Source organism: Azonexus sp. (assembly GCF_049652925.1).
Lineage (GTDB): Bacteria > Pseudomonadota > Gammaproteobacteria > Burkholderiales > Rhodocyclaceae > Azonexus.
In genome coordinates, this window is sequence record NZ_JBASFI010000023.1 from 55,008 (window position 1) to 110,086 (window position 55,079).

At 59.3% G+C, this 55,079-nt stretch carries 59 protein-coding genes (2 of these 59 cut by a window edge); 27 read left to right on the top strand and 32 right to left on the bottom strand.

The annotated features are described in order from the left end of the window. The 5 genes from WBK19_RS11510 to WBK19_RS11530 form a co-directional block, all read right to left on the bottom strand. A protein-coding gene (locus tag WBK19_RS11510; RefSeq protein WP_511289828.1) for a PAS domain-containing sensor histidine kinase crosses the window boundary here: on the bottom strand, nucleotides 1-2,322 show its 5' portion. It extends 75 nt beyond the left edge of the window; the window shows 2,322 of its 2,397 coding nt (coding positions 1-2,322); its start codon is at nucleotides 2,320-2,322; its stop codon lies beyond the left edge, outside the window. A gap of 6 nt (nucleotides 2,323-2,328) precedes the next feature. Beyond that, nucleotides 2,329-3,057, bottom strand: a complete 729-nt coding sequence (locus tag WBK19_RS11515; protein ID WP_511289830.1) for an LrgB family protein — start codon at nucleotides 3,055-3,057, stop codon at nucleotides 2,329-2,331. Next, entirely contained in the window at nucleotides 3,054-3,413 is a 360-nt protein-coding gene (locus WBK19_RS11520) for a CidA/LrgA family protein (protein WP_511289832.1), read from the bottom strand. Before WBK19_RS11520 ends, WBK19_RS11515 begins: the two co-directional genes overlap by 4 nt. Before the next feature lie 230 nt (nucleotides 3,414-3,643). Then, on the bottom strand, nucleotides 3,644-5,506 hold the full coding sequence (locus tag WBK19_RS11525; protein ID WP_511289834.1) for a diguanylate cyclase: 1,863 nt from the start codon (nucleotides 5,504-5,506) through the stop codon (nucleotides 3,644-3,646). A gap of 270 nt (nucleotides 5,507-5,776) precedes the next feature. Continuing rightward, a complete protein-coding gene (locus WBK19_RS11530) occupies nucleotides 5,777-6,667 on the bottom strand; it encodes a LysR family transcriptional regulator (protein WP_511289836.1) in 891 nt (296 codons plus the stop codon). A 111-nt stretch (nucleotides 6,668-6,778) separates the two neighbouring features. On the opposite strand from WBK19_RS11530, the gene WBK19_RS11535 reads away from it, so the two are divergent. Both WBK19_RS11535 and WBK19_RS11540 read left to right on the top strand, forming a co-directional pair. Then, nucleotides 6,779-7,546 carry an SDR family NAD(P)-dependent oxidoreductase gene (locus tag WBK19_RS11535; RefSeq protein ID WP_511289838.1) on the top strand — a complete coding sequence of 256 codons (768 nt, stop codon included), beginning with the start codon at nucleotides 6,779-6,781 and terminating at the stop codon, nucleotides 7,544-7,546. A gap of 12 nt (nucleotides 7,547-7,558) precedes the next feature. Continuing rightward, the gene (locus WBK19_RS11540) at nucleotides 7,559-8,554 is read left to right on the top strand and encodes an aldo/keto reductase (protein WP_511289840.1); all 996 of its coding nucleotides are present in this window, start codon (nucleotides 7,559-7,561) and stop codon (nucleotides 8,552-8,554) included. Nucleotides 8,555-8,703: 149 nt separating this feature from the next. Here WBK19_RS11540 and aceB read toward each other — a convergent pair whose 3' ends face one another. Beyond that, nucleotides 8,704-10,302: a malate synthase A gene (gene aceB, locus WBK19_RS11545; protein WP_511289842.1), complete on the bottom strand. Its 1,599-nt coding sequence runs from the start codon at nucleotides 10,300-10,302 to the stop codon at nucleotides 8,704-8,706. Between the two features lie 113 nt (nucleotides 10,303-10,415). Here aceB and WBK19_RS11550 point away from each other — a divergent pair, with 113 nt between their 5' ends. Together WBK19_RS11550 and WBK19_RS11555 are read left to right on the top strand one after the other, a co-directional pair. Beyond that, nucleotides 10,416-11,318: a LysR family transcriptional regulator gene (locus WBK19_RS11550; protein WP_511289844.1), complete on the top strand. Its 903-nt coding sequence runs from the start codon at nucleotides 10,416-10,418 to the stop codon at nucleotides 11,316-11,318. Between the two features lie 5 nt (nucleotides 11,319-11,323). After that, nucleotides 11,324-11,677: a YbaN family protein gene (locus WBK19_RS11555; RefSeq protein ID WP_511289846.1), complete on the top strand. Its 354-nt coding sequence runs from the start codon at nucleotides 11,324-11,326 to the stop codon at nucleotides 11,675-11,677. Nucleotides 11,678-11,812: 135 nt separating this feature from the next. On the opposite strand, the gene aceA is transcribed toward WBK19_RS11555, so the two are convergent. From aceA to clpS, 4 genes are all read right to left on the bottom strand, one after another. Continuing rightward, a complete protein-coding gene (gene aceA / locus WBK19_RS11560) occupies nucleotides 11,813-13,111 on the bottom strand; it encodes an isocitrate lyase (protein ID WP_494649515.1) in 1,299 nt (432 codons plus the stop codon). Between the two features lie 217 nt (nucleotides 13,112-13,328). Next, complete coding sequence (rraA, locus tag WBK19_RS11565; protein WP_511289848.1) at nucleotides 13,329-13,820, bottom strand: ribonuclease E activity regulator RraA; 492 nt, start codon at nucleotides 13,818-13,820, stop codon at nucleotides 13,329-13,331. A 65-nt stretch (nucleotides 13,821-13,885) separates the two neighbouring features. Next, nucleotides 13,886-16,147: an ATP-dependent Clp protease ATP-binding subunit ClpA gene (gene clpA / locus WBK19_RS11570; RefSeq protein WP_511289850.1), complete on the bottom strand. Its 2,262-nt coding sequence runs from the start codon at nucleotides 16,145-16,147 to the stop codon at nucleotides 13,886-13,888. Beyond that, a complete protein-coding gene (gene clpS, locus WBK19_RS11575; protein ID WP_226400897.1) occupies nucleotides 16,147-16,455 on the bottom strand; it encodes an ATP-dependent Clp protease adapter ClpS in 309 nt (102 codons plus the stop codon). Before clpS ends, clpA begins: the two co-directional genes overlap by 1 nt. Before the next feature lie 272 nt (nucleotides 16,456-16,727). Here clpS and WBK19_RS11580 point away from each other — a divergent pair, with 272 nt between their 5' ends. Beyond that, a complete protein-coding gene (locus tag WBK19_RS11580) occupies nucleotides 16,728-16,931 on the top strand; it encodes a cold-shock protein (RefSeq protein WP_066880803.1) in 204 nt (67 codons plus the stop codon). 73 nt (nucleotides 16,932-17,004) lie between these two features. Here the strand turns inward: WBK19_RS11580 and soxZ are convergent, their stop codons facing one another. The 3 genes from soxZ to moaC are packed head-to-tail and all read right to left on the bottom strand — an operon-like array spanning nucleotide 17,005 to nucleotide 18,291. After that, on the bottom strand, nucleotides 17,005-17,316 hold the full coding sequence (soxZ, locus tag WBK19_RS11585) for a thiosulfate oxidation carrier complex protein SoxZ (protein ID WP_511289852.1): 312 nt from the start codon (nucleotides 17,314-17,316) through the stop codon (nucleotides 17,005-17,007). 2 nt (nucleotides 17,317-17,318) lie between these two features. Beyond that, nucleotides 17,319-17,792 carry a thiosulfate oxidation carrier protein SoxY gene (soxY, locus tag WBK19_RS11590; RefSeq protein WP_511289854.1) on the bottom strand — a complete coding sequence of 158 codons (474 nt, stop codon included), beginning with the start codon at nucleotides 17,790-17,792 and terminating at the stop codon, nucleotides 17,319-17,321. A gap of 16 nt (nucleotides 17,793-17,808) precedes the next feature. Then, complete coding sequence (moaC, locus tag WBK19_RS11595; RefSeq protein WP_511289856.1) at nucleotides 17,809-18,291, bottom strand: cyclic pyranopterin monophosphate synthase MoaC; 483 nt, start codon at nucleotides 18,289-18,291, stop codon at nucleotides 17,809-17,811. A gap of 64 nt (nucleotides 18,292-18,355) precedes the next feature. Between moaC and WBK19_RS11600 the strand changes: the two genes are divergently transcribed. The 3 genes from WBK19_RS11600 to pabB all read left to right on the top strand — a co-directional run bounded on the left by WBK19_RS11600 (nucleotide 18,356) and on the right by pabB (nucleotide 21,849). Then, nucleotides 18,356-19,804 carry a beta-barrel assembly-enhancing protease gene (locus WBK19_RS11600; protein ID WP_511289858.1) on the top strand — a complete coding sequence of 483 codons (1,449 nt, stop codon included), beginning with the start codon at nucleotides 18,356-18,358 and terminating at the stop codon, nucleotides 19,802-19,804. A gap of 42 nt (nucleotides 19,805-19,846) precedes the next feature. Continuing rightward, nucleotides 19,847-20,074, top strand: coding sequence for a sulfurtransferase TusA family protein (locus WBK19_RS11605; protein ID WP_226400887.1), 228 nt, complete (start codon nucleotides 19,847-19,849; stop codon nucleotides 20,072-20,074). Between the two features lie 128 nt (nucleotides 20,075-20,202). Beyond that, nucleotides 20,203-21,849: an aminodeoxychorismate synthase component I gene (gene pabB, locus WBK19_RS11610; protein ID WP_511289860.1), complete on the top strand. Its 1,647-nt coding sequence runs from the start codon at nucleotides 20,203-20,205 to the stop codon at nucleotides 21,847-21,849. Between the two features lie 47 nt (nucleotides 21,850-21,896). Here the strand turns inward: pabB and WBK19_RS11615 are convergent, their stop codons facing one another. The 6 genes from WBK19_RS11615 to WBK19_RS11640 all read right to left on the bottom strand — a co-directional run bounded on the left by WBK19_RS11615 (nucleotide 21,897) and on the right by WBK19_RS11640 (nucleotide 29,173). After that, complete coding sequence (locus tag WBK19_RS11615) at nucleotides 21,897-22,376, bottom strand: hypothetical protein (RefSeq protein WP_511289862.1); 480 nt, start codon at nucleotides 22,374-22,376, stop codon at nucleotides 21,897-21,899. 11 nt (nucleotides 22,377-22,387) lie between these two features. Next, the gene (locus WBK19_RS11620) at nucleotides 22,388-25,222 is read right to left on the bottom strand and encodes a valine--tRNA ligase (protein WP_511289864.1); all 2,835 of its coding nucleotides are present in this window, start codon (nucleotides 25,220-25,222) and stop codon (nucleotides 22,388-22,390) included. Between the two features lie 62 nt (nucleotides 25,223-25,284). Then, complete coding sequence (locus WBK19_RS11625) at nucleotides 25,285-26,826, bottom strand: glycosyltransferase family 39 protein (RefSeq protein WP_511289866.1); 1,542 nt, start codon at nucleotides 26,824-26,826, stop codon at nucleotides 25,285-25,287. A gap of 41 nt (nucleotides 26,827-26,867) precedes the next feature. Further along, nucleotides 26,868-27,248 (bottom strand): hypothetical protein, encoded by a 381-nt coding sequence (locus tag WBK19_RS11630; RefSeq protein ID WP_511289868.1) that lies wholly within the window; start codon nucleotides 27,246-27,248, stop codon nucleotides 26,868-26,870. Between the two features lie 9 nt (nucleotides 27,249-27,257). Beyond that, nucleotides 27,258-27,680 carry a DNA polymerase III subunit chi gene (locus WBK19_RS11635; RefSeq protein ID WP_511289870.1) on the bottom strand — a complete coding sequence of 141 codons (423 nt, stop codon included), beginning with the start codon at nucleotides 27,678-27,680 and terminating at the stop codon, nucleotides 27,258-27,260. Then, entirely contained in the window at nucleotides 27,677-29,173 is a 1,497-nt protein-coding gene (locus WBK19_RS11640; protein WP_511289872.1) for a leucyl aminopeptidase, read from the bottom strand. Before WBK19_RS11640 ends, WBK19_RS11635 begins: the two co-directional genes overlap by 4 nt. Nucleotides 29,174-29,245: 72 nt before the next feature. On the opposite strand from WBK19_RS11640, the gene lptF reads away from it, so the two are divergent. Both lptF and lptG read left to right on the top strand, forming a co-directional pair. Further along, nucleotides 29,246-30,331, top strand: a complete 1,086-nt coding sequence (gene lptF, locus WBK19_RS11645; protein WP_511289873.1) for an LPS export ABC transporter permease LptF — start codon at nucleotides 29,246-29,248, stop codon at nucleotides 30,329-30,331. After that, entirely contained in the window at nucleotides 30,324-31,409 is a 1,086-nt protein-coding gene (gene lptG / locus WBK19_RS11650) for an LPS export ABC transporter permease LptG (RefSeq protein WP_511289875.1), read from the top strand. The genes lptF and lptG overlap by 8 nt, the downstream gene beginning before the upstream one ends. Here the strand turns inward: lptG and WBK19_RS11655 are convergent, their stop codons facing one another. From WBK19_RS11655 to WBK19_RS11670, 4 genes are read right to left on the bottom strand one after another with little or no spacing between them, the layout of a single operon-like run. Then, entirely contained in the window at nucleotides 31,410-31,823 is a 414-nt protein-coding gene (locus tag WBK19_RS11655; protein ID WP_511289877.1) for an RDD family protein, read from the bottom strand. Further along, nucleotides 31,823-32,380 carry a DUF3106 domain-containing protein gene (locus WBK19_RS11660; RefSeq protein ID WP_511289879.1) on the bottom strand — a complete coding sequence of 186 codons (558 nt, stop codon included), beginning with the start codon at nucleotides 32,378-32,380 and terminating at the stop codon, nucleotides 31,823-31,825. Before WBK19_RS11660 ends, WBK19_RS11655 begins: the two co-directional genes overlap by 1 nt. Beyond that, complete coding sequence (locus WBK19_RS11665) at nucleotides 32,350-32,733, bottom strand: DUF3619 family protein (RefSeq protein ID WP_511289881.1); 384 nt, start codon at nucleotides 32,731-32,733, stop codon at nucleotides 32,350-32,352. The genes WBK19_RS11660 and WBK19_RS11665 overlap by 31 nt, the downstream gene beginning before the upstream one ends. Continuing rightward, entirely contained in the window at nucleotides 32,730-33,356 is a 627-nt protein-coding gene (locus WBK19_RS11670) for an RNA polymerase sigma factor (RefSeq protein WP_511290087.1), read from the bottom strand. Before WBK19_RS11670 ends, WBK19_RS11665 begins: the two co-directional genes overlap by 4 nt. A gap of 54 nt (nucleotides 33,357-33,410) precedes the next feature. Here WBK19_RS11670 and ilvB point away from each other — a divergent pair, with 54 nt between their 5' ends. The 5 genes from ilvB (at nucleotide 33,411) to WBK19_RS11695 (ending at nucleotide 39,148) form a co-directional block, all read left to right on the top strand. Next, nucleotides 33,411-35,111 (top strand): biosynthetic-type acetolactate synthase large subunit, encoded by a 1,701-nt coding sequence (gene ilvB / locus WBK19_RS11675; RefSeq protein WP_511289883.1) that lies wholly within the window; start codon nucleotides 33,411-33,413, stop codon nucleotides 35,109-35,111. Nucleotides 35,112-35,129: 18 nt separating this feature from the next. Next, nucleotides 35,130-35,624 carry an acetolactate synthase small subunit gene (ilvN, locus tag WBK19_RS11680; protein WP_511289885.1) on the top strand — a complete coding sequence of 165 codons (495 nt, stop codon included), beginning with the start codon at nucleotides 35,130-35,132 and terminating at the stop codon, nucleotides 35,622-35,624. Between the two features lie 24 nt (nucleotides 35,625-35,648). Then, nucleotides 35,649-36,665, top strand: coding sequence for a ketol-acid reductoisomerase (gene ilvC / locus WBK19_RS11685; protein WP_511289887.1), 1,017 nt, complete (start codon nucleotides 35,649-35,651; stop codon nucleotides 36,663-36,665). Between the two features lie 176 nt (nucleotides 36,666-36,841). Continuing rightward, the gene (gene pssA / locus WBK19_RS11690; protein ID WP_494649492.1) at nucleotides 36,842-37,594 is read left to right on the top strand and encodes a CDP-diacylglycerol--serine O-phosphatidyltransferase; all 753 of its coding nucleotides are present in this window, start codon (nucleotides 36,842-36,844) and stop codon (nucleotides 37,592-37,594) included. A gap of 12 nt (nucleotides 37,595-37,606) precedes the next feature. Continuing rightward, nucleotides 37,607-39,148 (top strand): 2-isopropylmalate synthase, encoded by a 1,542-nt coding sequence (locus WBK19_RS11695; RefSeq protein ID WP_511289889.1) that lies wholly within the window; start codon nucleotides 37,607-37,609, stop codon nucleotides 39,146-39,148. 29 nt (nucleotides 39,149-39,177) lie between these two features. On the opposite strand, the gene WBK19_RS11700 is transcribed toward WBK19_RS11695, so the two are convergent. Both WBK19_RS11700 and wrbA read right to left on the bottom strand, forming a co-directional pair. Next, nucleotides 39,178-39,549, bottom strand: a complete 372-nt coding sequence (locus WBK19_RS11700; RefSeq protein ID WP_511289891.1) for a DUF2069 domain-containing protein — start codon at nucleotides 39,547-39,549, stop codon at nucleotides 39,178-39,180. A gap of 2 nt (nucleotides 39,550-39,551) precedes the next feature. Beyond that, nucleotides 39,552-40,142, bottom strand: coding sequence for an NAD(P)H:quinone oxidoreductase (gene wrbA / locus WBK19_RS11705; protein ID WP_511289893.1), 591 nt, complete (start codon nucleotides 40,140-40,142; stop codon nucleotides 39,552-39,554). A 21-nt stretch (nucleotides 40,143-40,163) separates the two neighbouring features. Here wrbA and WBK19_RS11710 point away from each other — a divergent pair, with 21 nt between their 5' ends. Then, nucleotides 40,164-40,997, top strand: a complete 834-nt coding sequence (locus tag WBK19_RS11710) for a YihY family inner membrane protein (RefSeq protein WP_511289895.1) — start codon at nucleotides 40,164-40,166, stop codon at nucleotides 40,995-40,997. Here WBK19_RS11710 and WBK19_RS11715 read toward each other — a convergent pair. Next, nucleotides 40,975-42,483, bottom strand: coding sequence for a cyclic-di-GMP receptor FimW-related protein (locus WBK19_RS11715; protein WP_511289897.1), 1,509 nt, complete (start codon nucleotides 42,481-42,483; stop codon nucleotides 40,975-40,977). The two genes, WBK19_RS11710 and WBK19_RS11715, sit on opposite strands and share 23 nt — an antisense overlap. Nucleotides 42,484-42,648: 165 nt before the next feature. Between WBK19_RS11715 and rpsP the strand changes: the two genes are divergently transcribed. Genes rpsP through rplS form a run of 4 tightly spaced genes read left to right on the top strand, consistent with a single transcriptional unit; the run spans nucleotide 42,649 to nucleotide 44,592 of the window. Then, complete coding sequence (rpsP, locus tag WBK19_RS11720) at nucleotides 42,649-42,903, top strand: 30S ribosomal protein S16 (protein WP_011288794.1); 255 nt, start codon at nucleotides 42,649-42,651, stop codon at nucleotides 42,901-42,903. A gap of 9 nt (nucleotides 42,904-42,912) precedes the next feature. Further along, nucleotides 42,913-43,425 (top strand): ribosome maturation factor RimM, encoded by a 513-nt coding sequence (gene rimM / locus WBK19_RS11725; protein WP_511289899.1) that lies wholly within the window; start codon nucleotides 42,913-42,915, stop codon nucleotides 43,423-43,425. Then, nucleotides 43,422-44,186, top strand: coding sequence for a tRNA (guanosine(37)-N1)-methyltransferase TrmD (gene trmD, locus WBK19_RS11730; protein WP_511289901.1), 765 nt, complete (start codon nucleotides 43,422-43,424; stop codon nucleotides 44,184-44,186). Before rimM ends, trmD begins: the two co-directional genes overlap by 4 nt. A 25-nt stretch (nucleotides 44,187-44,211) precedes the next feature. Next, complete coding sequence (gene rplS / locus WBK19_RS11735; RefSeq protein WP_511289903.1) at nucleotides 44,212-44,592, top strand: 50S ribosomal protein L19; 381 nt, start codon at nucleotides 44,212-44,214, stop codon at nucleotides 44,590-44,592. Nucleotides 44,593-44,708: 116 nt separating this feature from the next. On the opposite strand, the gene folE2 is transcribed toward rplS, so the two are convergent. Genes folE2 through xseB form a run of 4 tightly spaced genes read right to left on the bottom strand, consistent with a single transcriptional unit; the run spans nucleotide 44,709 to nucleotide 48,531 of the window. Beyond that, a complete protein-coding gene (gene folE2 / locus WBK19_RS11740; protein ID WP_511289905.1) occupies nucleotides 44,709-45,527 on the bottom strand; it encodes a GTP cyclohydrolase FolE2 in 819 nt (272 codons plus the stop codon). Between the two features lie 18 nt (nucleotides 45,528-45,545). After that, nucleotides 45,546-47,402 carry a 1-deoxy-D-xylulose-5-phosphate synthase gene (dxs, locus tag WBK19_RS11745; protein ID WP_511289907.1) on the bottom strand — a complete coding sequence of 619 codons (1,857 nt, stop codon included), beginning with the start codon at nucleotides 47,400-47,402 and terminating at the stop codon, nucleotides 45,546-45,548. Then, nucleotides 47,402-48,295, bottom strand: coding sequence for a polyprenyl synthetase family protein (locus WBK19_RS11750; RefSeq protein WP_511289909.1), 894 nt, complete (start codon nucleotides 48,293-48,295; stop codon nucleotides 47,402-47,404). The genes dxs and WBK19_RS11750 overlap by 1 nt, the downstream gene beginning before the upstream one ends. Next, entirely contained in the window at nucleotides 48,292-48,531 is a 240-nt protein-coding gene (xseB, locus tag WBK19_RS11755; protein ID WP_226400833.1) for an exodeoxyribonuclease VII small subunit, read from the bottom strand. The genes WBK19_RS11750 and xseB overlap by 4 nt, the downstream gene beginning before the upstream one ends. A gap of 106 nt (nucleotides 48,532-48,637) precedes the next feature. Between xseB and WBK19_RS11760 the strand changes: the two genes are divergently transcribed. Together WBK19_RS11760 and WBK19_RS11765 are read left to right on the top strand one after the other, a co-directional pair. After that, nucleotides 48,638-49,771, top strand: coding sequence for an aromatic ring-hydroxylating oxygenase subunit alpha (locus WBK19_RS11760; RefSeq protein ID WP_511289911.1), 1,134 nt, complete (start codon nucleotides 48,638-48,640; stop codon nucleotides 49,769-49,771). A gap of 102 nt (nucleotides 49,772-49,873) precedes the next feature. Continuing rightward, nucleotides 49,874-50,725, top strand: coding sequence for a DMT family transporter (locus tag WBK19_RS11765; RefSeq protein WP_511289913.1), 852 nt, complete (start codon nucleotides 49,874-49,876; stop codon nucleotides 50,723-50,725). Here the strand turns inward: WBK19_RS11765 and WBK19_RS11770 are convergent. Continuing rightward, on the bottom strand, nucleotides 50,722-51,687 hold the full coding sequence (locus WBK19_RS11770; RefSeq protein WP_511289915.1) for a TerC family protein: 966 nt from the start codon (nucleotides 51,685-51,687) through the stop codon (nucleotides 50,722-50,724). The two genes, WBK19_RS11765 and WBK19_RS11770, sit on opposite strands and share 4 nt — an antisense overlap. A gap of 337 nt (nucleotides 51,688-52,024) precedes the next feature. Between WBK19_RS11770 and WBK19_RS11775 the strand changes: the two genes are divergently transcribed. The 3 genes from WBK19_RS11775 to WBK19_RS11785 are packed head-to-tail and all read left to right on the top strand — an operon-like array spanning nucleotide 52,025 to nucleotide 53,390. Next, nucleotides 52,025-52,378: a SpoIIAA family protein gene (locus WBK19_RS11775; RefSeq protein ID WP_511289917.1), complete on the top strand. Its 354-nt coding sequence runs from the start codon at nucleotides 52,025-52,027 to the stop codon at nucleotides 52,376-52,378. Then, nucleotides 52,375-53,214, top strand: coding sequence for a sulfurtransferase (locus tag WBK19_RS11780; RefSeq protein ID WP_511289919.1), 840 nt, complete (start codon nucleotides 52,375-52,377; stop codon nucleotides 53,212-53,214). Before WBK19_RS11775 ends, WBK19_RS11780 begins: the two co-directional genes overlap by 4 nt. A 2-nt stretch (nucleotides 53,215-53,216) precedes the next feature. Then, nucleotides 53,217-53,390: a hypothetical protein gene (locus WBK19_RS11785; protein ID WP_511289921.1), complete on the top strand. Its 174-nt coding sequence runs from the start codon at nucleotides 53,217-53,219 to the stop codon at nucleotides 53,388-53,390. Here WBK19_RS11785 and queG read toward each other — a convergent pair. Next, nucleotides 53,371-54,417, bottom strand: a complete 1,047-nt coding sequence (gene queG, locus WBK19_RS11790) for a tRNA epoxyqueuosine(34) reductase QueG (RefSeq protein WP_511289923.1) — start codon at nucleotides 54,415-54,417, stop codon at nucleotides 53,371-53,373. The genes WBK19_RS11785 and queG overlap by 20 nt on opposite strands. Here queG and tsaE point away from each other — a divergent pair. Beyond that, nucleotides 54,412-54,927, top strand: a complete 516-nt coding sequence (gene tsaE, locus WBK19_RS11795) for a tRNA (adenosine(37)-N6)-threonylcarbamoyltransferase complex ATPase subunit type 1 TsaE (RefSeq protein WP_511289925.1) — start codon at nucleotides 54,412-54,414, stop codon at nucleotides 54,925-54,927. The genes queG and tsaE overlap by 6 nt on opposite strands. Then, nucleotides 54,861-55,079, top strand: partial view of an N-acetylmuramoyl-L-alanine amidase gene (locus tag WBK19_RS11800; RefSeq protein WP_511289927.1) — the start only. The gene runs 1,122 nt beyond the window's last position; only the first 219 of its 1,341 coding nucleotides appear in the window; the start codon lies at nucleotides 54,861-54,863; its stop codon lies off the right edge, out of view. Before tsaE ends, WBK19_RS11800 begins: the two co-directional genes overlap by 67 nt.

Sequence of the window (55,079 nt, forward strand, 5' to 3'; positions counted from 1 at the left end):
GACCCACAGTCGCCCCTGATGAAACTCGATGATCGAGCGGCAGATCGCCAGGCCGATGCCCATGCCCTCGGCCTTGGTTGTGTAGAACGGGGCGAAAATCTTTTCGATGTCTTCCTCGGCCAGGCCGTGACCCTGGTCGGCCACGGTGATTTCCAGCATGCGCTCGTCGACGCGCCTGGCCTGCAGGGTCAGCAGTCGGCGCTCGACCGGGACGTCGCTCATCGCTTCGATGCCGTTCTTGAACAGGTTGAGCAGCACCTGCTCGATCATGATGCGGTCGACGACGATTTTGGGCAAATTTTCAGGCAGGTCGACAACGATCTGCGTGCCGGTGCGCTGGGCATCGATATCGGCAAAGGCGCGCGTTTCGTCGACCAGTTCCTCGAGGGCGATGGGCTGCCGGTTGGGGTCGCCTTTCTTCACCATGTCGCGCATGCGGCGGATGATCTTGCCGGCCCGCTCGGCCTGGTCGGAAGCCTTCTGCATGGCGGCGAGGATGTCATCAATGCGGTAATTGCCGGCCTGCATGCGCTTGACGCAACCGGCGCAGTAGTTGGCGATGGCCGACAGCGGCTGGTTCAGCTCATGGGCCAGCGACGAGGCCATTTCGCCCATGGTGATCAGGCGCGAGGTCTGTTCGAGGCGCTTCTGCTGCTGCAGATTAACCTCGTCGATGTGCTTGCGGTCGGTGATGTCGGCGCCGATCTGGACGCGCACGGTGCGCCCGTCTACCCAGCGGATGGCGCGTTCATGCAGGTGATACCAGTGGCCGGACAGGGTGTGCTGGAGCTCACCATCGAACAGTTCGCAGGGCAGCTCATCGGCGCCGATCTGCTGTGGGTCGCGGGCCAGCTGATCAGGCGGCGGCCGGCAGGCCGCGGTGACCTGCGCCGAGTTCTGGCCGACGCTGTCGAAGCCGAAGATGTTCTGGAAGGCGCGATTGGCAAAGAGGATTTCGCCGGTTTGCACGTCGGCGACGTGCACCGCCGAGTCGAGACCGTCGATGACTGTGACAAAGCGCTCATGGGCGCGTTCGAGTTCGACGCGAATGCGCTTCGGCTCGGTGATGTCGTTCATCGAGGCCATCCAGCCGATCTGCTGGCCGTTGGTGCCGATCAATGGCGAAAAATAGAGGCGCACGTCGAAGCGTTCGCCGCTCTTGCGCATGATGCGCATCTCGAAGCCACTGCCCGGCGCCTGTCCGGCCAGCGCGGTGTCGATGTTGTTCTGCAGGCGGTCGAATTCCTCGGGCGGCCAATACGGGTAAGGTGGCTTGATGCCGACCAGCTCGCTTTCGTCGAAGCCGGTCATCCGGCAGAAGGCGGCATTGACGAAGGTGATCCGGCCTTCGAGATCGATGGCGCGCAGGCCGGTGATCAGCGATTGCGACATGGCCTGGCGAAAGGCGTAGGCGGTGCGCAGTTCTTCTTCGGTCTCGGCGCGATGCTGGGCATGGCGGCGGAGCTGGATCAGCGTCACCGAAGCGATCAGCGTCAGCACGATAATCAGCGCCGCCGGCACGAAGGGCAGCCAGGCGCCGCCGACGCGGTAGGCGACGATGTTGAGGCCGAGGCGGTTGTTGGGCAGGTCGAGGCTGATCTGCCCCGAAACCTGGCGGTCGGTCGGTTTGACTGACGAATTGCTGAGGACCTCGCGATTTTTCGCGTCGACTACAGTCAGGCTGTAGCGGGTCGTGAAGAGGGTCGGCAAGGTCGTGCGCAGTAGCGTTTCCATCGACTGGAGGGCGATGAAGGCGCCGAGATCGGCGCTGCCGCGCTGCACCGGGTGGATGATGTCGTGCGCCGGGCGCTGCGTGGTGTCACGATAATCCGGCGAAACCACTGCGCTGCGTACGCGCAGGGCTTCCTGGAGGGCGGCCAGGCGCTCGCCGGTCAGTTGTTCGCCGACGAAGACCGCCGTTGATTCATTGGGGGCGACCCATTCGACCTTGCCGTCGGTATCAACCCAGATGATCGCCTGGATTTCCGGCGCCTCGCGCGCATAACGGCTGGCCTTGACCTGGAAAGCCTCATAAGTCAGCTGCTTGAATTCCTGCTCGCGGCCCAGTTCGCCGAGAAAGTCCTGATGCGCGTGCAGGCGGTTTTCGATGGTCCGTTCTGCCCAGTGCATGTCGCCTTCCAGGGCCGAGCGCGCCGTGTCCAGTTCGCGCCACTGGAGCAGGGCGGTGAGGACCAGCATGGCCAGGGCGAATATGCCGATGGCGACGTAGGGCGCGAGCCATAGCCGGGTGTGCTTCGGCTGAGGAAGAGGAGGGCGCATGAGCATGGCCAAATTCTTCGCTGCCCGGGCGGCATCGGCCATAGGTACTTACCCTATGTTGATGAGATATGTGGCAATCCAGGGCACGAGCAGGGCGGTGAGCGCCCCGTTCATGCCCATGGCCAGCGCGGCAAAGGCACCGCTTTGTTCATTAACCTGAAAGGCCCGCGCTGTGCCGATGCCGTGCGAGGCGATGCCGATGGCGAAGCCGCGAATGGCCGGGTCGCGCACCTTCATGGCGTCGAACACGAAGCGCGCGCCAACGGCGCCGAGGATGCCGGTGATGATGACCAGCACTGCCGTCAGCGACGGAATGCCGCCGATCCGTTCGGCGATGCCCATGGCAATCGGCGTCGTCACCGACTTGGGGGCGAGCGAGAGCTGGGTCGAGGCACTGGCGCCGAGCAGGCGGGCCACCAGCACGGCCGAGACGATGGCAGTCAGGCTGCCGGCGAACAGCCCGGCAAGTACTGGCAGTAGCATTGAGCGGACGCGCTTGAATTGCGTGTAGAGCGGGATGGCCAGCGCCACGGTGGCTGGGCCGAGCAGGAAATGCACGAACTGGGCACCGGCGAAGTAGGTTTCATACGATGTCACGGTCAACGTCAAAAACAGCACCAAAATGAAAACGGCGATGAGCACCGGGTTGGCCAGCGGGTTGTTGCCGGAGCGCCGGTAGAGCGCGAAGGCGGCCTGGTAGGCGAGCAGCGTGATGGTCAGCCCGAGCAGTGGCGAGGCTGAAAGGTAGACCCAGATCTGGCTGATTTCCTGGGTCATGGCATTTCTCCCGTTGCAGCGGGCGAGCGCTGGCAGAGCTTCATGACCAGCGCGGTGACGACCAGAGTAGCCAGCGTGCTGACCAGCAGCGAGACGAGCAGCGGCAACCATTCGTCGGACACCCGGTGGAGATGGACCATGATGCCGGTGCCGGCTGGGACGAAGAGCAGCGAGAGGTGTTGCAGCAGGTTCTGGCTGGTCGTCTGCAACTCTTCGCCCGGGCCGCCGCGCAGGACGAGCGCGACAAAGAGCATGAGCATGCCGATGACCGGGCCGGGGATGGGCAGATCGAGCGAGCGGGCGAGAACTTCGCCGGCCAACTGGAAAACGAGCAGGGCGGAGAGGGCGGAAATCACAGGCAGCCTCCAGTAAATTAGGGAAGGCTGCCAGTGTATTGGCTCAGTTAAGTTTTGATAACGGGTGAAAAAGTCGCTTTATCTTGTATCTGGGGTATTGAGTTGGCAAATTAAACAACTCGTCACTCCCGCGGCCTCGACACACCCGGGACTCCGCTTCGCGGCGGGCGAAGCGGGAGTCCATGTTACGAACAGGATTCCCGCTATCGCGGGAATGACCGGCTCCTGGCTCAATATTCCTTGTTGTCAGTCCACATAGCCGGATTGAACCGGACGACCCGATTGCGCCCCTGGTCTTTGGCCTGGTACATCGCCACGTCGGCAAACTTGACGGCCTGCCAGAAGGTGTCGCTGTCGGTCGGGAAATCGGCAATGCCGATCGAGATGGTCTTTTGCAGCGTGATGCCGGCTACCTGTACTTTCAGGCTTTCGACGGCGAGGCGGATTTTTTCGGCGACATGGTCGGCCGCTTCGCCCTCGCTGTCGATCAGGATGATCAGGAATTCCTCGCCGCCATAGCGGATGACCAGGTCGGAAGCGCGCACCGACTGCTTGAGCAGTGTCGACAATGCCTTCAGTACAGCGTCGCCGGCATCGTGGCCATAGGTGTCGTTGACCATCTTGAAGTAGTCAAGATCGAGCATCAGGATGGCGACATGGGTACGTTTGCGCTGCACGCTGGAGACCAGGGTCTCGACGTATTCCTCGAGGAAGCGGCGGTTGTTGAGGCCGGTCATCGGATCGCGCAGTGTGGAGTCACGCAGGTTTTCCATGAGCCGCTTGGTTTCGAGTACCGGCGCGGTTTCCCGCAGGTAAACGTTGATAAAGGGAATTTGGCTGAGCAACTCGGCTGATTTTTCCGGGGTCGTCATCAGTTGAACGACGCTGCCAACGGCACCGGATTGGATGACAGGGAAGCAGACATGACGCCGTTCGCCCAGTTCGGCCGGCGGCTGGAACGAGTAGCAGATGTCCGGGCTGCTGATGCTGTCGACGAGATGGCCGGTGCGCCGGACGCGGCAGGCTTCGGGGCGGATCAGGATCTGCGGGTCGCACCAGCGGCAGGTATCGGCAATTTGGCCATCGACCATGATCGCCTTCATTTGTTTCTTGTTGCTGCTGACCTCATACAAGGAGAATTCACGCAGCTTGAACTCCTCCTGCAGGGCGACGGAGAGGCGCTGGTAGATCTCGTTCTTGACTTCGTCTTCTTCGATGGCTTGCTTGAAGTGCGCGGCCTTGGTTAGCCCGTCGACCATGTCGATGGTCGCCGTCAGCAGGTTTTCGCCGGGGGCCGGGGTGCGTTCGGTGAGGCGGGCGACATTGGTGCCGATGCGGTTCAGGCCATCGTCGAGGAAGGTCAGCAAGCGGTTCATGTCGGTCGCGATCTGGCCGATTTCGTCGTTGGTCTTTTTCTCGACATGCGCCTTGAAATCACCACGCAGGGCGCGCTGAACGGCGTCTTCGACAGCGTTGGCGGTATCCGAAATGGGGCGCAACAGGCGGCGCAGCAGCAAAACGAGCAGTAGCGCGAAGAAGGCGACGACGAGGCCGATGCCGGCCACCGTGATCAGCGCCTTCTCGCGCAGACCTTCGATCGACATGCTCATGCTGACGGCGCCAAGTACGGCGCCTTCGCTGACCTGGTGGCATTGCAGGCAGTTCGGATTGCCACTGGCCGTGGCGATATAGGGAATGATGCCGCGGAAGACGGTTTCATCGCCCTGTTTGATGACCTCGAAACGTGGCTTACCTTCCTTGAGAACCTGCCGTTCCAGATCATCTACGGCAGCTTCTTGGATCAGGCCCTTGCCGAACTGTTTTTCGACTTCGGTCGAGCGGATGACCCGCGCCGACTTCAGTCCCTGGACTTCGACCAGGCGGCGCAGAAAGCTCTCGCGCTTGTCGATGACGCCGTTGATCATCGATTCAGTCAGGTGCACACGGACGATTTCACCAGCAGTCCGGATGTGATCCGTCGCCGAGGCAATGGAGAAGTTGCGGAAAGCGTACAGGCTGATGGCGAGGAGTACGGCCAGCAAGCCGGCAAAAATACTGACAAAAAAGAAAGTGACTTTTGCGTTGAGATTCACGGCAGCGATTTCCGGACGGGGGATTTTTCAGTGCGTGATTATGGCTTAAGGCGTATTTTGGGCAATCCGGACTTATACGATTTGACTAGGAGATGGCAGGTTGTTTGATCAAGGTCAACCTGGGCGGCGGCAAAGAGCGTCCAAGGCCTTGAATATCATCAAAAAGTGATGAATCGGATTTCATTTTTGGCCATTTTTTCCGGTTGACCGTAGCAATTGGTTACTTGCGTCCCGGACTCCCTCGTTGCTCACGGGATTGTTCTGGCTGGGTCAGGGCAATACCCGCAGCATGTCGACAAAGGCTTTCAACCCGGCCGGCATCAGTTTGCGGCTCGGGTAGTACAGGTAAAAGCCGGGAATTTCCGGGCACCAGTCGTCAAGCACTGTTTTCAGCCGGCCGTCGGCTACCGGCGCCGCCGCATACTGGGCATAAACATAGGCCAGCCCGAGGCCCTGTTCTGCGGCCGTGATCATCAGCGGCATTTGGCCGACGGCGACCGGCCCGTCGACCTCGATTTCAAACTGCTCGCTGCCGCGGGCGAATTCCCAGCGATAAAAACTGCCGTTGGGAAAACGGATGCGAATACAGCGGTGCTGCTGCAATTCACGTGGGCAACTGGGCGTGCCATGCGCCGCCAGATAATCGGGCGAGGCAACCACGACAAAACGCTGGGCCGGGCCGAGCGGCACGGCCACCATATCCTGCTGCAGACTTTCGCCGAAGCGAACGCCCGCATCGAAGCCGGTGGCGACGATATCGACGAAGGCATCGTCGGCCACCAATTCGATGCGCATGCCCGGGTTGGCTTCCAGAAAGCGCCCGAGCATCGGCGCCAGAACCAGCTCGCAAGCGGCACGCGGCGCGTTGATGCGCAGCGTGCCGAGTGGCGATTCGCGAAAGGCATTGACCTCGTCCAGCGCGCCATGGATATCCTGCAAGGCGGGCGACAGCCGGTCGAGCAGGCGTTGGCCGGCCTCGGTCGGCGCCACGCTGCGCGTTGTCCGGTTGAGCAGACGGACGCCGAGTCGGGCTTCCAGACCGCGCAAGGCATGGCTCAGGGCTGACGGTGAAACGCCAAGTTCGGTGGCAGCCTTGCGAAAGCTGCGCAAGCGCGCCACGGCGGCAAATGACTGGAGGTCGGCAAGACTGGCGAGGTTCATGATTGATGAGATTTGCTCAATAGCCTATCAAACAGTATGCGGATTGTTGCACAGTTGGCCCGGGAGTAGGCTGCTTGCTGTCATATCCCCAACCCTGCAACGGAGAACAACATGCAAAATATTCTGGCCGACTTGTCGGGCAAAACCATCCTTGTTACTGGCGCCTCGTCCGGCATCGGCGCCGCTACTGCCCTGGCGCTCGGCCGGGCCGGGGCCAAGGTGGCACTGGCCGCTCGCCGTCTGGATGCGCTTGAAAATCTGGTGATGCAGATTCGCGCCGCCGGCGGCGACGCCATCGCCATCCGGACCGATGTCACCGTCGAAGCCGATATCCAGAACGCCGTGGCAACAACAGTCGCCCACTTTGGCCGACTGGACGGTGCCTTCAATAATGCCGGCGTGCTGGGCAAGGTGGCGCCGATTCATGAACTGACCAGCGCCGATTTCGCCGAAGTCATGCAGGCCAACGTATACGGCGTGTTCTGGTCGCTCAAGTATGAAATGGCCGCGATGCTGAAAACCGGCGGCGGGTCCATCGTCAATACCGCCTCCGTCGTTGCCCAGATCGGTTTCGCAAATTTTTCGCCATACACGGCCAGCAAGCACGCTGTGCTCGGGCTGACCCGCAGTGCGGCGCTCGAAGGTTTTCAGCAGGGCATCCGGGTCAATGCGGTCAATCCCGGACCGATCGTCACGCCGATGGCCGAAATCGGTTTCGGCGGTCTGGAAAATCTGGAAGCCACGCTCAAGACCAGCCCGGCGGGCCGTCCCGGTCAGCCCGAGGAAATCGCCAACCCCGTGCTCTTCCTGCTTTCTTCGGCGGCCAGTTACATCAACGGTCAGGGTTTTGCCGTCGATGGCGGCTACACGGTTCAGTAAAGGGTTATCAACATGCAAACACGCTTCCTTGGTCCGCAACAGCAGCCTGTCTCCGCCATCGGACTCGGCTGCATGGGAATGAGCGAGTTCTACGGTGCCAGCGACGATGCCGAGTCCTTGCGCACGCTGGCCCGGGCGCTCGAGCTCGGTATCAATTTCTTCGACAGCGCCGACACCTACGGATTTGGCCACAATGAAAGCCTGATCGGACGTTTTCTCAAGGAAGGCGGCCCGGCGCGACGACAGCAGGTGGTGATTGCCAGCAAGTTCGGCATTGTCCGCCAGTCCGGCAAGTACGAACGGCGCATCGACAATAGCCCAGCCTACATCCGGAGCGCCTGTGACGCTTCGCTGCAACGCCTCGGCGTTGAGCAGATCGACCTCTATTACTGCCATCGGCGCAACCCGGAAGTGCACATCGAGGAAACGGTGGGTGCCATGGCCAACCTGGTCGCAGCTGGAAAAGTCCGCCAGATCGGTCTTTCCGAAGTCTCGGCCAAGACGCTGCGGCTAGCTAGCGCCGTGCATCCGATCGCCGCCGTGCAAAGCGAATATTCGTTATGGACGCGTGATCCTGAGCGCGACATGCTCACCACCTGCGCCGAGCTCGGTGCCAGCTTCGTTGCCTACAGCCCGCTTGGTCGCGCCTTTCTGACCGGTACGGTCAAGCCTGAGGAGCTGGCCGACAATGATTTCCGCAAAACCAATCCGCGTTTTCAGGGCGAAGCTGAACACGCCAACCGACTGCTTGTTGAACAACTTGCTGCCTTCGCCTCGGCGCGTGGCCTGAGCAATGCCCAAGTCGCCCTGGCATGGCTGCTCTGCAAACATCGGCACGTCATCCCCATTCCGGGCACCCGACGTATCGCCTACCTCGAACAAAATGCTGAAGCCGCCAACCTCACTTTGAGCTCGTCGGAAATCGCCGAGCTTGATCGGCTTTTCGATCCGGCCCAGGTCGCCGGCCAACGCTATCCGGATGCGGGTATGGTGGGGCTTGAATCATAGGAAGCGGCTCGGCTCTCTGTGCTCAAATTGCGAACGGAGTTGGCTTTTAAGCGCATCCGGGTCGACAAAAAACGCCGGGTTTCCCCGGCGTTTTTCTTCCAGCTTCTCTGTCGAGGTTGGGCGTCTGAGGCGCCTCTCTCGGGTACTGCTTATTCCATCGCCTCGTACAGCGGCAGGGTCAGGAATTCCGGGTATTCCGGGGTCAGCGACATCTTGTCGAAGATGACTGCTGCCTGATCGTAGGTTGCCGTGTCTTCGCCCTGGGCGGTAACGGTGACCTTAACCTTGGCCAGTTCCTCGGCGATCATCGGGCGGACCATCTCTTCGGTGACCTTGCGGCCGTCGTCGAGGATGCCCTTCGGTGAAACGACCCATTGCCAGACCTGCGAACGGGAGATTTCGGCGGTGGCCGCATCTTCCATCAGGTTGTGGATGGGCACGCAGCCGTTGCCGGCCAGCCAGGAGCCAAGGTAATGGATGCCGACGTTGATGTTGTTGCGCAGGCCGGCTTCGGTGATCGGGGTGCTCGGCTGGAAGTCGAGCCACTGGGCCGGGCCGAACTTGCCTTCGACCTGCTTGCCGAACTGGTTCGGCTTGTCGCCGAGGACCTTGACGAATTCTTCCATGGCGATCGGCACGAGACCTGGGTGAGCCACCCAGCCGCCGTCGTAGCCGTCGTTGGCGTCGCGCGTCTTGTCGTGACGGATGCCGGCGAGGGCCTTTTCGTTGGCGACCGGGTCGTTCTTGATCGGAATCAGGGCCGACATGCCGCCCATCGCCGGGGCGCCGCGCTTGTGGCAAGCCTGGACGAGCGCCAGGGCGTAGGAGCGCATGAAGGGCACTTCCATGGTGATGGCGCCGCGCTGGGCCAGGCAGAAGTCCTTGTTCTTCTTGAACTTCTTGATGCAGGAGAAGATGTAGTCCCAGCGGCCGGCGTTCAAACCAGCCGAATGCTCGCGCAGTTCGTAGAGGATTTCTTCCATCTCGAAGGTGGCGAGGATGGTTTCGACCAGCACGGTGGCCTTGATGGTGCCTTGCGGCAGGCCGATGTGGTCCTGGGCCATGACGAAGATGTCGTTCCACAGGCGGGCTTCGAGGTGGCTTTCCATCTTCGGCAGATAGAAGAAGGGGCCGGCGCCGCGGGCGATCTGTTCCTTGGCGTTGTGGAAGAAGACGACGGCGAAGTCGAAAATGCCGCCGCCGACGCGCTGGCCGTCAACGAGCACGTGCTTTTCATCGAGGTGCCAGCCGCGCGGACGGATCTGCAGGGTGGCGATCTTGTCGTTGAGCTTGTATTCCTTGCCGTTGTCGCCCTTGAACGAGAGTTCGCGGCGGATCGCCTTGTAGAGGTTGATCTGGCCCTGGATCTGGTTGTCCCAGTTCGGGGAATTCGAATCCTCGAAGTCGGTCATGTACGAATCAGCGCCCGAGTTGAAGGCGTTGATGATCATCTTGGCTTCGACCGGGCCGGTGATTTCGACGCGGCGGCAGTGCAGGGCCGGCGGCACCGGGGCGACCTTCCAGTCGCCGGCGCGGATGTGGGCAGTTTCCGGCAGGAAGTCGGGCATTTCGCCAGCATCGATGCGGGCCTGGCGGGCGACGCGGGCCTTGAGCAGTTCCTGGCGACGGGCTTCGCAGGCGCGGTGCAGCTTGGCGACCAGTTCGAGGGCTTCGAAGGTCAGAACGGATTCGTAACCCGGTTTGATCGGGCCGGTGATTTGCACGCCTTGCGGTAGATTGAGGGCCATGAGGAACTCCTGAGTGAAGGATGAATGAATGCTGCGATGCAATGAATTCTATGACTCTTCTATAAGACTTGAAAGCCGGATAGAATCAATTCATCTTTTACTATAGGTATCAAATGGACCGCCTGAAACAGATCGAAGCCTTCGTTTCGGCCGCTACTCGGGGCAGTCTGTCGGCTGCGGCGCGGGTCGAGGGCGTCACACCAGCGATTATCGGCCGGCGGCTCGACGCGCTGGAAACGCGGCTCGGCGTCAAATTATTGCTGCGCACCACGCGCAAGTTGACCATCACTTTCGAAGGGCAGGCTTTTCTCGAAGATTGCCAGAAAACGCTCAACGATCTGGCCAACGCCGAGGCGGCCGTGTCGCTCGGCAGCGTGCGGGCCAGCGGGCAGTTGCGGGTGTCGGCGCCCTCGGGCTTCGGGCGGCAGCATGTCGCGCCGCTGGTCGGCGACTTCATGCTGGCCAACCCGGAGGTCCGGGTCAATCTGAATCTCAGTGACCGGCTGGTCGATCTCGTCAATGAAAACATCGACTGCGCCATCCGCATCGGTGAATTGACCGATTCCAGCCTGATCAGCGTCCGCCTCGGCGAAATGCGCCGGATGGTTGTCGCCAGCCCGGCCTATCTGGTCGCCCATGGTGTTCCGCGCCAGCCGGCCGATCTGGCCAACCACGAATGCCTGTCGCTCGGCCAGCAGCGCGGCTGGGTCTTTCGCGATCCGGACGGTGGGCAGGTCGATACCATCAAGGTGGGCGGCAGCTTCGAATGCAACGACGGCGCCGTTCTGCACGAATGGGCACTGGCCGGGCGCGGCCTGGCCTGGCGTTCGCTGTGGGAAGTCGGGCAGGATTTGAAGGAGGGCCGGCTGACCTCTGTACTTGACGCCTGGCAGGCGCCGCCGATGGGTATCTACGCCGTTTTTCCGCAACGCAAGCATCTGCCGCTGCGGGTCCGGCTGTTCATCGACCTGCTCAAGGAAACCTACAGCCGGCCGAGTTATTGGGAGTTGCGCTGAGGACCATGAAAACACCCGTCTATCGTGGCCTCGGCGTACTTTGTGTCGTGCTCGGCGTGATTGGTGCTGTACTGCCGCTATTGCCGACAACGCCTTTCCTGATCCTCGCCGCCTATTTCTTCGCCCGCTCGCATCCGGAATGGGAAGCGAGGCTGCTGGCCCATCCGAGCGCCGGGCCCGCCATCCGCGCCTGGCGCGATCATGGCGCCATCCCGCTCTTTGCCAAGCGGCTGGCGACGGTCCTCATGGCGATCAGTGCCATCGGCGGCTGGTTTGGCCTGCCGGAGCCGTGGTGCTATGTGCCGCTGGTCGTTGCCGTCACGGTATTGAGCTGGATGTGGACGCGTCCTTCGGTTTGAGCCAGATTTGAATTTTGGCCATTTTTCCCGGTTGACCGTAGCAATCATCGTTCGGAAATGAAAAAGGCCGACACCTCGTGAGTGTCGGCCTTCGTTTGCCGCCCGGTCGGGCGGCAATTCAAAGCTGTGAGCTTCTTAGTGGAACTGTTCTTCTTCGGTCGAGCCGGTCAGCGCGGTAACGCTGGACTTGCCACCCTGAATCACGGTGGTGACGTCGTCGAAGTAACCGGTGCCAACTTCCTGCTGGTGCGAGACGAAGGTGTAGCCACGGTCACGAGCAGCGAATTCCGGCTCCTGAACCTTCTCGACGTAGGCCGACATGCCGCGCTTGGCGTAGTCCTGGGCCAGGTCGAACATGTGGTACCACATGTTGTGGATGCCAGCCAGGGTGATGAACTGGTACTTGTAACCCATGGCGCCGAGTTCAACCTGGAACTTGGCAATGGTGGCGTCGTCGAGGTTCTTCTTCCAGTTGAAGGAAGGCGAACAGTTGTAGGCCAGCATCTTGCCCGGGTGAACCTTATGCACGGCTTCGGCGAACTTGCGGGCAAATTCCAGATCCGGCGTGCCGGTTTCGCACCACACCAGGTCGGCGTAGTCAGCGTAAGCGATGGCGCGGGAGATAGCCTGGTCGAGACCCTTCTTGGTCTTGTAGAAGCCTTCGGCAGTACGCTCGCCAGTCAGGAACGGCTTGTCGTTCTCGTCGTAGTCGGAGGTCAGCAGGTCGGCTGCTTCGGCATCGGTACGGGCGATAACCAGGGTCGGCACGCCATAGACGTCAGACGCCATACGGGCAGCGATCAGCTTCTGGATGGCTTCGGTGGTCGGAACCAGAACCTTGCCGCCCATGTGGCCGCACTTCTTGACGGAAGCCAGCTGGTCTTCCCAATGCACGCCAGCAGCGCCAGCGCGGATCATGGCCTTCATCAGTTCGTAGGCGTTCAGCACGCCGCCGAAACCGGCTTCAGCGTCGGCGACGATCGGCAGGTGGTATTCAACATGGCCAGCATCGCCGGCGTTGATGTTCTTCGACCACTGGATTTCATCAGCGCGGTTGAATGCGTTGTTGATGCGCTCGACAACCTTCGGCACTGAGTCAACCGGATACAGGGACTGGTCCGGATACATTGCGGCGTATTCGTTGTTGTCAGCGGCAACTTGCCAGCCGGACAGGTAGATGGCCTTGATGCCAGCCTTGGCTTGCTGAACGGCTTGACCGCCGGTCAGGGCGCCCAGGCAGTTGACGTAGGGGGTGTTGTTGACCAGATCCCAGAGCTTCTCGGCGCCGCGACGGGCCAGGGTGTGCTCGACCTGGAAAGAGCCGCGCAGGCGGACGACGTCAGCAGCGGAGTAGCCGCGCTTGATGCCCTTCCAGCGGGGGTTTTCAGCCCAGTCTTTTTCGAGGGCGGCGATTTGCTGTTCGCGAGTGCTCATGTGAATTCCTCAGGTAATTTGGTTTGGGGGTTTCGGCGAAGAACCGGGTGTCTATGGTGCAGTGCCGATGGAAGAAAGTATAGTGATTTTTTTGCGGGGCAGCAACAGTCTTATATAAGACATAAGACAAAATTATTTCAAATAAAAACAGAATCTTGTGACCGAAATTTCACGATGCAAAACGCTGTTTGTTTTTATGAAATGATATCGCGCTGCGTCAGCACAAAGTTTTGCTGCTGACCAGGACACCATCCCCGTCGGCGTACAGATATTCACCCGGGTTGAAGGTCACGCCGCCAAATGTCACAGCGATATTCTTGTCGCCGACACCTTTCTTGAGCGTCTTTTGCGGGTGGGTGTTCAAGGCGCGGACGCCGATGTCGATGCCGTTGATGTCGCCCGAATCGCGGATGCAACCGTATACAACGACCCCGGCCCAGCCGTTCTTGGCCGCCAGGATGGCCAGTTGGTCGCCAACCAGCGCACAGCGCAGCGAACCGCCGCCATCGATGACGAGAACCTTGCCCTTGCCGTCCTCGGCAAAGGCTTCGCGGACCAGCGAGTTGTCCTCGAAAATTTTCAGTGTGACGATCTCGCCGGAAAAGCTCGTGCGGCCACCGTAGCGCTGGAACATCGGAGCAACGACGCGAACGGTTTTGCCCAGTTCGGATTCGAATTCATCGCAAAGGTCAGGGGTCTTGAAGGTCATGCTGGAATCCTCGAAATAAAAAAGCCGTGCAATGTTGCACGGCTTTTGGGGTGGATGGCAATCGTTCAGACGGTGGCTTCGGCTTTTTCTTCCTCGAAATCGAGTTTGATTTTGCCATCCTTGTCGAGGTCGACCGTGACCCGGCCACCGCTCGACAGTTTGCCAAACAACAACTCGTCGGCCAGCGCTGAACGGATGGTGTCCTGAATCAGTCGCGCCATCGGGCGGGCGCCCATGAGCGGATCGAAGCCCTTTTCGGCGAGCAGTTCCTTCACGGCCTCGGTGAAATGGGCTTCCACCTTCTTCTCATGCAACTGTTCCTCGAGCTGCATGAGGAACTTGTCGACAACACGGAGGATGACCTCGTGATCGAGCGGGCTGAAGGAAATCGTCGCGTCCAGGCGATTGCGGAACTCCGGCGTGAACAGCCGCTTGATCTCGACCATCTCGTCGCCGGTCTGTTTCGAACTGGTGAAGCCCATGCTCGATTTCTGCAGATCAGCTGCACCGGCGTTGGTGGTCATGATGATCACCACATTCCTGAAATCGGCCTTGCGCCCGTTGTTGTCGGTCAGCGTACCGTGGTCCATGACTTGCAACAGGATGTTGAAGATATCCGGATGCGCCTTTTCGATCTCGTCGAGGAGCAGCACGCAATACGGCTTCTTGGTCACGCCCTCGGTGAGCAGGCCGCCCTGTTCAAACCCGACATAGCCCGGCGGGGCGCCGATCAGGCGGGATACGGCATGGCGTTCCATGTACTCGCTCATGTCGAAGCGGAGCAGTTCGACGCCCAGGCAATAGGCCAGTTGCTTGGCCACTTCCGTCTTGCCGACACCGGTCGGGCCGCTGAACAGGAAGGAGCCAATCGGCTTGCCCGGATTGCCGAGGCCGGAGCGAGCCATCTTGATGGCCTTGGCCAGCGCGTCGATGGCCTTGTCCTGGCCGAAGACGACCGCTTTCAGGTCGCGATCAAGATTTTTCAGCGCACCGCGATCATCCAACGTTACGTGCTGCGACGGGATGCGGGCGATCTTGGCGACGATCTCCTCGATGTCCGTCTTGTTGATGACTTTTTTCTGTTTCGATTTCGGCAGGATGCGCTGGGCTGCACCAGCCTCGTCGATGACGTCGATGGCCTTGTCCGGCAGATGGCGGTCGGTGATGTAACGGGCGGCCAGTTCAGCCGCCGAGGTGATCGCCGTGGCCGAATACTTGATGCCGTGGTGGGCCTCGAAACGGGCTTTCAGACCTTTGAGGATCTCAACGGTTTCGGCAACCGAGGGCTCATTGACGTCGATTTTCTGGAAACGGCGGGAAAGTGCGCTGTCCTTCTCGAAAATGCCGCGGAACTCGGTGTAGGTCGTCGCGCCAATGCATTTCAACTGACCCGAGGAAAGCGCTGGCTTGAGCAGATTGGAGGCATCCAGCGTACCGCCGGAAGCCGAGCCAGCGCCGATGAGCGTGTGGATTTCGTCGATGAACAGGATGGCGTGCGGATTGTCCTGCAAGGCCTTGAGAACGCCCTTCAGGCGCTGCTCGAAGTCACCACGGTATTTGGTGCCAGCCAGCAGCGAACCCATGTCCAGCGAATAGACATTAGCCTTGGCAAGAATTTCCGGTACCTCGCCTTCGACGACTTTACGGGCCAGCCCTTCAGCGATGGCCGTCTTGCCGACACCGGCTTCGCCGACCAACAGCGGGTTGTTCTTGCGCCGGCGGCACAGCGTCTGGATAACACGCTCCAGTTCCTTGTCGCGGCCGATCAGCGGGTCGATCTTGCCCTGCAGTGCCAGTGCATTGAGGTTGATCGTGTATTGCTCAAGCGGCCCGGCTTCAGCTTTTTCGCCATCGGTTTCAACTTCGCCTTCCGGCGCAGCCTTGGCTTGCTGCGGAACCTTGCTGATGCCGTGCGAGATGTAATTGACGACGTCGAGTCGTGTTACGCCCTGTTTCTGCAGGAAATAGACCGCGTGTGAGTCCTTCTCGCCATAGATGGCGACCAGCACGTTGGCGCCGTTAACTTCCTTCTTGCCCGAAGACTGGACATGCAGGATGGCGCGTTGAATGACGCGCTGGAAACCAAGCGTTGGCTGCGTATCGATGTCGTCCTCGCCAGAAACTGTCGGCGTGTGCTCATCGATGAAATTGGTCAGATCCTTGCGCAGCGTGTCGGTCTTGGCGCCACAGGAGCGCAAGGCCTCGGCCGCAGAAGGGTTGTCGATCAGCGCCAGCAGCAGATGTTCGACGGTAATGAACTCGTGGCGTTTTTGACGCGCCTCGACGAAGGCCATGTGCAGGCTGACTTCGAGTTCCTGGGCAATCATCAATTTTCCTCCATGATGCAGGCAAGCGGGTGTTGGTGCTGGCGTGCGAATGCAATGACCTGTTCAACTTTGGTTGCAGCGATGTCCCGCGGGAAAACCCCGCAGACGCCACGACCCTCGTTGTGAACTTTGAGCATGATTTGCGTTGCTTGTTCAGTATCCAGAGAAAAAAACCGCTGCAGAACGGTGATCACGAAATCCATTGGCGTGTAATCGTCGTTCAACAACAGCACCTTGTACATCTTCGGCGGCCCCAGCTTGCTGCGCTGCGCCGCTAGTTGTCCGCCTTCCTGAGCCTTTGTCGCCATGCATTCGATTTTATACAGTCCGTCTTAATCCGCAATACAAAATATTGGGACGAATCTGCCGATTTCCAGACCAGGAGGAATATTTGCTGACCCTTGATTTGCTGCGGCGCCGCATCGAAACTTGTTGACGATAAAATTCGATTGGCGTAGAAAGCAATCGTGTTTGGCTTCTAGCTGTATCGAGGTTGCTGCAATGCACCGGGTCACTGAGTTCAAACAGGGAGTCGGGGAGACCCGTAAATTTGTTCGTCTTTTGTAAGAAAGTTGCAAACATGGCAATCGGTACTGTCAAGTGGTTCAATGATTCCAAGGGTTTTGGCTTTATCACTCCTGATGATGGCAGCGAAGATCTTTTCGCACATTTCTCCGCCATCAACATGAATGGTTTCAAGACTCTGAAGGAAGGTCAAAAAGTTTCCTTCGATGTCGTGCAAGGCCCCAAGGGCAAGCAGGCTTCCAATATCCAGAGCACCTAAGCTTCGGATAAAAGCACGTTATAAAGCCCGTCTGATTCAGACGGGCTTTTTTATTTAGTAAGTCGGAAAATACTCAGGCGACGCTGATTTCGTCCTGGCGCCGGTCGCCGCTGTTGTCCACCCAGGCCACCGATAATTTGTCCCCGGTCTTGATGCCGCGCGCCTTGAAGGTGAATAGCGGGTTCTTTGAGATCGACGTATTGAGCTGACCGTCGATAATCGGCTTTCCGTTCAGGCTGACCGTGAAGGTCTGAATGAAGTGCATCGGAACGCTCTGCCCCTTGTCATCCTTGCGTTGCCCGGTTTCCATCGGGTGCTGCATGAGGATGCGAATGTCAGTGATTTCACCCTGGTTCTGGGCGCGAATTTTGATTTGATCTGCCATGCTCAGCCTCCACATCCGCCAAGTGTTACCTTGATCTCGCGGAAGGCAACGTAGGATTTTCCGTCCGTGGTTTTGGCCACCGCCCGGACGCGTGTGGTTTCGGCCATTTTGATCTGGGCTCTCACATAAGGCAGGACCGGACCGGTGAATTCGATCACCGAGCACAGCGGCATCGGATTCTTGTCGGCAAAGATGGCCAGGGTACGGGTGTTGGCAATATTGCAGGTGATCTCGACTTCCACCTTGGCGCCATTTTCGGCGATCTCCGGCGCGTTGATCACGATGTCGCGCGATTCGGCAGCATTGGCGCTGCCGTAAGCCTTCAGTGCGTCATTGACGGTGCGGGCGGTAAAGGTATTCTTGTTCCACTCGGCGGCCAGGACGCGGGTTGGCATGAGCAAGCCGGTGCCGATCAGGGGCGATAGCAGGGCAGCCGAGACGCTGCCTTTGAGGAATCTTCTGCGTAGTTCGGACATGGTCTTTGCGGGAGGGTTATTCGGCAAGCCAGTGGCCTGATTTGCCGCCGGATTTTTCCAGCAGGCGGATGTTTTCGATGCGCATGCCACGGTCGACGGCCTTGCACATGTCGTATATGGTCAGCAGGCCGACCGAGGTTGCGGTCAGCGCTTCCATTTCGACACCGGTTCGACCGAAACATTCGGCGACGACTTCGCAATGAACTGCGTTTTGGGCATCGTCGATTGAAAAGTCTGCGGTGACGCGAGTCAGGGCGATTGGATGGCACAGGGGAATCAGGTCGCTGGTTCGCTTTGAGGCCTGGATGGCGGCGATGCGGGCGATGCCCAGAACGTCGCCTTTCTTGGCGGAACCGGCGCGAATCAGCGCCAGCGTCTCGGGCTTCATGAAAATGCTGCCGGCGGCGCGGGCAACACGGGCTGTTTCTGTCTTGGCGCCGACGTCGACCATATGTGCCTGGCCGGCGTTGTCGAAATGAGTCAGGGTCTGGTTGGTCACGGGATTTACGATTGATTACGATGCGCCGGGAGGGCGCTTTTCGTGGCTGCGGTATCATAACACCATGCACCTGAGCCAACGATTCATAGCCGCCCTTCTCGCCTGCACGCTGGCCTTGCAGCCGGTGATGGCCGACGAGTTGCCGGAATTGGGCGATGCTGCCAGCAACGATTTGTCGCTGAGTACCGAAAAGAAAATCGGTCAGCAGATCATGCATGAAATACGCTGGCGCGAGCCGTCGTACCTCGATGACGCCGATGTCGAGGCGTATCTGAATCAACTGGGTGGTCAACTGGCGGCGGTCAGCAACGACCCCGGTTTCGGTTTTTACTTTTTCCCGATCAACGATCCGAACATCAACGCTTTTGCCATGCCCGGCGGCTACATCGGCGTGCATACCGGCCTCATCGTGTCCGCCCAGACGGAGTCGGAGCTGGCCGGTGTTCTGGCGCATGAAATATCGCATGTGACGCAGCGCCATATCGCGCGCCAGGTCTTTCAGTCGAAGCAGATCGGTATGGCGTCGATGGTGGCGATGGCGCTGGCCTTGCTGGCGGCGCGTTCGAGCGGCCAGATGGCCGGGGCGGCAATCGCCTCGACGCAGGCCGGGGCGATTTCCGCCCAACTGGCGTTTTCCCGGGATTTCGAGCGCGAGGCTGACCGGCAGGGTTTCGATATTCTGGGCAAGGCAGGTTTTGATGTGCGCGGCATGGGGGTGTTTTTCGAGCGCCTGCAAAAATCGGTTCGCTTGTATGAGAACAACGCGACGGCCTACCTGCGCACCCACCCGCTCACAGGCGAGCGCCTGACCGACATGCAGAACCGCGAGCAGGCGGTGCCTTATCGCCAGGTGGCGGACAGCGTCGATTTCCAGCTGGTGCGGGCCAAGGTGCGGGCCATGCAGGGAACGCCGGGCGATGCGGTGAAGGATATGGACAAGCTGCTGCGCGATCGGAAATTTGCTTCCGAAGCAGCCATTCGCTATGGCCTGGCCTTCGCGCTCTATCGAAATCGCGATTGGGTTGGGGCTGAGCGGGAAATCGAAACCATTCGCCGACTCAAGGTTTCGGCGCCGATGCTGGAGCATTTGCGGGCCGATATCCGGATTGCTCAGGGCGATCCAGCTGGCGGACTGGCGATTTATCGCGATGCGATGGTCCGCTTTCCGCTCAATCAGGGCCTGCTTTACGGCTATGGCGCGGCCTTGCTCAGCGCACGGCGCTACGACGAGGCGCTACGTTTCGTTGAAGCGCGCCTGGGCACTACGCCGGACGACGTCCGCCTGCACAAGATGCGCGCCGAAAGTTACGCCGGGCTGGGCAAGCAGGCCATGCAGCATCGGGCGCTGGCCGAGGCTTTCGCCTTGCAGGGGCAGACGGCGGGGGCGGTCGAGCAATTGCAGCAGGCGCAGAAGGCCGGCGACGCCAATTTCTTCGAGATGTCGTCTATCGATGCACGCTTGCGCGAGTTGAAGCAGCGGCTGATCGATGAACTCAAGGAAAAGCGCAATTAATCGAGGTAAAATCGTGCCTCTAATCCATTTGGCCGAATGAACATGGAATTTAATCGCGATCTCGACGTTAAGGGGCTGAACTGCCCGTTGCCCATCCTGCGTACCAAGAAGACGCTTGCCGAGATGGAGTCGGGCCAGATCCTCCGCGTACTGGCGACCGATCCCGGTTCCCTCAAGGATTTTCCGGCTTTTGCCAAACAAACCGGTAACGAACTGGTTGAGCAAAAAGAAGAAAACCGCGTTTTCGAGTTTTATCTGAAGCGCAAATAAGCCCGGAATTCACCGCATTTTTCGAGGACAGGCGGGCGCCGGCTGGCGAACCCGCCGCTTGGCGTTTTGATGGGCTGATCGATTGGCTCGAGGCCAGCGATGCGGCTTCGCTGGAAGCCGCGTTGCGGATGCTGCGGGATGATCCGCAGTGGACGGTGGTTGGTCTCGACTATGAACTCGGCTATCTGCTGGAGCCCAAGTCGGCGCCGCTTGGCTGGCAACCTGGCGGGCGGACGCTGGCCAGGTTCTGGCGGTTCTCAACGCGAATTTCGCTGTCCGCGGACGATGCTGCAGCCTGGTTGCGGCAGTCTGGCCATGGCGTGGCCGGTGTCGGCGGCTTGCAGCCGGCGATTGATGAAGAAGCCTACGTTGCTACGGTCAACCGGATAAAACGGCTGATTTTCGAAGGTGACTGTTATCAGGTCAATTTCACCTTCCCCCTCAAATTTGAATGGTTTGGTTCGCCGCTGGCACTTTATGCGCGACTCCGCGAGCAGCAGCCGGTTCGCTATGGCGGTTTTGTTGGCGATGCCCGGCACGGCATGGTTTCTCTGTCGCCCGAACTGTTTCTGGAACGTTATGGCGACCGGTTGCTGACCAAACCGATGAAAGGCACGGCGCCACGTAGCGCGCCGCCTGAGCAACTGCGCAATTCGGAAAAGGATTGTGCAGAAAACCTGATGATCGTTGACCTGCTGCGCAACGACCTTGGCCGCGTCGCTGACATGGGTAGCGTCGTGGTCGACCGGCTGTTCGATATCGAGGAATACCCAACGCTCTGGCAGATGGTCTCGGAGGTTTCGGCCAATGTTGGCGGGCGGAGTTTCGGCGACATCCTGCGCGCGCTGTTTCCCTGCGGTTCGATAACCGGAGCACCGAAAATCCGCGCCATGCAGATTGCGGCCGAACTGGAAAATGCCGAGCGCGGCATTTATACGGGCGCGCTGGGTTGGCTGGCGCCGGGTGGAGATTTTCGGCTTAACGTGGCGATTCGCACGCTGGAGTTGGGGGCGGATGGCCGTGGCAAGCTGGGGGTGGGCAGCGGCATCGTCGCCGATTCGCAGCCGGCCGCCGAGTGGCAGGAATGCCTGCTCAAGTCGCGTTTCCTGCGCGACTGCGATCCCGGACTGCTATTGATCGAAACGCTACGTCGCGAAGATGGGCAATATCCACGACTGGCCGGGCATCTCGAACGTTTGCGCCAGTCGGCAACGTGGCTGCGATTTCCCTGTGACGAAGCGCGGGTGGCTGAGTTGTTGGACGAGCAGCCCAGCACCGGCACGTGGCGCGTCCGTCTGACCCTGGCGAAGGATGGCAGTCTCGATGTCCGGTCCTTCCCGCTCGGCGTCGAGCCGGTCGGTCCGCGCTACGCCGTGCTGGCCGCCCAGAGGATTGAATCTGGCTACCCTTTGCGTCGGCACAAGACGACGGACCGAGCGCTCTACGATGAAGCGCTCAAGGCGCTGGATGGCGATCCACAACTCTTCGACGTGATTTTTCTGAATGAGCGTGGCGAGGTTGCCGAAGGGGCACGCAGCAACGTGTTCGTCGAGCGCGAAGGCGTTTTGCTGACGCCGCCGCTGGCCAGTGGTGCCTTGCCCGGCGTGCTGCGGGCAGAACTGCTGGCGAATGGCAGGGCCCGCGAGGCGGTGCTTTGTCCGGCCGACCTGGCCGACGGTTTCTGGCTGGGAAACGCCCTCAGGGGGCTGGTGCGGGTATCGCTATACCCCAAGGGTACTTCCTGCGGGGCGCGGTCAACCGGAAAAATTGCCTGAATTTCAAATTTGGCCGTTTTTTCCGGTTGACCGTGGCAATGCGTCAATCAGCCGCGCAAGCGGCGCAAATAAAGGCCGAGCATCGAGAACAGTGCTGCCGCGATGCCATAATAGAAGGCCCTGCGGACATCGACGTCCTGGTAGTCGAGCAGGATCGGCACTTCATTCTCGACCGTGTAACGGATCGTCGTCTGGAAGTGCCAGGACGAAGCCTTGACCTCGAAAACGCCGTTTTCGATCTTCCACTTGAGCCAGTTGTGTTCTTCCTGGAGGTCGCCGGCCGGCGCTGTCGGCGTCAACGTGGTGTACAGGCCCTTGGCCTTGGCGTCGGCCAGATCCTTGTAGGCCAAGCCGCAAGGCTCCTTGTTGGCGCAGATGGCAACGAGGCGGAATTCGGGCTTCCAGACATCGGTCTTGTCTTTTGGCCACGAGATCATGAAGGCAACGCTCCACGCCCCGACCAGCGCCGAAAAGATCATTAGCGCAATGAAGATCTGGGAGAGGATGCCGCGTTTGTCTTGGGACATTTGAATCCTTTTTAGTTACCCAACTTGGCAAGTTGGGGCTTGAGTTGTTCCAGCGTGGCCGTAAAGTCGGCCACTCGCTGCTTTTCCTGATCGATCACCGCCGCCGGGGCGCGGGCGACGAAACCTTCGTTGGCGAGCTTGCCCTGGGCAATCGAAATCTGCTTTTCGAGCTTTTCGATTTCCTTGGCGAGGCGCACGCGTTCGGCGGCAACGTCGATTTCCACCTTGAGCATCAGGCGGGTTTCACCGACCACGGCAACCGGCGCCATGGCATCGGCCGGCATGTCGGAAACGATTTGTACCTCGGAGAGCTTACCCAGAGCTTGCAGGATGGCCGCGAACTCTGAAATCTCGGCGCCACCACCGGCGACCAGCAGGGGCATGCGCAGGGCGGGCGAGACGTTCATCTCGCCGCGCAGGTTGCGGCAGGCGTAGGCCAAGGCTTTGAGGCGCTCGACCTTGGCTTCCGAAGCCGGGTCGATCTTGTACTCCTCGGCGCGCGGGTAGGCGGCGAGCATGATCGAGTCGTGCGTTTTGCGGCCGGCGATGGGGGCGACGGTCTGCCACAGCTCTTCGGTGATGAACGGAATGAGCGGGTGAGCCAATCGCAGCACGGCTTCCAGCGTGCGCACCAGCGTCCGGCGGGCGCCGCGCTGCTGGGCATCGTTGCCGGTCTGGATCTCGACCTTGGCGATTTCCAGGTACCAGTCGCAGAACTCGTCCCAGATGAACTTGTAGATGGCCTGGGCGACGAGGTCGAAGCGGTAGTCAGTGAAGTGCTGTTCGACTTCCTTCTCGACGCGTTGCAACTGGCTGACGATCCAGCGGTCGGCGAAGCTGAACTCGAGCGGGGCGGAACCACCGCAGGCCGGGCCGTTCTGCTGGTGTTCGAGGGCCAGGTCATGGCCTTCGACGTTCATCAGCACGAAGCGCGTGGCGTTCCACAGCTTGTTGCAGAAATTGCGGTAGCCGTCGCAGCGATTCAGGTCGAACTTGATGTCGCGGCCCGGCGAGGCGAGGCTGGCGAAGGTGAAGCGTAGGGCATCGGTGCCGAAGGAGGCAATGCCTTCCGGGAACTCCTTCTTCGTCTTCTTGGCGATGCTTTCCGCCTGCTTCGGGTTCATCAGACCGGTCGTGCGCTTTTCGATTAGCGCTTCGAGGCCGATGCCGTCGATCAGGTCAATCGGATCGAGCACATTGCCCTTCGACTTCGACATCTTCTGGCCTTCGCCGTCGCGGATCAGGCCATGCACATAGACGTGCTTGAACGGGATCTGGCCGGTGATCTGCTTGGTCATCATGACCATGCGGGCAACCCAGAAGAAGATGATGTCGAAACCTGTGACCAGCACGGTCGACGGTAAATATTGCTGCAAAATCGGATTGGCGGCGTCGATGGTCTCGTCGCCCGTCCAGTCGAGCGTCGAGAATGGCCACAGGGCGGAGGAGAACCAGGTGTCGAGGACGTCTTCGTCGCGGCTCAGGGCGCCGGTGTAGCCCTGTTTGGCGGCTTCGGCCTTGGCTTCTGCTTCGCTGTGAGCGACGAAAATCTGGCCATTGTCGCCGTACCAGGCCGGAATCTGGTGGCCCCACCAGAGCTGGCGGGAAATGCACCAGTCCTGGATGTTGTTGAGCCACTGGTTGTAGGTATTGACCCAGTTTTCCGGGTAGAACTTGATCTCGCCGGAATGAACGACATCAAGCGCCTTCTCGGTGATCGACTTGCCGTCGTCGCCCGGCTTGGACATGGCGACGAACCACTGATCGGTGAGCATCGGCTCGATGACGACATTGGTCCGGTCGCCACGCGGAACCTTGAGCTTGTGCTTGTCGGTCTTCTCGAGGATGCCGATGGCTTCGAGGTCGGCGACGACGGCCTTGCGGGCGTCGAAGCGGTCGAGGCCGCGATATTTTTCCGGGGCGTTCTCGTTGATCTTGGCGTCCAGCGTCAGGATCGAGATCATCGGCAGGCCGTGGCGCTGGCCAACGGCGTAGTCGTTGAAGTCATGCGCCGGCGTGACCTTGACGCAGCCGGTGCCGAATTCGAGATCGACGTAGCTGTCGGCGATGATCGGGATTTCTCTATCGGTCAGCGGCAACTTCACCATCTTGCCGATCATGTGCTTGTAGCGCTCGTCTTCCGGGTGGACCATCACGGCGGTGTCACCGAGCATGGTTTCCGGCCGCGTCGTGGCGACGACCAAGCTATCCGAGCCGTCGGCCAGCGGATAGCGGATGTGCCACATGAAGCCGTCTTCTTCTTCCTGCACGACTTCGAGGTCAGAAACGGCGGTATTCAGCTTCGGGTCCCAGTTCACCAGGCGCTTGCCGCGGTAGATCAGGCCTTCGTTAAAGAGGCGGACGAAGGTTTCGGTGACGACCTTGTTGAGGCCGGCATCCATCGTGAAGCGCTCGCGTTTCCAGTCCGGGCTGGTGCCCATGCGGCGCATCTGTTTGGTGATGGTGTTACCGGAGTATTCCTTCCATTCCCAGACTTTTTCGAGGAACTTTTCGCGGCCGAGGTCGTGGCGCGAAATGCCCTGCGCGTCCAGTTGGCGCTCGACGACGATCTGCGTCGCGATACCCGCGTGGTCAGTGCCTGGCTGCCAAAGCGTGTTGTGGCCGCGCATCCGGTAATAGCGGGTCAGCGCGTCCATCAGCGTCTGGTTGAAGCCGTGACCCATGTGCAGCGTGCCGGTCACATTGGGCGGCGGCAGCAGGATGCAGAAGTTTTCGTCAGCTGCCTTGCTGCGGTCCACGCCGGCAGCGAAGTAATTCTGGGCTTCCCACTCGGGGTACCAGCGGCGTTCGATATCGGCTGGTTCAAAGGCTTTGGCGAGTTCCATGGGCTTGTCGGAAATAGGGGAAACCCATGATTATACCCGCGATTGGCAGCGTGCCTTGCCTGCTAGTCAGGCGACTCCATGATCGCCGTGCCCCAGCTGGATGTTCGGTAGCCGAGTGGTCGCCATAGATGCTTCCAGGGCAACTCGATGATTCCCGGCGGCACCAGGGTACGGGCGGCAGAGGTGGCATTGCGCAAGTCGGCCGGCATTTCGGCGTTCTTGTCCGATACGGGCCAGACCACGGCGATTTTTTTGCCGTCACCAGCCGGAGTAGGCAGGCCGGGCATCTCGACGCGCGAATCGGGGAAAAAGCGGCGCAGATTGCCGCCGACATGCGGGTCGTTGACGATGATCGTTCCCCGGTCAAATCCCTGCTCGCGCAGTTTGTCGGCGAGTTCGGGGAAGGGGACGGCCCAACGGCAACGCGAGCAGAACGGCTCATAGACGAACAGGTTGCCGCTGCGCACGGCATAGGCGGTGATCGTGAAGCCAAGCAGGACAGCCATGAATACACGCACGCGGCGCGGTGTCGGGTTCGTTTCTCGCGCTTTCTCTGTCAGCCAGGGGATGGCGATGACGACCATCGGCAGGATGACATGCACCGCATAGTTCGAGCGTGAGTACAGCAAGCCGTTGAACAGGACGAGGCCGATCAGTTCAATGAGCAGGATGTGAAACAGGAACAGTTTCGGGTCGAAAACGAGTGGGTCGTCTGACCGCAGGCGGGATTGCCTGAAAATGGTCCGGAAGATGGCCGGAAAGACCATGGGCAGGATCACGATGTAGGGCGCGAGGACCAACAAGGGAAACGTGAATGCGTCACGCAGACTGCCGGAGATGCCTTTCGGTGAATATGCCGGAAGCGAGGGAAACAGGTCTGTTACCAGGGCCATTAAACGCTGCGGGTCGGTGTTCAGCCAGAGTGCGTAGGGGCTCATAATCAGCAGCGCGACCGGCAGTGCCGCCAGCATCGGCAGCGAAAAGACTGTTTTCCGCATGGACGGCTGCAGCCAGGCGGCCAGCAGCGTGGCAAACAGGGCAAAGGCGTAGATGTGTTCGGTGAGCAGGCCCAGCCCGATCAGTGCGGCCAACAGCAGGTAATTGCCACGACTTGGTCGATCAACAAGGCGAAAGATTGCCCAGACGGTGGCGACGGCCAGCACCATGGCGCCGACACGATGGGTGAAACCCTCGTGAAATCGCCAAAAAATCTGGTAGACCGTGGCCATCGATTCGACGGCAATGAACGCCCACAGCGCACTTTGGGTGATTTTCCGAGTGATTTGAAACAGGCAGCCGGCCATGCCGACCAGCAGTGCGTACTTGAGGAACAGGAAGCCTGACAGGCCGCTGCCGAAAACTTGCTGAACGAGCCACAGGGCCCAGTCGTAAAGCGGACCATGCTGCGTGTTGTAGCCCGCGGCGAGGGTCTGGGCGATCAGATTGTCGAGCGGGTCGTCTTCGCCGAGGTTGCCCGATGAAAACAGACGGGTCAGCGCATGAATCGTAGTGTAAATGGCAACAACGACGATGACCCCGGGTAGCGTAAAAGGAAAGCGGGGGGCTGCCGTCGAGGCAGGGCTGGATGAATTGCTCGGGTTCATGAGGATTCTGGGTGATGGCCCGCGGGCCGTGCGGATGCTGACTAACTGTTCTCGATCATTTCCTGTTCGGCCAGAAATTCCCTGATGGTCGAACTGATGATTTCGGGCAACGCGGCCTTGATACGGTCCTCGATACGGCTGGTGAGTTCATAAATCAACTCGTCACGCAAGGCCGAAGAATCGATGGCCGATGGGGTCTCCGGCGATGCTGGCAGCGAATCGTCGGCAACGGCTTCGACGGCAGTTTCGTTCGATTCGGGAAGGTCTTCCAGTTCCGGTTCCGGCGCAATTTCGGTTAGAACCGGAATGTCGTCAATTTGATCGATGCTATCCGTCAGGACCGGAATGTCGTCAAATTCGTTATCACTCTGGCGTCTGCGCTGCATCAGAGCGTCAGCTCGGGCGATGATGGGGCTGGCCACGCGTTTTCCTTAGCGGTCGCTGAGATCGAAGTAACGGACTTCGTAACCGCGATCCTTGTAGAACTTGACCCGCTCTCTGGCCGCTGTGCGGTCGCTCTCTTCCTGACCAACGACTTCGATCAGACTTTCGAAGCGCGAAAAACCGGGCGGGATTTCCTGGCTCAGATTCATCAGGCGTTCGTCCTGGGAGATTGTTTCCAGCTTGTCCGTGATCAGGATTGGCGTTTCCGCGGCGAGTGGCGAATCGGCCCGACAATGCGGCACGAAACTGAGCGCGGAATGCGTCCACAGCATGCGGTCGATACCGCTGGCGACGGAGTTGTCCACGGCGTAAACCAGCATCGGCTTTTTTTTGGCGTAGGCCCCGCTCAGCAAGGCGCAGGCCGCGGCGATCTTGTCTGCCGCGCCATGATAGAAAAAAACCTGGGTCAATTGAGCTTGCCTGCGCGCTGCAGCAGGTAATGCGTCAACAAAGGTACGGGGCGGCCGGTGGCGCCTTTGTTTGTGCCAGATTTCCAGGCGGTACCAGCGATGTCGAGGTGGGCCCAGTCGAATTTCTTGGTGAAACGCGACAGGAAGCAAGCGGCCGAAATGGCGCCGCCCCAGCGTCCGCCTATGTTGGCCATGTCGGCAAACGGGCTTTTGAGCAGTTCCTGGTAGTCGTCCCACAGCGGCATGTGCCAAGCGCGATCGTAGGCCTCGTCGCCGGCGTCAAGCAGTTCGCGGGCAAGGGCGTCCTTGTTGGCGAACAGGCCGGTGGCTACGCTGCCCAAGGCGACGACGCAGGCCCCGGTGAGAGTGGCGACATCGATCACCGTATCCGGTTCGAAGCGCTCGGCGTAGGTCAGCGCATCGCACAGAATCAGGCGGCCTTCGGCATCGGTGTTGAGAATTTCTATGGTCTGCCCGGACATCGACGTGACAATGTCACCGGGACGTGTTGCCTTGCCGTCAGGCATGTTTTCAGTGGCCGGAACAATGATGGTCAGATTGATCGGCAAAGCCATCTTGGCAACAGCATGCATGGTGCCGAGCACGCTGGCGGCACCACACATGTCGTATTTCATTTCGTCCATTTCGGCACCGGGTTTCAGTGAAATGCCGCCGGTGTCGAAAGTGACGCCCTTGCCAACGAGGACGACCGGTTTTTCAGCGGCTTTGCCGCCCTTGTAGCTGAGAATGATGAGCTTGGGCGGCTGGTGCGAGCCATGGGCAACGGCAAGCAGGGAATGCATGCCCAGTTCTTCCATGTCGGCGCGATCCAGAATTTCGCAGCCGAGCTTGAATTCCTCGGCCATGGCCTGGGCCTGTTCGGCCAGGTAGGTCGGGTGGCAGATATTGGGGGGTAGGTTGCCCAGTGTCTTGGTTATGGCGACTCCTTCGGCAATGGCCAATCCTTGGCTCAGTGCCTCCTCGGCAGGCGCCAGTTCGTTGCGTCTTTCGACGCTGAACGTCAGCTTGCGCAATGGGCGCCGAACATCTTCCTTCTTGCTTTTGAATTGTTCGAATTTATAGGTCGAATCCAGCGCAGCCAGTGTTGCCTGACGAATACGCCAGCCGATGCTGCGTTTTTTGACGGCAAGTTCGGTCAGGAAGATGGATGCATCAAAAGCGCCGGTTTCGTTGAGTACTTTGACGGATGTGCTGATGGCACTGCCGAATTCCTTTTCGCGAAACTCCTTTTCCTTGCCGAGACCGACGAGCAGGATGCGATCACATAGCGTGCCGGGAACGTTATGCAGCAACAAGGTGCTGCCGGACTTTCCTTCCATGTCACCGCGCCGGACGATGTCGGCAATGTGTCCACCGGATGCCTTGTCGAGCAGCTCGGCCGGAAGGGTGAGTTTTCTCGATTCGAAAACGCCGACAACGACACAGGCGCTGCGCTGTTTCTCCGGGCTGCCACTTTTTATGCTAAATTCCACAAGCTGCTCCTGATCAAGGAAATATCAGTTTCCGAGGGATTATCCTCGCATTTTTTTCGGTTTCGTCAAAGCATGATATTCGAACGCGCCGCACGGCGCGAATTTGCTCAGGCAGCCGCCGGCATCAGCGTTGCGCTGCTGGCAATCCTGGCTTCCATACTGTTGATTCGTCTCCTCAAAGAGGCCGTCGGTGGGCGCATTGTGCCCGAGGCGGTAGCCTCGCTGCTCGGTTTCGCCTTGTTGAATTTCATGCCGCTTGTGCTGAGCTTGATGCTTTTTGTGTCGATTTTGCTCAGTTTGACGCGCGCTTACCGCGATTCCGAAATGGTTGTCTGGTTTTCTTGCGGCTTGCCGCTTACGGCATGGTTGCGACCTGTTCTCATTTTTGCACTGCCTTTCGTGCTGGTTATTGCAGCCTTGGCCGGATTTCTCTCGCCGTGGGCCAATTTCAATACCGCGCAGTATCGGCAAGTCCTATCAGCGCGTAGTGATGTTTCACAGGTCTCTCCGGGGATTTTTCAGGAATCCAGGGCAGGAAAGCGCGTTTTCTTTGTCGAAGCGCTGGATGAGGGCGAGGCTCTGCTCGGAAATATCTTTGTGGCGAGTTTTCAAGACGGAAAACTGGGTGTAGTGGTCTCGGATCAGGGGTATCAGGAATTTGCGGAAAACGGTGACCGCTTTGTTGTTCTGGAAAAAGGGCGTCGTTACGAGGTCGAACCGGGCTCTCCCGAGTTTCGCGTCATGGAATTCGAACGATACCGGGTGCGTACCGAGGATGGTGAGGCCAAGCCTACGGAGCCTTTGCCCAATCGGCTGTCGATGCCAGAGCTTCTCAAAGACGACAGCAACAAGGCCCGTGGCGAACTGCTTTGGCGTATCGGGATACCTGTATCTGCGCTCATTCTGGCGTTGCTGGCGATCCCCCTTTCCTATGTCAATCCGCGTGCTGGTCGCTCGGCCAACATGCTGATTGCAGTGCTTATCTACGCCATTTACAGCAACCTGTTATGGGTAGCTCAAGCTTGGGTTGCTCAGGGCAAGCTCTCTTTCTGGATCGGTGTTTGGGCCATCCATGCCGTCATGCTGGTGCCGCTTTTGTTGCTGTTTTACCGGCGCATTGCCGTGCGCATGCCTTGGCAGGGGAAGTCCAGTGTTTAAGGTAAATACGCATCAACGCTACCTGATGCGAGAAGTGCTTGCGGCGGTGCTTCTTGTCTTGCTTGCCTTTTTGGCTTTGTTCAGTTTTTTTAACTTTGTTGATGAGCTGAGGAACGTAGGACGGGCCGACTACACCGCTGGGCGAGCTGCGCTATTTGTGGCGCTTGGCTTGCCGGGGCTGGTCTACGAACTGATCCCGATTGCCGCCTTGATCGGCACTTTATACGCGCTGTCTACGCTTGCCAGGCATTCCGAACTCACGGTGTTGAGGGCCTCTGGTTTAGCGACATCGGACTTGTTGATGACGTTGTTTCGCACAGCGGCCATGCTTGCCTTGTTAACCTTTGTGTTTGGTGAGGTTCTGGTGCCGTTTACCGAACGCCTGGCTCAGGAAATCAAGGCCAAGGCACTGAGCAAGGTTATTGCCCGCAGCGGTCTGGAGAGCGGTTTGTGGATCAAGGATGGGCGCAGTTTCATCAATATTCGCAAGGTCAATCCGGACGCTACGCTGGAGGGGATGCGGATTTATCGATTTTCCGCGGAAAACAAGCTGGAGTCGGTGACTGACGCACGGGAGGCGAGCTTTCAGTTGCCTGACCGATGGCTTCTAAAAGGGGTGGTCAGGACAATTCTCGATGCAGATACCTCTCGTGTCGAATCGAGCGATGCATTGGACTGGCATTCTGCGGTCAACCCGGATTTATTGGCTATTTTGACGGTTGCCCCAGAGCGGATGTCGCTCTATGGCCTGTTCAACTACACTCGGCATCTGGTCGAAAACAAGCAAAAGGCCGAGCGCTACCAGATCGCGCTCTGGAAAAAGCTTGTTTATCCGCTGACCGCGCTGGTCATGGTCGCTCTGGCGCTTCCGTTTGGTTATTCCCATGACCGGGTTGGCGGTGTCAGCCTGAAGATTTTTGCCGGGGTAATGCTGGGCATACTTTTCTATGCCCTGAACGGTCTGTTCTCGAATCTTGGCGTGATTAACTCATGGCCTCCATTCGCTAGCGCAACCGCACCTGCCGCGCTGTTTTTGGTAGCTGCGATGGGGATGTTGTGGTGGGTGGAGCGCCGCTAGTTAAGGCGCGCTGACAATTCGCGTTCCGGCAATTCTGTCATGCAGGAACTGACCATCCTTGTCGAATAGCGCCCAGAAAATCCCGATGCCGAGCAAGAGAATACTCGGCCATGCCGCCAGGTAGCGAAGAGCAGCCTGCAAAGGGCGGAGAGTTGTTCCTTCGGCTGAAACAATGCGAAGTTTCCACGTCTTCATTGGCAGGGTTTGCCCGCCATTGAGCCAGCACCACGCAAAATAGACCAGCAGCAACAGCAAAACGTGAAGCCAAAGCAGCCGCGGCGATAGCTCGAAATGGAATCCCGAAAGGACGATTTGCGGTAGCAGAAAGCCAATCAGCAGAATGGAAAAAACGACCAGGCTTTCGTACAGCATGCAGACCAGGCGGCGCCTGATACCGGGGAGTGAGGTTGGCATCAGCGCTTGATCGTTTCTGCTGCGGGCGGCTGGCTTGATATGCCGGCTGCGTTTGTGGATGGGGTGGCCGTGCTGTTTGTCGCAGTGCTAGCTGAGTTAGTTGGCGGTGCCAGTAACTTCGACGACTTGCTGTTTTCACGGAGCCGCTGCTGCTGTTCGGGCGGTAGATTCGTATACGCATCCCACTTTTGCTTGACCACCTGCTTTTGTTCCCGAGGTAATTGATTGAAGTCCCTGTATGAATTTCTCACCTTGGCGCGTTGTTCTGGTGTCAGGTTGGCCCATTCGCGCATTCGATACTGCATGCGTTGTTGTTCGTCTGGCTTCATGCTCGGGTAGCGGTCGGCGATACCCAGCCATTTTTTCTTGCGGATGTTCTCCATGCTGTCCCAGTCCTTGGCGAGCGGGGCGAGAGTGTCTTTTTGCTGGGTACTTAACTGAATCCATCCAGGTTGCGGCGGCGTGCCTATGATCGCCGATGTGGGCGGTTCTGCGGCAACGACGGTAGTCAGGCTAAAGCAGAGGATTATTCCTCCGAGGAGTCGTCTTTTAACCATTCGAAGAAGTCGTTATCCAGGAAAGCATCGGGAGGAAGGTCGTCAGTGAGCAAGGCGCTATCCACATTTTCCAGTTCAGTGACGTACTGGATGCTATGCCAATAGAAAGAAATCCACATGCCGAGCAGCAGGGCTAGAACTGCAAGAGCTTGCTTGAGGTAGGGGATGTAGGAGCCGCTTCGGAACGACGAAATGCCAGCGTTGGCAGTCACCATTTGTGGCTCGGCCTGTTTTTGATGTGCCAATGCCAGATGGCGAGCCGCTTCCAGCCTCCGCGACGCAGCCGGCGGAATGTCGTTCAAGCCAAGGTTCAGCGCTTGCCGAATTCGATATGCGTAACGTTCTTCGTTCATAGTTTTATACCTCTTGCCGACAGGGCGGCTGCCAGCGCGTGAGTGGCGCGCGAGCAATGGGTTTTGACGCTGCCTTCCGAGCAGCCCATCGCCGCTGCGGTCTCAGCGACGTCCATGTCTTCCCAATAACGCATGAGGAATGCTTCACGTTGACGTGCGGGTAGTTTTTTTATTTCTTCGTCGATCAGATTGAGCGTCTGGGCTTGTTGCAACTTGCTTTCCGGCGTTCTCGGGCCGGCATCGTCTTCATCGGCGGCCAACGTTTCGAGCGGGTCGTAGTCCTCGTCGTCGTCCGGGGAAAAGGCTGATAGTAGCGTTGTCCACATTGAGCGGACCTTGCTCCGGCGGTAAAAGTCGCGAATCGTGTTCTGCAGAATTCGCTGGAAGAGCATCGGGTACTCTTCGTCAGGTCGGTCGCCGTACTTTTCTGCCAGTTTGAGCATCGAATCCTGAACGATGTCCAGTGCGGCATCTTCATCGTGCACGGCAAACATCGCCTGTTTGAAGGCGCGGCGCTCGACGGATTCAAGAAAACTGGAAAGTTGTTGGGGTGATGACAGGGTCGTCTCTTCCGAAAGTTCTTGAGCATTATAGGGATATGCCGGGAAACCTTGACCGAAAATGGTCGGTCGATTAAGGTTACGCCCTTTTACGCGATAGCTTTTTTGGGCTCAAGAATGATGATCAGCGGTGCAGAAATTGTAATCAGGTGCCTGCAAGAAGAAAAGGTCGATTGTGTTTTCGGATACCCCGGCGGTTCCGTTTTGCATATCTACGACGCCCTTTTCAAGCAGGATCAGGTCAAACACATTCTTGTTCGCCACGAACAGGCGGCTGTTCATGCCGCGGATGCCTATTCGCGGTCTTCGCAGCGGGTTGGCGTTGCGTTGGTGACGTCGGGGCCTGGTGTGACGAATACCGTTACCGGTATTGCAACGGCCTACATGGACTCCATTCCCATGGTGGTGTTGACGGGTCAGGTGCCGTCGTTCTACATCGGCCAGGATGCTTTCCAGGAGTGCGACACGGTCGGTATCACCCGTCCTTGCGTCAAGCACAATTTCCTGGTGAAGGACGTCAAGGATCTGGCGATAACCATCAAGAAGGCTTTTCACATCGCTTCGACCGGTCGTCCCGGTCCGGTGGTGGTTGATATTCCCAAGGATATTACCGCCCAGATGTGCGAGTTCGATTACCCAAAGACCATCCAGATGCGTTCGTACAACCCGGTGGTCAAGGGGCATCTTGGTCAGATCAAGAAGGCCGTGCAGATTTTGCAGGAGGCCAAGCGTCCGGTTATCTATACGGGCGGCGGGGTCATTCTCTCCGATGCTGCTGAGCAACTGACCAAGTTGGCGCACAAGCTGAACTTCCCGGTGACCAATACCCTGATGGGTTTGGGCGGCTATCCGGCGACGGACAAGCAGTTCATCGGCATGCTTGGCATGCATGGCACGTTCGAGGCCAATAACGCGATGCACTACGCCGATGTGATTTTGGCTATCGGAGCCCGTTTTGACGATCGCGTGATCGGCAATCCGGAGCACTTTAGCGAAGAGAAGCGTCGCGTCATCCATATCGACATCGACCCTTCGTCGATTTCCAAGCGCGTCAAGGTCGATGTGCCTATCGTCGGCAATGTGCCGGATGTGCTGGAGGAGATCGTCAAGTTGATGGATGGCGGTTTCAAGACCGATCCTGAAGTTGCCAACTGGTGGAAGCAGATCGACGAATGGCGTGGCCGTGATTCACTGCGCTACAAGCAGTCCGAGCACATCATGCCGCAGTTTGTCATGGAAAAGCTGTACGAAGTGACGGGTGGCAATGCCTTTGTGACTTCCGACGTCGGCCAGCATCAGATGTTTGCTGCGCAATATTACAAGTTCGACAAGCCGCGGCGCTGGATCAACTCCGGCGGTCTGGGCACCATGGGCGTCGGTCTACCGTATGGCATGGGCGTGCTGATGGCCAACCCGGATGCTCAGGTGGCTTGTGTAACGGGCGAAGGCTCGATTCAGATGTGTATTCAGGAACTGTCGACCTGCAAGCAGTATGGCTTCCCGATCAAGATCATCAACCTGAACAACGGTATGCTGGGCATGGTGCGGCAGTGGCAGGAAATGTTCTATTCCAAGCGCTACTCGCAGTCCTACGTGACGTCGCTGCCTGATTTCGTCAAGCTCGCCGAAGCCTACGGGCATGTCGGCATGAAGATCGAAAAGCCGGAAGACGTCGAGCCAGCGTTGCGCAAGGCCTTTACGGAGCACAAGAATGATCTCGTCTTCATGGACTTCATCATTGATCCGGGTGCCAACGTCTTCCCGATGGTGGCGGCCGGCAAGGGCCTGACCGAAATGATCCTCGCTGAAGATCTGTAAGCGGGGAGAGGAAAAACTATGCAGCGTCACATTATTTCCATCCTGATTGAAAACGAATCGGGTGCTCTTTCCCGCGTAGCAGGGCTGTTCTCCGCCCGTGGCTACAACATTGAATCGCTGACCGTGGCACCGACGGAGGATCCCTCGTTGTCCCGGATGACCATTCTGACTTCCGGCTCCGACGAGGTGCTTGAACAGATCACGAAACAGCTCAACAAGCTGGTTGACGTGGTCAAGGTGGTCGATCTCTCCGAAGCTGCTCATGTCGAGCGCGAACTGATGCTGATCAAGGTTCGCGCCACCGGCAAGGACCGCGAAGAGATGAAGCGTATGGCCGATATATTCCGTGGTCGCATCATCGACGTCACGGAATCGACCTATGTCATCGAGTTGACCGGCGCAAGCTCGAAGCTCGACTCCTTCATCGCCGCGCTCGATGCAGGCCTGATTCTCGAAACCGTCCGTACCGGTGTCTGTGGCATCGGTCGTGGCGATCGTATTCTTAAAGTCTAACTATCTGTACATAAAGAGGATTTCATGAAAGTTTATTACGACAAGGACGCCGATCTCTCCCTCATCAAGGGCAAGAAGGTCACCATCGTTGGTTACGGCTCGCAGGGCCACGCCCACGCCCAGAACCTCAAGGATTCCGGTGTCAAGGTCACCGTTGGTTTGCGCAAGGATGGCGCTTCCTGGAAGAAGGCCGAAGCGGCCGGCCTGAAGGTTGAAGAGATCGCCAAGGCTGTCAAGGGCGCCGATGTGGTCATGATCCTGTTGCCGGATGAAAACATTCCGCAGGTGTACAATGAAGAAGTTGCCCCGAACATGAAGAAGGGCGCTGCCCTGGCTTTCGCCCACGGCTTCAACGTGCATTACAACCAGGTCGTGCCGCGCGCCGACGTGGACGTCATCATGATCGCCCCGAAGGGCCCCGGCCATACCGTGCGTTCCGAGTACCTCAAGGGTGGTGGCGTGCCGTCCCTGATCGCTGTGTACCAGGACGTCACCAAGAAGGCCAAGGATATCGCTCTGTCCTATGCTGCTGCCAACGGCGGCACCAAGGGTGGCGTCATTGAAACCAACTTCCGTGAAGAAACCGAAACCGACTTGTTCGGTGAGCAGGCTGTTCTCTGCGGCGGTGCCGTCGAGCTGGTCAAGATGGGCTTCGAAACCCTGACCGAAGCTGGTTACGCCCCGGAAATGGCTTACTTCGAGTGCTTGCACGAACTGAAGCTGATCGTTGACCTGATGTACGAAGGCGGCATTGCCAACATGAACTACTCGATCTCCAACAATGCGGAGTTTGGTGAGTACGTGACCGGTACCGAGGTCATCAACGAGCAGTCCCGTGCTGCCATGCGCAATGCCCTGAAGCGCATCCAGAACGGTGACTATGCCAAGATGTTCATCCTTGAAGGTCGCACCAACTACCCGGCCATGACGGCTCGCCGTCGTCTGAATGCCGAGCATCCGATCGAAACGGTTGGTTCCACGCTGCGCGACATGATGCCGTGGATCAAGAAGAACAAGCTCGTCGACCAGACCAAGAACTAATTAGGTTGTTGCGAGCTCGGTAGCGCGTTGTTCCTTACGCTTGCCGTACTAATGTACTGTCTGCGCATGCGCGCCTAGCGCTACCTTCGCTTTTGGGCGGTGTGGGAAACCTCACCGCCCAAGTTGTTTGAGGGATAGGTGTATCCTTGCACCATTCTGGATGATTCTTTTGGCCAATGACTGAACTCAAACCCCGTAAATCGTTGTTCAATCCTGAAGTGAAGCGGCGCGGTATTTATCTGCTGCCCAATCTGTTCACTACGGCGGCCCTGTTTGCCGGCTTCTTTGCTATCGTTCAGGCGATGCAGGGGGACTTTGCACGGGCGGCGATGGCTATCTTCATCGCCATGGTCCTCGACGGGCTGGATGGCCGTGTGGCGCGCCTGACCAATACGCAATCGGCCTTTGGCGCCGAATATGATTCGCTGTCCGATATGGTCAGCTTCGGCGCAGCCCCGGCGCTCGTGATGTACGAATGGGCGCTACGCGATATGGGGCGCCTGGGCTGGATTGCAGCCTTCATTTACTGCGCCGGTGCTGCCTTGCGTCTGGCGCGCTTCAATACCACGCTGGAAGTGATGGACAAGCGCTATTTTCAGGGCTTGCCGTCGCCGGCTGCTGCGGCACTGGTGGCCGGACTGGTCTGGGTCATGATCGAGACGGGCATTTCCGGTAGCGATGTGCGCTGGCTGGCTTGCGTGTTGACGGTGTTTGCTGGTGTGACCATGGTGTCCAATATCCGCTTTTACAGTTTCAAGGACATCAACCTGAAGAAAAGCGTGCCTTTCTTCGCGATTGCGGCGATTGCCCTGGGATTTGCGCTGGTCGCCTACAGCCCGGAAATTGCCCTGTTCGGTTTCTTCGTCATTTATGGTTTGTCGGGCTATGTTCAGGCTGCAATCAGCTTGTTCAAGCGTAAAGCCCTGTAGTTTGGAGTATTTATGAAACAGCATTTGGTTATTTTCGATACGACCCTGCGTGATGGCGAGCAGAGCCCGGGCGCATCGATGACGCGAGAAGAGAAGATTCGCGTTGCCCGCCAGCTCGAAAAGATGCGGGTCGATGTCATTGAGGCTGGCTTTGCGGCGGCTTCTCCGGGAGATTTCGAATCCATTCAGGCCATTGCTCACGCGATCAAGGATTCGACGATTTGTTCGCTGGCGCGTGCCAACGAAAACGATATCAATCGGGCTGGCGAAGCGATCAAGCCGGCGAAGTCGGGCCGTATTCATACCTTCATCGCAACTTCGCCCATTCATATGGAAAAGAAGCTGCGCATGACGCCAGACCAGGTGGTCGAGCAGGCGGTCAAGTCGATTGGTTGGGCTCGTCAATACACGGATGACATTGAGTTTTCGGCTGAGGATGCCGGACGTTCGGAAATCGACTTCCTTTGCCGCATCTTTGAAGCGGTCATCAAGGCCGGTGCCAGGACCATTAATGTCCCGGATACCGTTGGCTACGCCATTCCGTTCCAGTACGCCGAAACCATGCGCCAGCTAATCGAGCGTGTGCCGAATGCCGACAAAGTGGTGTGGTCGGTGCACTGTCACAATGACCTTGGGCTGGCGGTTTCCAATTCGCTGGCAGCTGTGCTGGCCGGGGCGCGCCAAGTCGAATGCACGATCAACGGCCTTGGCGAGCGTGCCGGTAACGCGGCGCTTGAAGAAATCGTCATGGCGGTACGCACACGTCCGGACGTTTTTGACCTCGAAACACGGATCGATACGACGCAGATTGTTCCGGCGTCCAAGCTGATCTCGCAGATTACCGGTTACCCGGTTCAGCCGAACAAGGCGGTGGTCGGGGCCAACGCCTTCGCCCATGAGTCCGGCATTCATCAGGATGGCGTGCTCAAGCATCGCGAGACCTATGAAATCATGCGCGCGCAGGATGTCGGTTGGTCGCAGAATAAACTGGTTCTTGGCAAGCACTCGGGGCGCAATGCTTTCAAGAGTCGTCTTCAGGAACTGGGTATCGAGCTGGAGAGCGACGAAGCCGTCAACGCCGCCTTTGCCCGCTTCAAGGAACTGGCTGATCGCAAGCACGAAATTTTCGATGAGGATCTGCACGCGCTGGTTTCCGATGAGGTGGTGACGCCTGACCAGGAACATTACAAGCTGCTCTATTCGCACGTCTGCTCTGAAACAGGTGAGATGCCCCATGCCAAGGTGATCCTCAGCGTTGGCGGGGTCGAACAGAAGGGTGAAGCCGAGGGCGGTGGTCCGGTCGATGCCACCTTCAAGGCTATCGAGAGCATCGTCAATAGCGGCGCACAGTTGATGCTCTATTCGGTCAACGCGATAACAACTGGCACCGATGCTCAGGGTGAAGTGACGACGCGCCTGACCAAGGCCGATCGCGTTGTAAATGGCAATGGCGCCGATACGGATATCGTCATCGCTTCAGCGCGTTCGTATCTGAATGCGCTGAACAAGCTGCATTCTTCGCTCGACAAGGTGAAGGCTCAGGGCGACGTCTGATTCGACGTTAACCCCACGCGAAGGCCGCTTCAGCTCTGCTGGGCGGCTTTTTCTTCTTTGGGACCCCGGGTGGCGCGGACGAAGAGGATGGTCAATACGAAAAGAGTTGTGGCCAGAACTGTCTCGACCACGGCTAGTTGTTGGATAAGACCATGGTCGCTGGTAGCGCGTAGCAGGCCTTCCATCAGGTAGAACTGGATGAACAGTGACAGCCATTTGTAGGTGTAGCGCTTGCCACGCAGGATGCCAAAGAGCGGAACGAGCAGGAAAGCGCCTTTCAACACCATCCATGAACCGCCCGGTTTGAGCGGCGCCAGCCAGCCTTCCCAAGCCAGGCAAAGGAAAATCAGCGCGATAAGGCAGGCGCTGGCGGAAATTTGATAGCGGGTAGCGGATGTCACGGTCAACTCAATTTTTTGGCTAAATTTGAAATGCGTTGTCCCTGGACGAAAGCCAGGCGGCTCTCGGCTTCGGTCAGCATCGAATTGCCTGTCGCACCTGCGACGTGGCTTGGGCCGTAAGGTGTTCCGCCGGCACTTGTCGAAGAAAGTTCGGGTTCGGTGAAGGGCAGACCCATGATCAGCATGCCGTGGTGGAGCAGTGGCAGCATCATCGACAACAAGGTGCTTTCATTCCCGCCATGCTGGCTGCTACTGGAAGTAAAGACGCAGGCTGGCTTGCCGGCCAGCGTACCGTTTAGCCAGGCAGCGATGGTGCCGTCCCAGAAATATTTCATCGGCGCCGCCATATTGCCAAAACGAACCGGGCTGCCCAAGGCCAGGCCAGCGCATTCCTCGAGGTCGGCCAATTCGACGTAAGGGGCGCCAGATACCGGAACGTCCGGCTCAGTGACCTCACAGTTCGCTGAAATACGGGGTACGGTGCGCAGGCGGGCCTGCATGCCGGGAACGGATTCGATGCCGCAGGCGATACGTTCGGCCAATGCGCGGACCGAGCCACGGTGGCTGTAATAGAGGACGAGAATGTCTTGCATGGTCGGCTATTATACGGCCCCATGCAAAACCCCTCCCGATCTCGTCGCGGCCGCCTCAAGCCGCCAAGGAGCGTCGGCATCTTTCGCCGCTTTCATAGCGAGAACATGATGCAGACCAGTTCTGCGCTGGCGTTTACCACCCTGATGGCACTGGTGCCTTTGGTGGCGGTGGTGCTGTCGGTTGCTGGCGCTGTTCCGTATCTCGACCTGCTGGCCGAGCGACTCGATTTGTTGATTCGCGAGGCCTTGTTGCCACCCGGAGCGGCCGGCGCCATTGCCGGGAATATCGGCAAGTTTTCGCACAAGGCGCAGCGATTGACGCTGGCCGGCATTGCCATGCTGAGCGTCACCGCATTCTTGCTGATGAACACCATCGAACGGGCGTTCAACCATCTGTGGCAGGTTCAGCCGCGCCCCTTGCTGGCCCGTTTGCGTTTGTACGCATTCGTAATGGCTGTCTGGCCGTTTGTGCTGGGGGCGGTGGCGGGGGCGATGTCGTTTGCCGTGACGACATCACTGGGCTGGTTTGACGAGCCGGTCTGGTTTCGTCGCTTTGCCCTGAAGGCAGTGGCCGTGGTGCTGCTCGGTCTGTTTTTCTCTTTTCTCTATTACGCGGTACCGAATGCCCCGGTTTCACGCCGCGCAGCATTGACCGGCGGCATCTTCGCCACGCTGGCCTTTTCGGTCATGCAAAAGGTGTTTGAAGTATTCCTGGTCAGTTCCGCTATGCTGAAAAGCATCTACGGGGCCTTTGCTGCCTTCCCGGTCTTTCTGGTCTGGCTGCATCTGTCGTGGGCTGTCGTGCTGTTTGGCGGCCTGATCGCCGCCAGCATCAATCGTCCGGCAAAACACTGAAAATTTCGATGGCGCTGGTTTGTTCGTCGAGGCTGGTGGCCTGAACCTCACGAATCTCCAGATTGTCGGCCTCGATGACGACGATGATTCGCCGGGTGTTTTCCCTGAGCAGGCCTGCCGGGACTACCAACGATTGTGATGGGCGCAGCGGTGGCGTCGGGGGTAGCATTAGCGCGGCAATGTTGCTCGATTCCAGTGCATAAGTGTGGGTGATTTCCACAGCGGTCGCCTTGGGCGCCAGTATCTGCAGTCCCAATTCGATATGCTCGGGATTCTCCGATACAGCCCAGCGAATGATGCAGACGTGCCATGCCGGCATTGCCTCGGATTGATCGCCCAGAGTCTGCAGCGCGACAATGTCGCCAACACGCAGGTGCTGGGTTTGGCCTGACATGTGCATCAGCGAGTAGCCATCCGGGCTTTCGTTGGTGACCATCCACTCGCTGAGATCCGCTGGCGTTTGCAGAGACTTCATCAACTGCCAGAGATTACCGAGGCCTGAACAGAGGCTGGCGCGATAGGACTGGCGACGTCGCGAGAATCGCCGTTTGGTGGGGTGGCCCCAGAGCCGGTTTATTCGCAGCAGCGTACCCGGGCCGGTGCTAGTGTCGGCGAATGAAGGCAGGCCGAGTGTTTTTGCGGGAATTCCCTGCAAGAGTGCGGCGCGCTGCTTCAGTGCGTGCTCGGCGATGGTGTCGCATGAAAAGTACAGCACTCGGGCGTCGGGCGATGGGATCCGGCGGATTAGCGCATGGGCGGGGAAGTCCTTGTCGAGGTCGACCCAGAATATGCCGCCGCTATCGAGGGGGGGGGATTCGAGAAGATCAATGCTCGGACTGCTGTCGCTGATGAATTGGTTAATAAATTCGAGTTCGGCCGGCGAAAATGAAGCGGGTTGCGCGGCGGCTGCGAGCAGAATGCCGATATAAATCTGGCGTATGGTCTGCGTGCCCTGCGGTCCGGGAAACTCTTCAAGGCCGAGGCGCCGTGCCGTAAGAAAAGCCGAATGCAACAGTTGCCAAAGACCTGCCGATGCTGGTGCGGCTATCAAGTGAGTGATGCGTACTTGCCAAGCTATCGTGTGCATGGCTCGTCGCAGCGAAACGTGGGGCACCCGTGAGGAGCCAGGCCCTTCCGGATCGAACAGTTCTGCCAGTGTGTTGAAATAATCCTGTGTCAGGGTTTCAAGCACGTCGAGCAGGACGCGAACGCGTTGTCGTTGCTTGCGGGAAATAGGCAGGGAGACATCGTGCAGTCGCGGCAATTCACCGTTGGCGACCCGTTCCGCCTGGCCGTAGAGCAGGTCGAGCAACTTGAGGCGCTGGAAATTGGGAATGGGCGCTTCGCGCAGTTGCAGAAGCTTGCGGTGCAACTGATCAGCGTCATCAGAGCCGGTTCTTCCATGCGCCAGAGCTAGCCATTCAAGAATGCTCTTGACATTGGCGTCGGGTGGCGCTGGTGAAAGGAACTCCGGTGAGGTGATCATGGCTCTCGCAGAATAACAAAAATTTACCTTTTCGCCATTGGTGTGGCGCTGTCGACGAAGGCCGGTATTCGGTGCTGCAGTATTTTCCAATTCCTAAGTGGCTTGTTTTTCCTTGATAAAGCGCTATAATTCCGGGTCTTTTTTCCAGCTAACGAAAGTATTCTCATGGTTGTTATCCGTCTTGCCCGTGGTGGCGCCAAGAAGCGCCCGTTCTACAACATGGTTGTTACCGATTCCCGCAATCGTCGTGATGGCCGTTTCGTTGAGCGTATCGGCTTCTACAACCCGGTAGCTTCCGGCAATGCAGAAGCCCTGCGCGTTTCCGTTGATCGTCTGGCCTACTGGCAGAGCAACGGCGCCCAGCTGTCCCCGACCGTTGCTCGTCTGGTCAAGCAGCACGCTGCTCAGCAAGCAGCCTAAGTTTTTGTTTTGAGCAGCAACGATATCGTCGTACTGGGTCGGCTGGCCGACCCCTACGGGATTCAGGGCTGGCTTTGGTTGCACCCCTTCGGGGATGATCCGCTGGCCTGGGCTGAAATGCCCGTCTGGTGGATTTCCAGAGAAGGCGAGCCGTGGCGCGAATGCAGGCTGAAAAGCCTGAAAGCCCACGGCAACGGTGTAGTGGTGCTGTTGGATGGCGTTGCTGATCGTTCTGCCGCTGAAGCGATGAAGGGCATTATGGTCGGGGCGCCGCGTGAAGCGTTGCCGACGACTGAAAAGAATGAGTTTTACTGGACCGATCTGATCGGTCTGGATGTCATCAATACCGCTGACGAGCGGCTCGGCAAGGTAGTCGGGCTGATCGAAACAGGTGCCAATGCCGTTTTGCGCGTCATGGGCGATGACCAGATAGAGCGCCTGCTGCCGTTTGTTTCTGCCGTGGTACTGACTGTCGAGAAGGAAGCCGGGCAGATTCGAGTGGAGTGGGGCAGCGACTGGTGATCCGGTTTGACTGCATTACCCTCTTTCCGGAGATGTTTGCGGCGGTAACGGAAAGTGGCATTACCCGTCGGGCGCTGGAAGAGCAGCGCTGGGGGTGGCAAAGCTGGAATCCTCGTGATTTCGCTGAAAACACCTGGCGCCGGGTCGATGATCGTCCTTTCGGCGGCGGGCCGGGCATGCTGATGCAGCCGGGGCCGCTGGAGAAGGCGATTGCTGCAGCCAAGGCGCAGCAGCGTGAGGCAGGGCTGGCGAAGAGCCGGGTCATTTACCTCTCGCCGCAGGGCGCGCCGCTCACCCACGAACGGGTGATGCAGTTGGCGACGGGCGATGAAGGGCTGATCCTTCTTTGCGGTCGTTATGAAGGAATTGACGAGCGGCTGATCGAGCGCTGTGTCGATGAGGAAATTTCGATCGGGGATTTTGTGCTTTCCGGTGGTGAGTTGCCGGCGATGGCCTTGATTGATGCCGTTGTCCGCCAGTTGCCGGGGGTGCTCGGAGATGCCGCTTCGGCGGTGGAAGATTCGTTTGTCGGTGGTTTGCTGGATTGTCCGCACTACACCCGCCCGGAGGTTTACGAGGGCGAGGCGGTGCCTGCGGTTCTGCTTTCAGGAGACCACAAAAAAATTCGACGCTGGCGGCTCAAGCAGTCGCTGGCCCGTACCCGGAAGCGCCGGCCGGATTTACTGGCGCACCGCAGTTTGACCGCGGAAGAAACGCAACTACTCACGGAAATTTCCGGAGAGGAGCAATGCGGTGAGTAAGTGTTTATAAATTAAAGGATCTCACATGAACCTGATTGAACAGTTGGAAAAAGAAGAAATTGCTCGTCTGGACAAGACCATTCCTGACTTCGCACCGGGCGACACCATCGTCGTGCAAGTGAAGGTCAAGGAAGGTACCCGCGAGCGTCTGCAGGCTTACGAAGGCGTCGTTATCGCCAAGCGTAACCGCGGCCTGAACTCTGCTTTCACCGTGCGCAAGATCTCCTCCGGTGAAGGCGTCGAGCGTACTTTCCAGACCTATTCCCCGTTGGTCGCTTCCATCGAAGTGAAGCGTCGTGGTGATGTCCGCCGCGCCAAGCTGTACTACCTGCGCGAGCGTTCTGGCAAGTCTGCACGTATCAAGGAAAAGCTGGTCCGCAAGGAAAAGCCGGTCGCTGCTGCTTAAGCGATTTTCCCGGATTGAAAAAAAGGCGCCTCGGCGCCTTTTTTATTGATTTCGTTTTTGGTCAAAATTTCCGGTTCACCGTGGAAGTCACTGCTGTGACCCCCCGGTATCCCAAATCAGCCTGCGCCGTGCGCGCCAGAATTGGTTTTGTCGTTCTCGATCAGGGCGTAGGCCGAATGGTTGTGGATCGACTCGAAGTTCTCGGATTCGACGACGTAGGCATCGACACGCGGCTCGGCGTTGAGGCGAGCAGCGACGTCGCGGACCATGTCTTCGACAAACTTGGGATTGTCGTAGGCGCGTTCGGTAACGTACTTCTCGTCCGGGCGCTTGAGCAGGCCGTAAAGTTCGCAGGAGGCCTCCTGTTCGACGAGCTGGACGATTTCCTCGATCCAGACGAAATCATTGGTCCGGGCCGTCACGGTGACGTGCGAGCGCTGGTTGTGGGCGCCGTACTCGGAGATCTTCTTGGAGCACGGGCACAGGCTGGTGACCGGCACGACGACCTTGACCGAGGTGGCGATCTCGCCGTGGCAGATGTCACCGATGAAGGTCACGTCGTAGTCCATCAGGCTCTGTACGCCGGAAACCGGGGCAGTCTTGTTGATGAAGTACGGAAAATTCATCTCGATGTGGCCGGTTTCAGCTTCGAGCTTGGCGACCATGTCGCGCAGCATGACCGGGAAATTCTCGACCGAGATCTCGCGTTCGTGGCTGTTCAGGATCTCCACGAAACGCGACATGTGCGTGCCCTTGAAGTTGTGCGGCAGGCCGACGTACATGTTGAACATGGCGATGGTGTGCTGGACGCCGGTCGATTTGTCCTGGACCATGATCGGGTGGCGGATGGACTTGATGCCGACCTTGTTGATGGCGATGTGGCGCGTGTCGGCCGAGTTCTGGACGTCGGGGATGCTTGTGTTCGGGGCGTTCATGGGCTGTTCTTCAATGAATTAATGTGGGGTGGTCCGGGCCCGTACTGCACGTACGATGCCGTCCTTGTCGAGGCCGAGTTCGGCCAGCAATTGTCCTTGTTCGCCGTGATCGATGAAGCGGTCGGGCAGGCCGAGGCGAAGTACCGGCACGTTCAGCCCGCGTTCCGCCAGCACGCGCTCGATTTCCGAGCCGGCGCCGCCGATCACAGCGTTTTCTTCGACGCTGACAAGCAGCGAATGGTTCCCGGCCAGTTCGACAATCAGCTCGATATCAAGCGGTTTGACGAAGCGCATGTTGGCGACGGTGGCGTCGAGTTCCTCGCCGGCAGCCAGCGCAGCCGGCACCAGGCTGCCGAAGGCGAGCAGGGCGACATCCTTGCCCTGACGGCGGATTTCGCCCTTGCCGACGGGTAGTGTATCGAGATTGGTTGCCGGAATCTTGCCTGTGCCGCCACCTCGTGGGTAACGCACCATGCTCGGGCAATCCAGGGCATAGGCGGTGGACAGCATCTGGCGGCATTCGGCTTCGTCGGCCGGGGCCATGACGACCATGTTCGGGATGCAGGTGACGAAGGAAAGGTCAAAAGTGCCGTGGTGGGTCGGGCCGTCGGCGCCGACCAGGCCGCCACGGTCGACCGCGAAAACGACTGGCAGATTCTGCAAGGCGACGTCGTGGACCAGTTGATCGTAGCCGCGTTGCAGGAAGGTCGAATAGATGGCGACGACCGGCTTGAGGCCCTCGCAGGCGAGGCCGGCGGCGAAAGTGACGGCATGCTGCTCGGCGATGCCGACATCGAAATAGCGGTCGGCATGTTCAGCCGAGAAGCGCACCATTCCGGACCCTTCGCGCATGGCCGGGGTGATGGCGACGAGCCGCGAATCGGCCTTGGCCATGTCGCACAACCAGTCGCCAAAAACTTGCGTGTAGGTCAGCTTGGCGGGGCCCTTGGCGGACTGGATGCCGTCGCAGGCGGCGAACTTGCCGACGCCGTGATAAAGAATCGGGTCGTTTTCGGCCAGCTTGTAGCCCTGGCCCTTCTTCGTGATGATGTGCAGGAACTTCGGACCCTTGAGCTTCTTGAGGTTTTCCAGCGTCGGGATCAGGGCGTCGAGGTCGTGGCCGTCAATCGGGCCGTAGTAATGAAAACCGAATTCCTCGAACAGTGTGCCCGGGGCGATCATGCCCTTGACGTGCTCCTCGGCGCGGCGCGCCAGTTCGAGCAGCGGCGGGGCGAAGCCGAGCATGTGACGGCCGGCTTCGCGGGCGGCGTTGTAAGTCTTGCTCGAGGTCAGGCGGGTCAGGATGTTGTTGAGCGCGCCGACTGGCGGCGAGATCGACATTTCGTTGTCGTTGAGGATGACCAGCATGTCGGTGTCGGCGACGCCGACATTGTTCATGGCTTCGAAGGCCATGCCAGCCGACATCGCGCCATCGCCGATGATGGCGATGGCCTTGCGGTTCTCGCCCTTGTGTTTGGCCGCCAGCGCCATGCCCAGCGCAGCGGAGATCGAGGTCGACGAGTGGCCGACGCCGAAGGTGTCGTATTCGCTTTCACTGCGCTTCGGGAAGCCGGAAACACCGCCGTGCATGCGCAGCGTGTTCATGCCTTCGCGGCGGCCGGTGAGTACCTTGTGGGCGTAACACTGGTGGCCGACGTCCCAGACCAAGCGGTCTTCCGGGGTGTTGAACACGGCGTGCAGGGCGATGGTCAGTTCGACGGTGCCGAGGTTGGACGACAGGTGGCCGCCGGTTTTCGAGACGGAATCGATCAGGAAGGCGCGCAGTTCGGTCGCCAGTTGTGGCAACTGCTTGCGGTCCAGCCGGCGCAGGTCGGCCGGGCTGTTGATGCTTTCAAGCAGGCGGGAAGCGGTCATTAGAATTGCCGATGGCAGATGAAATCGGCCAGTTGGGTCAGGCGCGCAGCCCGTTCGCCGAAGATGGATAGGGCAGCGAGGGCTTCGCTGCGCAGTTCGTCGGCGTAGGCGCGGGCGCCTTCGAGGCCGAGCAGGCTGACGTACGTCGGCTTGGCGGCCGCTTCGTCCTTGCCGGCGGTCTTGCCGAGCGTGGCGGTGCTCGCCGTGCAGTCGAGAATGTCGTCGACGACCTGAAAGAGCAGGCCGGCGCGTTTGGCGAAGCGATCGAGATTGGTGCGTTCTTCGGCCGACAGCGGCTGGCCGGCCAGGGCGCCGAGCAGTACGGCGGCGCGGATCAGGGCGCCGGTCTTGAGCGCGTGCATCAGTTCGAGTTCAGGCTGGTTCAACGGCTTGCCGACCGAGGCGAGGTCGATGGCCTGACCGCCGGCCATGCCGCGCGAACCGCTGGCGTGGGCGAGCAGGGCAATCATTTCAAGCTGCTGCTTTGGCTCGCCGATGGGCTGGTTGGCGAGTAGTTCGAAGGCCAGCGTTTGCAGGCTGTCGCCGACGAGCAGGGCGGTCGGTTCGTCGAATTCGACGTGGCAGGTCGGCCGGCCACGGCGCAGCACGTCGTCGTCCATGCACGGCAGGTCGTCGTGGACGAGCGAATAGGCGTGGATCATTTCGACGGCGCTGGCCACGATGTCGAGCTTGTCGGCGCTGGCACCGGTCAGTTGGCCGGCGGCGTGGGCGAGCAGTGGACGGACACGCTTGCCGCCACCGAGCGCGGCGTAGCGCATGGCATCGTGCAGGCGGGCGGGAATGTTGTCGCTACCGGGCAGAAAACGGGCGAGGGCGGATTCGGCGCGGTCTTGCGTGACGGCCATCCATTCAGCAAACGGGGTGGTGCTCACTGAGCCTCCAGCGTCTTGCGGTCGACGTCCTTGAATTCGCCATTTTCGAGGATGCGGATCTGTTCTTCGGCGTTGGCGAGCTGGGCCTGGCAGTGCTTCATGAGTTCCATGCCGCGCTTGTAGGCGGCGATGGAGGCTTCGAGCTCGAGTTTGCCGCCTTCCATGCTGGAGACGATGTTTTCAAGCTCGGCGAGTGCCGTCTCGAATTTCATGTCGGCGATGGGCTTTGTGGCCATGTTTGAGGCGATCAAGGAAACACGCGAAAATACTCTATCAAGGGGCGCTTGGTCAAATATCGGGGTAAAATACCTACCCCTTTTTAACCCCCGCTGGAGGCTTGGAATGTCCGACTTGGCGACTCTGTCCCGGTTGGCCCCCGCAGTTTCCCAACTGCCGGTGGACTGGTATTTTGACGAGAAGATTTTTGAGCTGGAGAAAAAGCTCATCTTCGATGCCGGTCCGGGCTATGTCGGCCACCAGCTCATGGTGCCGAACGCGGGGGATTACCGTTCGCTCGAGTGGAAGGACCACGGCCAGATGCTGCTCAACGGCGGCAATGAAGGGCCGAATGCCGGCAACTGGCAGATGTCGAATGTCTGCCGCCATCGTCAGGCGATCATGCTGCAAGGTTCGGGCACGCTGAACGGGCCGATTGTCTGCCCGATTCACCGGTGGACCTACAATCAGGGCGGCGACCTGATCGGCGCCCCGCATTTCCCGCAGAATCCCTGCCTCAACCTCAACAAGGCGAAGCTGGAAAGCTGGAATGGCCTGCTCTTCAAGGGGCCGCGCTCGGCCAATGGCGATCTGGCCGGCATGAAGGTCGCGCCGGAACTCGATTTCACGGGCTACAAGCTCGACCACGTCGAGATGCACGAGTGCAACTACAACTGGAAGACCTTCATCGAGGTCTATCTTGAGGATTACCACGTTGCGCCGTATCACCCTGGTCTCGGCAATTTCGTCACCTGTGACGACCTGACCTGGCAGTTCGGCGACTGGTATTCGGTGCAGCGCGTTGGCATCACTTCGCTGCAGAAATCCGGCTCCAAGGCCTACGAGCGCTGGCAGAAGGCAGTCCTCGATATTTACGGAACCGAGGGCAAGACACCGGAGCATGGCGCCATCTGGCTGACCTATTTCCCGAACATCATGGTCGAGTGGTATCCGCACGTGCTGGTCGTGTCGACGCTGATTCCGCAGGGCGTGAACAAGACGCTCAATGTCGTCGAGTTCTACTACCCGGAAGATATCGTCGATTTCGAGCGCGATTTCATTGAGGCCGAACGCGCTGCCTACATGGAAACGGCGATCGAGGACGATGACATTGGCGAACGCATGGACCGTGGTCGTTACGCGCTCATGAAGGAAGGGCGCAATGAAGTTGGGCCGTACCAGAGCCCGATGGAAGACGGCATGCAGCACTTCCACGAGTTCTATCGGCGGATCATGCAGTCGGCCATTGAGACACGCTGAGCATTTCAATTTTTGGCCTTTTTTCCAGTTGACCGTGGAAGGCTGATTTCGAAGGCGGCGGGGTAAAATCCGCCGCCTTTCTCTTTTTCGAGCCCCTGTTTCATGCAATCCCTGTGGATGATCGCCGCCAGTTTCCTCTTCGCGTGCATGGGCGTCTGCGTCAAGTTTGCCGCGCAGACCCATTCGGCCGTGGAGATCACTTTTTACCGCAGCTTCATCTCGCTGATCCTGATGTTCGGGCTGGTTCGCCTGAACGGTGTGCCGTTGGCGACACCGCATCTGCGCTGGCAGGTGACGCGCGGCGCCGTCGGCTTCATTGCTCTATTCGCCTATTTCTACGCCATCACGCTGCTGCCGCTGGCGACGGCGGTGACGCTCAACTACACCTCGGCCATCTTTCTCGCCCTCTATCTCGGCTTCGCCGGCATGAAGTTGCGCAAGGGCATCATGGGGGCGCTGGTGTTGGGGCTGGTTGGCGTCGTCATGCTGCTCAAGCCGACCATGCACGCCGATCAACTGGTCGGCGGCCTGATTGGCCTTGGCTCGGGCGTCATGGCCGGCATGGCCTATTTCAGCGTGCGCGAACTCGGGGCGCGTGGTGAGCCGGAAATGCGTACGGTGTTCTATTTTTCACTGGTCTCGTCGGTCTGCGCCGGCAGCTGGCTGCTGTTCAGCGAAATTCATGCCGTCGACCTGAAGAGCGGCTTGCTTCTGCTCGGTGTCGCCAGCTTCGCCACGGTCGCCCAACTGGCCATGACGCGCGCCTTCACGCGCGGCAAAACCCTGATGTCGGCGGCGCTCGCCTACAGCACAGTTATCTTTTCCAGCCTCTTCGGCATGGCCTTCTGGGGCGAGCTGCTCGATGCCTCGGCGTGGGCGGCGATCGGGCTGATCATCCTGTCCGGTGTTGCGGCCACCCATTTTTCGCGGGCCAATCCGGCCGAAAGCGACTAGCTTCGCCCGGCGCTGCCTTGCCGCAGCGACAGCACGACCGCCGTGCCGATGATGCTGGCAACGACAGCCAGCGAGACGAGCACCGGAATCGGGTAGATTTCGATGAGCAGCATCTTGACGCCGATGAAGACCAGCACGGCGGCCAGCCCGTACTTGAGCAGCGCGAAGCGGTCGGCCATGTCGGCGAGCAGGAAGTACATGGCGCGCAGGCCGAGAATCGCGAAGATGTTGGAGGTCAAAACGATGAACGGGTCTGTGGTGATGGCGAAGATGGCGGGAATCGAGTCGACCGCGAAAATCAGGTCCGACAGCTCGACGAGCACGAGAACGAGCAGCAGCGGCGTGGCATGGCGGACGAGGCGCCCGCCCGCGTTGAGGCGGACGAAGAAATGTTCGCCATGCAACACATCCGTCACTTTCAGGTGGCGGCGCAGCCAGCGAATGACCGTGTTTTGGGCCAGATCCGGCTTGGCTTCGGCGAACCACCACATCTTGATGCCGGTGATCAGCAGAAAGGCGCCGAAGACGTAGAGTAGCCAGTGAAACTGCGCGATGAGCCAGACACCGGCAAAGATCATCGCCGTGCGCAGCACGATGGCGCCGAGCACACCGAAGATCAGGACGCGCTTTTGCAGCTCGGGCGGAATGGCAAAAAAGCCGAAAAGCATGAGCCAGACGAAAACATTGTCGACCGCCAGCAATTTTTCGATCAGATAGCCGGTGATGAATTCGAGCGCTTTCTGGTTGGCGATCTCGCGCCCGGCGGCGCCGTCGAGATGCAGCCACAGCGCCCCGGCGAAAAGTAGCGAGACGCTTACCCAGACGAGCGACCAGACGGCCGCTTCGCGGATGCTGACGCGGTGCTGCCGGCCGCCGCCGACCGCCAGCAGGTCGATGGCCAGCATGACGATGACGATGGCGAAAAAGCCGACCCACATCCAGGTAGTGCCGATGGTTTCCATCGAGAGACTCCTTCCTGTTCCGCCTGCCCGCCGCGTTCTCCGGCGCTGGCCGGAAAATCTGGCGAGACAAGACCCTGCCGCGCGGCAAGGGTCTGGCTCGCAGTTCGCGGGGCGGACTGCCCGTGGCACCGGAACAGCTTGCGCAACTGTTCGTATTGACGACGCCACGGCGGAGAACTACTCCCCCAGGATGCTGTCGGCCACCGAACAAGGTAGCCGACGGAACTTTGAAATGCGGTGCCCGGGAAAGTTCCGCTGTCGTGTCGAGTTCCCCGAATGGCGCACCTGTGGCGGAATCCGGGTTACACTGGAATCAGAACAACACGAGGAGCGCATCATGATTGTCATCGACCATCAACCGAGCCGCGTAGGCGTTTCCGTCTTCGGCGAATTTACCTTGGCCGACTACAAGGAGTTCGAAGAAGTCGTCAATTTCAAGGTCCAGTTCGAGGGGCCGGTTGATCTCTGCTTTGACCTCAGCCAGATGGCCGGCCTGACGCTTGATGTGGCGTGGGAGGAAATCAAGTTCTCGCGCGCCCATGCCAACGATTTCAAGCGCGTTGCCGTCGTCACCGACAGTCAATGGGTGACGTGGAGCGCCTGGATTTCACAGACCTTCGTCAATGCCGACGTCGAAGTCTTCGACAGTGCTGATGAAGCAAAGTCCTGGCTGGAAGCGACGCCGGCATGAGTTTTACCACGCTGGTCGATGTCGCGACGCTGCAGGCGCATGTCGATGACCCCAATTGGCTGGTCGTTGATGTTCGCCACCAACTGGCCAATACCGGCTACGGCGAACGTGTTTATGCTGAGGGCCACATTCCCGGCGCCGTTTTCCTGCACTGCGACCGCGACCTGTCGGGGCCGATGACCGGCTGCAACGGCCGCCATCCGCTGCCCGATCCGGAAAAGCTGGCGCAACGGCTGGGCGAAATCGGAATCGGGCCGGCGACACAGGTCGTGGTCTACGACGACGCCCAAGGCATGATTGCCGGGCGTCTGTGGTGGCTGCTGCGCTGGTTGGGTCATGATCGCGTGGCCTTGCTTGATGGCGGCTTGCAGGCCTGGCAGGCAGCCGGCCGTATGCTGACCAAGGTCGTGCCGACTACGTCGCCGCGTGTTTTCGTACCCTTGGCGCAAGATCATCTGGTTGAAGCCGACTACGTGCTCGAACGCATCGAGACGCCCAACATGCATCTGGTCGACGGGCGCGGCGCGGACCGCTTCCGTGGTGAAAACGAAACCATCGATCCGGTCGGCGGCCATATCCCCGGTGCGGTCAATCGCTTCTTCAAGGACAACCTGTTGCCCGACGGCCGTTTCAAACCGGCCGCCGAACTGCGCGCTGAATGGCTGGCCATCCTGGCCGGTTCGCCGCCCGATCTGGTTGTCCATCAATGCGGCTCCGGTGTTTCCGCCTGCCTCAATATGGTCGCCATGGAAATCGCCGGACTGCCCGGTTCGCGCCTCTATGCCGGTTCGTGGAGCGAGTGGTGCGCCGATTCGGGACGTCCGGTGGCGTGCTGAACATGGAAAGCCCGAAGACCGGCCTCATTCTTCTCGCGCTGGTCGCCGTCACCACGGCGTCTGGCGCCTTTCTTGGCTGGACGCTCCGGCCACCAGCGGAGCCCGTTGAAGCGGTAAAACCTGTTGCCGAAACGCCTGTCGACTCGCCGGCCAGTCTCAAGGTTCCAGCCGAGTAAGCGCCCATTCGACGTGCTCGCGGACCAGTTCCGACGGATGGTCCGATTTCATTTTTAGCGCTTTTTTCCGGTTGACCGTGGAAGGTCCGTTGCCAAGGGCAACGGCGATGTTGCGCAGCCAGCGTTCATGTCCGATGCGGCGAATCGGGTTGCCGGCCAGACGCTCGTTGAATTCCGCTTCCGTCCAGTTGAACAGCTCGATTAGCGTTGCCGTATCGAGCCCGTGACGCGGCGAAAATTCGGGGGCACCGAGCTGGGCGAAGCGATTCCATGGGCAGCATAGCTGGCAGTCGTCGCAGCCGTAAATACGGTTGCCAATCAGCGGTCGGAACTGTTCGGGAATGGACCCGGCCAGCTCGATGGTCAGGTAGGAAATGCAGCGCCGGGCATCGACCTGGTAGGGCGCGACGATGGCCTTGGTCGGGCAGGCGTCGAGGCAGGCGGTACAGGTGCCGCAATGTTCTTCGATCGGTTCGTCAGGCGGCAGGGGTAGGTCGGTGTAGATATCGCCGAGAAAGCGCCAGGAACCTTGCTTGGAGAGCAGCAGCGTGTGCTTGCCGCGCCAGCCGAGGCCGGCCTGACGGGCGAATTCGACTTCCATGACCGGTGCTGAATCGGAAAACACGCGGTAGCCAAATGGCCCGGTCAGCGCGGCAATGGCATCGGCCAGCTTCTGTAGCCGGTTGCGCACCACCTTGTGGTAATCGCGCCCTTGGGCGTAGCGCGAAATGGCCGCATGCTCCGGATCGTCGGCCGTTTCACGGTGTGGCAGGTAGTCGATCACCGCGCTGATCACGGTGATCGTCCCCGGGTGCAGTTGCTGCGGGTCGGCGCGCAATTCGGCATGGCGGGCCATATAATCCATCTCGCCGTGGCAGCCCGCCGCCAGCCATTCCCGCATTTTTTCGACGGCGGGGCCGGGTTCGGCCCGCGCCACGCCAACGGCAGCAAAGCCGAGTTCCCTGCCGGCCTCGCGGATTTTTTCCTTGAGCGCCGCGTAATCCACCGTGGAGTCCTGATCGTGCATAGCCCCGATGTTACCGCTGTTTTCGAATTGCCCGACGAGGCGGCAACCCAGCGTCTGGGCGAAATGCTGGCGCCATTGCTGCAGCCGGGGATGGTGATATTCCTCGAAGGTGACCTCGGCGCGGGCAAAACCACGCTGTCGCGCGCCATGATTCGGGCACTTGGCCACACCGGCGCGGTCAAAAGTCCTACCTATTCACTGGTTGAAGTTTACGTAGTTTCGAGCTTATACTTATATCACTTTGATTTTTATCGTTTCGAGTCCCCAGAGGAGTTTCTCGATGCGGGCTTTGATGAATACTTTAATGACGCTGCGATCTGTCTGGTCGAATGGCCGGAAAGGGCTGCTGGCTGCGTTCCGTCGCCAGACTTGCGGTTGCGTATTCATCATGCAGGTGTCGGGCGTATCCTCGAAGCCGTGGCAGATTCACCGAAAGGGCAGGCATGTCTAAGCACGCTCATCTCAGCCATGGCCGCCGCCAGCTCCTCCGCTACGCCGGCGCCTCGCTGATCCTTTCCGTTACGCCGCTGGCCGGCGCCGCAGCCAGACTGCCGTCCGTCCTCGCCGTACGCGTCTGGCCGGCCGCCGATTACACCCGCGTCACGCTTGAAACCGACGCACCGCTCAAATTCACTCACTTCACTGTTGAAAATCCCGACCGC

Coding starts and splice junctions, on each gene's coding strand:
- WBK19_RS11615 (WP_511289862.1), bottom strand. CDS start 22,376: ATGTCCCAAGACAAACGCGGCATCCTCTCCCAGATCTTCATTGCGCTA.
- soxY (WP_511289854.1), bottom strand. CDS start 17,792: ATGTCCGAACTACGCAGAAGATTCCTCAAAGGCAGCGTCTCGGCTGCC.
- WBK19_RS11620 (WP_511289864.1), bottom strand. CDS start 25,222: ATGGAACTCGCCAAAGCCTTTGAACCAGCCGATATCGAACGCCGCTGG.
- WBK19_RS11660 (WP_511289879.1), bottom strand. CDS start 32,380: ATGGTTAAAAGACGACTCCTCGGAGGAATAATCCTCTGCTTTAGCCTG.
- WBK19_RS11765 (WP_511289913.1), top strand. CDS start 49,874: ATGCAATCCCTGTGGATGATCGCCGCCAGTTTCCTCTTCGCGTGCATG.
- WBK19_RS11695 (WP_511289889.1), top strand. CDS start 37,607: ATGAAACAGCATTTGGTTATTTTCGATACGACCCTGCGTGATGGCGAG.
- wrbA (WP_511289893.1), bottom strand. CDS start 40,142: ATGCAAGACATTCTCGTCCTCTATTACAGCCACCGTGGCTCGGTCCGC.
- clpS (WP_226400897.1), bottom strand. CDS start 16,455: ATGGCGACAAAGGCTCAGGAAGGCGGACAACTAGCGGCGCAGCGCAGC.
- WBK19_RS11550 (WP_511289844.1), top strand. CDS start 10,416: ATGGACCGCCTGAAACAGATCGAAGCCTTCGTTTCGGCCGCTACTCGG.
- WBK19_RS11530 (WP_511289836.1), bottom strand. CDS start 6,667: ATGAACCTCGCCAGTCTTGCCGACCTCCAGTCATTTGCCGCCGTGGCG.
- lptF (WP_511289873.1), top strand. CDS start 29,246: ATGATATTCGAACGCGCCGCACGGCGCGAATTTGCTCAGGCAGCCGCC.
- WBK19_RS11715 (WP_511289897.1), bottom strand. CDS start 42,483: ATGATCACCTCACCGGAGTTCCTTTCACCAGCGCCACCCGACGCCAAT.
- WBK19_RS11785 (WP_511289921.1), top strand. CDS start 53,217: ATGGAAAGCCCGAAGACCGGCCTCATTCTTCTCGCGCTGGTCGCCGTC.
- rplS (WP_511289903.1), top strand. CDS start 44,212: ATGAACCTGATTGAACAGTTGGAAAAAGAAGAAATTGCTCGTCTGGAC.
- WBK19_RS11540 (WP_511289840.1), top strand. CDS start 7,559: ATGCAAACACGCTTCCTTGGTCCGCAACAGCAGCCTGTCTCCGCCATC.
- WBK19_RS11605 (WP_226400887.1), top strand. CDS start 19,847: ATGGAATTTAATCGCGATCTCGACGTTAAGGGGCTGAACTGCCCGTTG.
- WBK19_RS11775 (WP_511289917.1), top strand. CDS start 52,025: ATGATTGTCATCGACCATCAACCGAGCCGCGTAGGCGTTTCCGTCTTC.
- WBK19_RS11665 (WP_511289881.1), bottom strand. CDS start 32,733: ATGAACGAAGAACGTTACGCATATCGAATTCGGCAAGCGCTGAACCTT.
- WBK19_RS11535 (WP_511289838.1), top strand. CDS start 6,779: ATGCAAAATATTCTGGCCGACTTGTCGGGCAAAACCATCCTTGTTACT.
- WBK19_RS11770 (WP_511289915.1), bottom strand. CDS start 51,687: ATGGAAACCATCGGCACTACCTGGATGTGGGTCGGCTTTTTCGCCATC.
- WBK19_RS11625 (WP_511289866.1), bottom strand. CDS start 26,826: ATGAACCCGAGCAATTCATCCAGCCCTGCCTCGACGGCAGCCCCCCGC.
- ilvC (WP_511289887.1), top strand. CDS start 35,649: ATGAAAGTTTATTACGACAAGGACGCCGATCTCTCCCTCATCAAGGGC.
- WBK19_RS11655 (WP_511289877.1), bottom strand. CDS start 31,823: ATGCCAACCTCACTCCCCGGTATCAGGCGCCGCCTGGTCTGCATGCTG.
- soxZ (WP_511289852.1), bottom strand. CDS start 17,316: ATGGCAGATCAAATCAAAATTCGCGCCCAGAACCAGGGTGAAATCACT.
- folE2 (WP_511289905.1), bottom strand. CDS start 45,527: ATGAACGCCCCGAACACAAGCATCCCCGACGTCCAGAACTCGGCCGAC.
- clpA (WP_511289850.1), bottom strand. CDS start 16,147: ATGATTGCCCAGGAACTCGAAGTCAGCCTGCACATGGCCTTCGTCGAG.
- WBK19_RS11515 (WP_511289830.1), bottom strand. CDS start 3,057: ATGACCCAGGAAATCAGCCAGATCTGGGTCTACCTTTCAGCCTCGCCA.
- queG (WP_511289923.1), bottom strand. CDS start 54,417: ATGCACGATCAGGACTCCACGGTGGATTACGCGGCGCTCAAGGAAAAA.
- pabB (WP_511289860.1), top strand. CDS start 20,203: ATGCTGCGGGATGATCCGCAGTGGACGGTGGTTGGTCTCGACTATGAA.
- dxs (WP_511289907.1), bottom strand. CDS start 47,402: ATGACCGCTTCCCGCCTGCTTGAAAGCATCAACAGCCCGGCCGACCTG.
- aceA (WP_494649515.1), bottom strand. CDS start 13,111: ATGAGCACTCGCGAACAGCAAATCGCCGCCCTCGAAAAAGACTGGGCT.
- WBK19_RS11760 (WP_511289911.1), top strand. CDS start 48,638: ATGTCCGACTTGGCGACTCTGTCCCGGTTGGCCCCCGCAGTTTCCCAA.
- xseB (WP_226400833.1), bottom strand. CDS start 48,531: ATGGCCACAAAGCCCATCGCCGACATGAAATTCGAGACGGCACTCGCC.
- WBK19_RS11555 (WP_511289846.1), top strand. CDS start 11,324: ATGAAAACACCCGTCTATCGTGGCCTCGGCGTACTTTGTGTCGTGCTC.
- aceB (WP_511289842.1), bottom strand. CDS start 10,302: ATGGCCCTCAATCTACCGCAAGGCGTGCAAATCACCGGCCCGATCAAA.
- rraA (WP_511289848.1), bottom strand. CDS start 13,820: ATGACCTTCAAGACCCCTGACCTTTGCGATGAATTCGAATCCGAACTG.
- WBK19_RS11710 (WP_511289895.1), top strand. CDS start 40,164: ATGCAAAACCCCTCCCGATCTCGTCGCGGCCGCCTCAAGCCGCCAAGG.
- WBK19_RS11580 (WP_066880803.1), top strand. CDS start 16,728: ATGGCAATCGGTACTGTCAAGTGGTTCAATGATTCCAAGGGTTTTGGC.
- rpsP (WP_011288794.1), top strand. CDS start 42,649: ATGGTTGTTATCCGTCTTGCCCGTGGTGGCGCCAAGAAGCGCCCGTTC.
- pssA (WP_494649492.1), top strand. CDS start 36,842: ATGACTGAACTCAAACCCCGTAAATCGTTGTTCAATCCTGAAGTGAAG.
- WBK19_RS11780 (WP_511289919.1), top strand. CDS start 52,375: ATGAGTTTTACCACGCTGGTCGATGTCGCGACGCTGCAGGCGCATGTC.
- ilvB (WP_511289883.1), top strand. CDS start 33,411: ATGATGATCAGCGGTGCAGAAATTGTAATCAGGTGCCTGCAAGAAGAA.
- ilvN (WP_511289885.1), top strand. CDS start 35,130: ATGCAGCGTCACATTATTTCCATCCTGATTGAAAACGAATCGGGTGCT.
- WBK19_RS11600 (WP_511289858.1), top strand. CDS start 18,356: ATGCACCTGAGCCAACGATTCATAGCCGCCCTTCTCGCCTGCACGCTG.